This is a genomic window from [Chlorobium] sp. 445, from assembly GCA_002763895.1.
GTDB lineage: Bacteria > Bacteroidota > Chlorobiia > Chlorobiales > Thermochlorobacteraceae > Thermochlorobacter.
In genome coordinates this window covers 40,001-82,225 of record NSLH01000081.1, presented here as the reverse complement: position 1 = coordinate 82,225, position 42,225 = coordinate 40,001, and the positions used below count along the sequence as shown (strand labels likewise).

General features: G+C 47.1%; 43 protein-coding genes, 1 tRNA gene and 7 pseudogenes (1 of these 51 running past the window's edge). 41 read left to right on the top strand and 10 right to left on the bottom strand.

Annotation, left to right across the window (positions count from 1 at the left end; genetic code table 11):
• Nucleotides 1–133 precede the first annotated feature (133 nt).
• Together acs and CMR00_13335 are read left to right on the top strand one after the other, a co-directional pair.
• A pseudogene (gene acs, locus CMR00_13340) lies at nt 134–2,022 on the top strand (acetate--CoA ligase).
• Between the two features lie 174 nt (nt 2,023–2,196).
• On the top strand, nt 2,197–4,779 hold the full coding sequence (locus tag CMR00_13335; protein PIO46977.1) for a hypothetical protein: 2,583 nt from the start codon (nt 2,197–2,199) through the stop codon (nt 4,777–4,779).
• Between the two features lie 36 nt (nt 4,780–4,815).
• On the opposite strand, the gene CMR00_13330 is transcribed toward CMR00_13335, so the two are convergent.
• Together CMR00_13330 and CMR00_13325 are read right to left on the bottom strand one after the other, a co-directional pair.
• On the bottom strand, nt 4,816–5,664 hold the full coding sequence (locus tag CMR00_13330) for a glutamate racemase (GenBank protein PIO46976.1): 849 nt from the start codon (nt 5,662–5,664) through the stop codon (nt 4,816–4,818).
• A complete protein-coding gene (locus tag CMR00_13325) occupies nt 5,633–6,118 on the bottom strand; it encodes a GNAT family N-acetyltransferase (protein ID PIO46975.1) in 486 nt (161 codons plus the stop codon). Before CMR00_13325 ends, CMR00_13330 begins: the two co-directional genes overlap by 32 nt.
• Nucleotides 6,119–6,424: 306 nt before the next feature.
• Here CMR00_13325 and CMR00_13320 point away from each other — a divergent pair.
• The 37 genes and pseudogenes from CMR00_13320 to CMR00_13140 all read left to right on the top strand — a co-directional run bounded on the left by CMR00_13320 (nt 6,425) and on the right by CMR00_13140 (nt 30,000).
• A pseudogene (locus CMR00_13320) lies at nt 6,425–8,189 on the top strand (30S ribosomal protein S1).
• A gap of 376 nt (nt 8,190–8,565) precedes the next feature.
• Nucleotides 8,566–8,982, top strand: a complete 417-nt coding sequence (locus CMR00_13315) for a 30S ribosomal protein S12 (GenBank protein ID PIO46974.1) — start codon at nt 8,566–8,568, stop codon at nt 8,980–8,982.
• Between the two features lie 17 nt (nt 8,983–8,999).
• Complete coding sequence (locus CMR00_13310) at nt 9,000–9,467, top strand: 30S ribosomal protein S7 (protein ID PIO46973.1); 468 nt, start codon at nt 9,000–9,002, stop codon at nt 9,465–9,467.
• Between the two features lie 48 nt (nt 9,468–9,515).
• A pseudogene (gene fusA / locus CMR00_13305) lies at nt 9,516–11,634 on the top strand (elongation factor G).
• Nucleotides 11,635–11,677: 43 nt separating this feature from the next.
• Nucleotides 11,678–12,859 carry an elongation factor Tu gene (gene tuf / locus CMR00_13300; GenBank protein PIO46972.1) on the top strand — a complete coding sequence of 394 codons (1,182 nt, stop codon included), beginning with the start codon at nt 11,678–11,680 and terminating at the stop codon, nt 12,857–12,859.
• A 78-nt stretch (nt 12,860–12,937) separates the two neighbouring features.
• On the top strand, nt 12,938–13,249 hold the full coding sequence (locus CMR00_13295; protein ID PIO46971.1) for a 30S ribosomal protein S10: 312 nt from the start codon (nt 12,938–12,940) through the stop codon (nt 13,247–13,249).
• Nucleotides 13,250–13,335: 86 nt separating this feature from the next.
• The gene (locus tag CMR00_13290) at nt 13,336–13,965 is read left to right on the top strand and encodes a 50S ribosomal protein L3 (GenBank protein ID PIO46970.1); all 630 of its coding nucleotides are present in this window, start codon (nt 13,336–13,338) and stop codon (nt 13,963–13,965) included.
• A gap of 13 nt (nt 13,966–13,978) precedes the next feature.
• Nucleotides 13,979–14,611 (top strand): 50S ribosomal protein L4, encoded by a 633-nt coding sequence (locus tag CMR00_13285; protein PIO46969.1) that lies wholly within the window; start codon nt 13,979–13,981, stop codon nt 14,609–14,611.
• A 12-nt stretch (nt 14,612–14,623) separates the two neighbouring features.
• On the top strand, nt 14,624–14,932 hold the full coding sequence (locus CMR00_13280) for a 50S ribosomal protein L23 (GenBank protein ID PIO46968.1): 309 nt from the start codon (nt 14,624–14,626) through the stop codon (nt 14,930–14,932).
• 24 nt (nt 14,933–14,956) lie between these two features.
• Nucleotides 14,957–15,796, top strand: a complete 840-nt coding sequence (locus tag CMR00_13275; protein ID PIO46967.1) for a 50S ribosomal protein L2 — start codon at nt 14,957–14,959, stop codon at nt 15,794–15,796.
• 15 nt (nt 15,797–15,811) lie between these two features.
• The gene (locus CMR00_13270; protein ID PIO46966.1) at nt 15,812–16,111 is read left to right on the top strand and encodes a 30S ribosomal protein S19; all 300 of its coding nucleotides are present in this window, start codon (nt 15,812–15,814) and stop codon (nt 16,109–16,111) included.
• Nucleotides 16,112–16,122: 11 nt separating this feature from the next.
• Nucleotides 16,123–16,563, top strand: a complete 441-nt coding sequence (locus tag CMR00_13265; protein PIO46965.1) for a 50S ribosomal protein L22 — start codon at nt 16,123–16,125, stop codon at nt 16,561–16,563.
• Between the two features lie 30 nt (nt 16,564–16,593).
• Nucleotides 16,594–17,409: a 30S ribosomal protein S3 gene (locus tag CMR00_13260; GenBank protein ID PIO46964.1), complete on the top strand. Its 816-nt coding sequence runs from the start codon at nt 16,594–16,596 to the stop codon at nt 17,407–17,409.
• A gap of 24 nt (nt 17,410–17,433) precedes the next feature.
• Nucleotides 17,434–17,871: a 50S ribosomal protein L16 gene (locus CMR00_13255; protein ID PIO46963.1), complete on the top strand. Its 438-nt coding sequence runs from the start codon at nt 17,434–17,436 to the stop codon at nt 17,869–17,871.
• Between the two features lie 17 nt (nt 17,872–17,888).
• A complete protein-coding gene (locus tag CMR00_13250) occupies nt 17,889–18,101 on the top strand; it encodes a 50S ribosomal protein L29 (protein PIO46962.1) in 213 nt (70 codons plus the stop codon).
• Nucleotides 18,102–18,208: 107 nt separating this feature from the next.
• Entirely contained in the window at nt 18,209–18,499 is a 291-nt protein-coding gene (gene rpsQ / locus CMR00_13245) for a 30S ribosomal protein S17 (protein PIO46961.1), read from the top strand.
• A 42-nt stretch (nt 18,500–18,541) separates the two neighbouring features.
• Nucleotides 18,542–18,910: a 50S ribosomal protein L14 gene (locus CMR00_13240; GenBank protein PIO46960.1), complete on the top strand. Its 369-nt coding sequence runs from the start codon at nt 18,542–18,544 to the stop codon at nt 18,908–18,910.
• Between the two features lie 35 nt (nt 18,911–18,945).
• A tRNA-Gly gene (locus tag CMR00_13235) sits at nt 18,946–19,021 on the top strand.
• Nucleotides 19,022–19,121: 100 nt separating this feature from the next.
• A complete protein-coding gene (locus CMR00_13230; protein ID PIO46959.1) occupies nt 19,122–19,397 on the top strand; it encodes a 50S ribosomal protein L24 in 276 nt (91 codons plus the stop codon).
• 69 nt (nt 19,398–19,466) lie between these two features.
• Nucleotides 19,467–20,109, top strand: a pseudogene (locus CMR00_13225) (50S ribosomal protein L5).
• A gap of 17 nt (nt 20,110–20,126) precedes the next feature.
• Nucleotides 20,127–20,397 (top strand): annotated as a pseudogene (locus CMR00_13220) (30S ribosomal protein S14).
• A 78-nt stretch (nt 20,398–20,475) separates the two neighbouring features.
• Nucleotides 20,476–20,871 (top strand): 30S ribosomal protein S8, encoded by a 396-nt coding sequence (locus CMR00_13215; GenBank protein PIO46958.1) that lies wholly within the window; start codon nt 20,476–20,478, stop codon nt 20,869–20,871.
• Between the two features lie 17 nt (nt 20,872–20,888).
• On the top strand, nt 20,889–21,428 hold the full coding sequence (locus CMR00_13210; protein PIO46957.1) for a 50S ribosomal protein L6: 540 nt from the start codon (nt 20,889–20,891) through the stop codon (nt 21,426–21,428).
• Nucleotides 21,429–21,493: 65 nt separating this feature from the next.
• Nucleotides 21,494–21,859, top strand: coding sequence for a 50S ribosomal protein L18 (locus CMR00_13205; protein ID PIO46956.1), 366 nt, complete (start codon nt 21,494–21,496; stop codon nt 21,857–21,859).
• A 19-nt stretch (nt 21,860–21,878) separates the two neighbouring features.
• A complete protein-coding gene (locus CMR00_13200) occupies nt 21,879–22,397 on the top strand; it encodes a 30S ribosomal protein S5 (GenBank protein ID PIO46955.1) in 519 nt (172 codons plus the stop codon).
• Nucleotides 22,398–22,410: 13 nt separating this feature from the next.
• Nucleotides 22,411–22,608: a 50S ribosomal protein L30 gene (locus CMR00_13195; GenBank protein ID PIO46954.1), complete on the top strand. Its 198-nt coding sequence runs from the start codon at nt 22,411–22,413 to the stop codon at nt 22,606–22,608.
• Between the two features lie 48 nt (nt 22,609–22,656).
• Nucleotides 22,657–23,244 (top strand): 50S ribosomal protein L15, encoded by a 588-nt coding sequence (locus tag CMR00_13190; protein PIO46953.1) that lies wholly within the window; start codon nt 22,657–22,659, stop codon nt 23,242–23,244.
• 21 nt (nt 23,245–23,265) lie between these two features.
• Nucleotides 23,266–24,600: a preprotein translocase subunit SecY gene (locus CMR00_13185; protein ID PIO46952.1), complete on the top strand. Its 1,335-nt coding sequence runs from the start codon at nt 23,266–23,268 to the stop codon at nt 24,598–24,600.
• A gap of 31 nt (nt 24,601–24,631) precedes the next feature.
• On the top strand, nt 24,632–25,459 hold the full coding sequence (gene map, locus CMR00_13180; GenBank protein ID PIO46979.1) for a type I methionyl aminopeptidase: 828 nt from the start codon (nt 24,632–24,634) through the stop codon (nt 25,457–25,459).
• Nucleotides 25,460–25,549: 90 nt separating this feature from the next.
• The gene (locus CMR00_13175) at nt 25,550–25,768 is read left to right on the top strand and encodes a translation initiation factor IF-1 (protein ID PIO46951.1); all 219 of its coding nucleotides are present in this window, start codon (nt 25,550–25,552) and stop codon (nt 25,766–25,768) included.
• 93 nt (nt 25,769–25,861) lie between these two features.
• Nucleotides 25,862–25,978: a 50S ribosomal protein L36 gene (locus tag CMR00_13170; GenBank protein PIO46950.1), complete on the top strand. Its 117-nt coding sequence runs from the start codon at nt 25,862–25,864 to the stop codon at nt 25,976–25,978.
• 3 nt (nt 25,979–25,981) lie between these two features.
• Entirely contained in the window at nt 25,982–26,362 is a 381-nt protein-coding gene (locus CMR00_13165; protein ID PIO46949.1) for a 30S ribosomal protein S13, read from the top strand.
• Nucleotides 26,363–26,383: 21 nt separating this feature from the next.
• On the top strand, nt 26,384–26,779 hold the full coding sequence (locus CMR00_13160; protein ID PIO46948.1) for a 30S ribosomal protein S11: 396 nt from the start codon (nt 26,384–26,386) through the stop codon (nt 26,777–26,779).
• A gap of 45 nt (nt 26,780–26,824) precedes the next feature.
• Nucleotides 26,825–27,436: a 30S ribosomal protein S4 gene (locus CMR00_13155; GenBank protein PIO46947.1), complete on the top strand. Its 612-nt coding sequence runs from the start codon at nt 26,825–26,827 to the stop codon at nt 27,434–27,436.
• A 63-nt stretch (nt 27,437–27,499) separates the two neighbouring features.
• The gene (locus CMR00_13150; GenBank protein PIO46946.1) at nt 27,500–28,492 is read left to right on the top strand and encodes a DNA-directed RNA polymerase subunit alpha; all 993 of its coding nucleotides are present in this window, start codon (nt 27,500–27,502) and stop codon (nt 28,490–28,492) included.
• Nucleotides 28,493–28,504: 12 nt separating this feature from the next.
• Nucleotides 28,505–28,987 carry a 50S ribosomal protein L17 gene (locus CMR00_13145; protein ID PIO46945.1) on the top strand — a complete coding sequence of 161 codons (483 nt, stop codon included), beginning with the start codon at nt 28,505–28,507 and terminating at the stop codon, nt 28,985–28,987.
• 161 nt (nt 28,988–29,148) lie between these two features.
• Nucleotides 29,149–30,000 (top strand): hypothetical protein, encoded by an 852-nt coding sequence (locus tag CMR00_13140; protein ID PIO46944.1) that lies wholly within the window; start codon nt 29,149–29,151, stop codon nt 29,998–30,000.
• 90 nt (nt 30,001–30,090) lie between these two features.
• Here CMR00_13140 and CMR00_13135 read toward each other — a convergent pair.
• Nucleotides 30,091–31,586: pseudogene (locus tag CMR00_13135) on the bottom strand (anion transporter).
• 118 nt (nt 31,587–31,704) lie between these two features.
• The gene (locus CMR00_13130) at nt 31,705–32,571 is read right to left on the bottom strand and encodes a hypothetical protein (GenBank protein PIO46943.1); all 867 of its coding nucleotides are present in this window, start codon (nt 32,569–32,571) and stop codon (nt 31,705–31,707) included.
• A 263-nt stretch (nt 32,572–32,834) separates the two neighbouring features.
• On the opposite strand from CMR00_13130, the gene CMR00_13125 reads away from it, so the two are divergent.
• Both CMR00_13125 and CMR00_13120 read left to right on the top strand, forming a co-directional pair.
• Nucleotides 32,835–35,300: a hypothetical protein gene (locus tag CMR00_13125; protein ID PIO46942.1), complete on the top strand. Its 2,466-nt coding sequence runs from the start codon at nt 32,835–32,837 to the stop codon at nt 35,298–35,300.
• Nucleotides 35,224–36,036, top strand: coding sequence for a cytidylate kinase (locus CMR00_13120; protein PIO46941.1), 813 nt, complete (start codon nt 35,224–35,226; stop codon nt 36,034–36,036). The genes CMR00_13125 and CMR00_13120 overlap by 77 nt, the downstream gene beginning before the upstream one ends.
• 40 nt (nt 36,037–36,076) lie before the next feature.
• On the opposite strand, the gene CMR00_13115 is transcribed toward CMR00_13120, so the two are convergent.
• The 6 genes and pseudogenes from CMR00_13115 to CMR00_13090 form a co-directional block, all read right to left on the bottom strand.
• Nucleotides 36,077–37,630 carry a response regulator gene (locus CMR00_13115; protein PIO46940.1) on the bottom strand — a complete coding sequence of 518 codons (1,554 nt, stop codon included), beginning with the start codon at nt 37,628–37,630 and terminating at the stop codon, nt 36,077–36,079.
• A 31-nt stretch (nt 37,631–37,661) separates the two neighbouring features.
• Nucleotides 37,662–38,919, bottom strand: a pseudogene (locus CMR00_13110) (sodium:proton antiporter).
• A 48-nt stretch (nt 38,920–38,967) separates the two neighbouring features.
• Entirely contained in the window at nt 38,968–39,798 is an 831-nt protein-coding gene (locus CMR00_13105; GenBank protein PIO46939.1) for a TIGR00159 family protein, read from the bottom strand.
• Nucleotides 39,799–39,809: 11 nt separating this feature from the next.
• Complete coding sequence (gene folP, locus CMR00_13100; protein ID PIO46938.1) at nt 39,810–40,712, bottom strand: dihydropteroate synthase; 903 nt, start codon at nt 40,710–40,712, stop codon at nt 39,810–39,812.
• A gap of 4 nt (nt 40,713–40,716) precedes the next feature.
• Nucleotides 40,717–41,142 carry a hypothetical protein gene (locus CMR00_13095; protein ID PIO46937.1) on the bottom strand — a complete coding sequence of 142 codons (426 nt, stop codon included), beginning with the start codon at nt 41,140–41,142 and terminating at the stop codon, nt 40,717–40,719.
• A gap of 8 nt (nt 41,143–41,150) precedes the next feature.
• Nucleotides 41,151–42,225, bottom strand: the 3' portion of a protein-coding gene (locus tag CMR00_13090; protein PIO46978.1) for a peptidase M50. The gene runs 11 nt beyond the window's last position; the window shows 1,075 of its 1,086 coding nt (coding positions 12–1,086); its start codon lies off the right edge, out of view; the stop codon is at nt 41,151–41,153.

The window sequence follows — 42,225 nt, the reverse complement described above, 5'->3', positions numbered from 1 at the left end:
TTGATTAAAGATTAAATACAATTTGCACTCTTACAAAACCTTCAAGGTGTTTTTGCTTTGAACTCTCTGTTTGCCTATCTAACTTTCCACACCATTATTTTCCAACTAACAACGACGGAGGAGTAACAAGGCTATGTCTTCTATTGAAACACTCACTGCAGAGCAGCGCGTTATCGTCCCGCCTGAGTCGCTTCGAAGAAATGCACTGATTCAAGATTACGATGCGCTTTACCGATACAGCATTTCTGCGCCTGAGAAATTTTGGGAGGGGATTGCTAATGAACTCTGGTGGCAAGAAAAATGGCATACGGTCTTAAAGTTTGAGCCGCCACACCACGAGTGGTTTATTGGTGGGAAGACAAACATCACGGTGAATGCTCTCGACCGAAACGTCAACAGTCATCGCCGAAATAAAGTGGCAATAATCTGGACGACGGAAAGTGGTAAGGAAGTTGTGGTAACTTATGATCGGCTGTTGCGTCGTGTCTCACAAGTTGCTAATGCACTCAAAGCTGCAGGGGTGAAGAAAGGTGACCGTGTGATTATCTACATGCCGCTCACTGTGGAAGGAATCTATGCCATGCTAGCGTGTGCGCGCATCGGTGCAATTCACTCTGTGGTCTATGCAGGCATGGGCGTCGGTGCGCTCAGAACACGCATTGAAGATTGCGGCGCCAAAGTGGTGTTTTGTGCCGATGTCACATACCGCGCTGGTAAGACGGTCAATCTCAAAAGCATTGTCGATGAAGCTGTGCGCGACATTGAGTTTATTGAAAAAATTGTGGTGCTGCGTCGTCAAGAGCCAAAGCAGGAACTGACATCATCGCGCGAAGTAGATTTCTTTGACTTCATTGAGCATCAACCGCAATGGTGCGAGCCTGAAATCGTGGACGCAGAGCATCCAATTTTCATTCTCTACACAAGCGGCACAACAGGCAAACCCAAAGGCGTCGTGCATGTGCACGGCGGCTATATGGTGGGCACCTACTACCTCTCGCGTGCTTTCTATGACATCAAAGAAACCGACATTTTTTGGGCAACCTCTGATATCGGTTGGATTGTTGGGCATAGTTATATCGTCTATGGACCGTTGCTGAACGGTGCAACCGTGCTGGCACGCGAAGGTGCTATTGACTATCCGCATCCGGGAATTGTTTGGCAAACTGTCGAGCGACATGGAGTCAATTTGATGTTTACTGCACCCACAGCGGTTCGAATGTTTATGAAGTATGGTGCAGAACATGTAAAAAATTTGACACCAGTTCGCTGCGCTTGATTGCCTGCGCAGGCGAGCCGCTCAACCCAGAGGCACATCAGTGGGCGCAAGAGACAATTTTAGGTGATCGTGGCTTTGTGGTCGATAATTGGTGGCAAACAGAAATTGCTTCGCCTGTGATTGGCACACTGCCGGCATTTAAAGCGAAACTTGGCAAAGCAGGCAAGCCTATGCCAACGGCTGTTGTGGATATCGTAACGCCCGAGGGAAAACCTGTGGCGCCCAATCAGGGTGGATTGCTCATCTTACGCCGACCGTTGCCCTACATGATGCGAACCGTGTGGGGCGATGACGCACGCTACAGAAAATACTGGGAAGATTTTGAAGGCTGTTATGCCTCAGGCGATGTGGCCTTTTACGATGAAGAAGGCTACATCTGCGTGCTGGGCAGAGCCGATGATGTGATGAATGTGGCTGGGCATCGCATCGGCACAGCAGAAGTTGAAAGTGCATTCCTGACGCACAGTGCCGTAGCTGAAGCGGCAGTGGTAGGCTTGCCTGATGAAATTAAGGGCGAACGCATCAAAGCCTTTGTGGTGGTGAGAGCAGGACATGAAGCCAATGAAACACTCAAGAGTGTGCTGCGCGATCATGTGCGGCGCGAATTAGGACCTATCGCCACACCCAGTGAAATTGAGTTTCGAGACGCATTGCCAAAAACACGCAGCGGCAAAATCGTGCGCCGATTGCTCAAAGCTGAATCGCTGGGACAAGACGCAGGAGATCTGTCCACACTTGCAGATTAGCGAACTCGTAGCGACTTTACATCAAACTGTCATTGAGTTGAATTAGGGGCATATTCACGGCACGGCACAATGCAAAGTTTATCATAACTTTGCTTGGCTAAACTTTCATTGCCACATCTAGCGTTCCTGGAGCAGGATTTAAGGCATAAAACCTAAACCTATTTGTAGGTCACGATGAAAATGCAAGTCGTAAAAGCCCTCATCGCCCTTGCTGTTTTAACTGTCGCATTAAATGAGATAGTCTTTGCCACAGGCACGCTCAAAGGCAAAGCAGTTGATGCCACAAGCAAAGAACCACTGGCAGGTGTGGTCATTCGCATTGATGACACAGAATTTGGCGCCATCACAAAAGCCGATGGTAGCTTCAAGATCGAAAACATTCCTGCAGGCACCTATACGCTGCGAGCCAATTTGATTGGCTACAAGCAACTTGTGCGTAGTATCACCATTGAAGATGGCAAGACACAGACCCTCACACTGGAAATGCAGGAAACGGTTATAGAGGCAAATGAAATTCAAGTCATCGCTGAAAATTATCGTCAACCAGCAGAAGATGTGCGCACAAGTCTCTATAAGCTCGAGCCAAAACAGGTGAAAAATTTAGCAGGTGGTGTCGAGGATGTGCTACGCGGCTTGCAAGCAATTCCGGGTGTCTTAGCCGCAAACGACTTCTCATCGCAACTGTTCATACGCGGCTCAGGACCTGACCAGAACTTGATGCTGGTCGATGATATCGAAGTCTTCAATCCCTATCGGCTCTATGGTACAATCAGCATGTTCAATCCCGAAACGATTGCAGACATTAGCCTCATCACAGGTGGCTTCCCTGCAAAGTATGGTGATAGGCTCTCGGCGGTGCTCGATGTAACCAACCGTGATGGCGTGCGCGATCGATACTTCACGGCGCAAATTAACGCCAATGTAACTGACGCAAATGTCGTAGCTGAAGGCAAAGCTCCTTTTGGCATTGAAGGCTCATGGATAATCTCGGCGCGGCGCACCTACTATGACCTCATTGTTGGACCTATCTTGCGCGGTGCCCGTCTTGTCGAAGGTAACACGGCTTTCCCAAACTTTGCGGATGTGCAAATGAGACTTGCCTTTCAGCTTGCACCGCAACACCGCCTGCAATTTACAGGCATCATCGGACGCGATGGTATCGATGTGATTAGCTCTGCCCGAAATGCAGATCAACCCGATAGCATCAATGTCGGTAACCTGACCAGCAATGATGTGGCTGGGCTGTCGTGGCATTTCCGACCCGATGCTAATACACTTAACAAATTCACGGTGTCGTGGTATAACAACGCTGGCTCATCGCGCTTTGCGGGTAACTTTGTCGATCGCCTGAACTATCCGCCTGACAAAGTCGATAGTGCACTTCAAGCTAATCCGCAAGCTGTCATTCAACTTGCTGCAGCAACTTTGCAATCTGAAAATGCCTTCGGCTTCGAAAAGTGGAATTTTAGAAATGACTTTTGGCACAAGTGGGACAAACATTTCCTTGAAGTGGGCGGTGCATTGGACGTGCTGACAACATCCATTTTCTTCTACTTGCGACCAAATGAACAACTGCGAGCAGGGTTTCTTGCCGCACAAGCCTCTGGCAGAGTAGGCGCACTGCCACTTGATACAACCGTCAGACAACAGCAGTCTTACCTGCGTAGCAACTTCTACATTCAAGATCGCTTCGAAGCAATTGATGGCAAACTCTTCATTCAGCCCGGTCTGAGGCTCGATTACTACCAAATCATTGAGAAGATTTATCTCTCGCCGCGCTTCAATGTCTCATTTGCCGTCGATGAAAATACAACCTTGCGTGGAGCATGGGGCATGTATGTGCAATCGCCCGGCTATGAGAAACTTATCGACCAGCAGCAGTTTATTGATCTGCGTGATGCCGACTACATTCGCTCGCTGCGTGCTGAACGCGCCATGCACTTTGTCTTGGGAATTGACCGATGGCTAAGCGATCAATGGCTCTTCAAAGCTGAAGCCTATTACAAACTCTTCAACGACCTGATTGTCCAGCGCAAAGAAGAGCAAACAGTGTATACCTCACGCTTCCTTGGTGGCGATGCTTACAACGTCAGAAATTGGTCGACCCCAACGCCAGAACGCCGACAATTGCTCTCAGCTATCCCTGTCAATGATGGACGTGGTGAAGCCTACGGTCTTGAAGTGCTACTGGAAAAGCGACTGACATCATCGCAAGACCGCTTCAACGGGTGGATAAGTTATGCACTCGCCTTTGCTAATCGCTATCGAGATGGGCTGACGATTCCATTTAACTTTGACCAGCGGCACACGATTAACATTGTGGGCGGCTACAAAATCAACGATTGGCTCGACTTAGCAGTTCGTTGGCGCTACGGCAGCGGCTTTCCTGTGACCTTAGCCATCGGCTTGCAGCCGCGCATCATTCAAATGCCTGATGGACGTTATGCAGTGCAAGAAGACCCGCTCTTTGGACGCACGATGTTCTCCTTGGATTTTGGAGGCGAAGAAAACGTCAACGCCGCTCGCTTGCCTGAATATCATCGCTTGGATGTACGCCTGACTGCACATGCGGAGTTTTGGGGCGCACGTTGGGATTTCTACCTCGATGTCATTAACCTCTATAACCGCACCAATGTCATTGGGTATGAGCACGATGTAGAATGGGACGTGCCTGTAGGACAGGTGCCGAATGTCATCCGCTTTGCTAATGGAATGCTGCCAATTGTGCCAACTCTAGGTATTAGTGCAGTCTTCTAAAAAAGTATAGCTGGCTGTAAGGTTCGCCTGACATGCTCAATGCAAATCAGGGAAGATAACTTCAATGTGTTGGGGCAAAAAGCCTAAGAAACATTCAGCAATACGATTGAATTTCGTGGGCAAATCGCTTACGATAAACTTCGATGGCAAGTGATGCACATTCGGATTGAGCAAGCGTGCGGCGCAAAGCAGCAACTCAACTTCAAGCGCGACAGCTTCCGCAGAGTCAATAATTAAGACCGATTCGCCCACCACATCTGCAATAACATTGCGCAAGAGCGGGTAGTGCGTACAGCCTAAAACCAGTGTATCAATTTCTTGAGTAATTAACTCGGAAAGATAATCCTCTGCAATAAGTCGCGTAGCAAGGTGAGAGAGAAGTCCTTCTTCAGCCAGCGGTACAAAAAGCGGGCAGGCTTTGGAAAAAACTTTTGCCGTGGGCTTCAGATGCTTGATGGCGTCATAATATGCGCCTGAGCTGATAGTAGCTTCCGTGCCAATAACGCCGATGCACCCTCTCGGACTGCGCTCTGCAGCAAGGCGCGCACCTGCCGCAACAACCCCAATCGTAGGAATTCCATTAGCAACCTGCGCTACAATGTCTAAAGCTAAAGCCGACACCGTATTACAAGCCGCAACAATCACCTTCGGAGATTCTTTAAGTAAAAGCGCAGTATCTTCAGCAGCGTATTTGCGAATCGTGGGAACAGACTTGGTACCGTAGGGTACTCGCGCCGTATCGCCAAAATAAACAATGCGCTCATTCGGTAAGCGCTCCATAATGCGACGCACAACCGTCAGACCGCCAACGCCCGAGTCGAAAATCCCAATCGGAGCGTCGCTCTGCAGTCCTTCAAAGGGCTTTGGTGTAGATAAGTTTGTCATCGCCAATGCTGTAAAAATTCTTGATTCTGGCTTCAAGTGTGCAGCCAACTTTCTCATAGAACTTGCGCGTTGGCTCATACTTTGGCTGCGAGGCAGTCTCAATAACCAAGAGCGCACCACCCATGGCACGCGCCTCTTTGCAGGCAAAGTCAAACAAGGCTCTCCCAACGCCTTTGCCTTGCACCTGTGGCGACACCGCAATCCAATACAGATCAAAAGTGGAAAGCGTCATGGGTGTTTTGCCAAAACAAACATAGCCTAAGACATTCGGCTCATCAAGGGCTACAAAAATATGATAATCCTCTGGCAAGAGCACACCATGGCGCGCAAGAGTGTCATCAATGAGTTCCATTGCAACCTCGATTTCATCAGGGCGAAATGCACCTGTCTCAAAGAGCAGCGTGCGAATCGGCTCTTTATGTTCGCTTTGAAGAGGTGCAATCTGAAACATCATCGTTGTAGTGTAACAAAAACACAAAAATACATTAGCAACTGCGGCTTACGCAACAAAAACACGTCTCGACTTTTTTGAGTAAGAAGTTTTTCCTATCTTTATTTCTCATTCCCTGAACACACTTCGGGGCTGATATTGTCTTCGATTCTTCGATTTATTTTTGAAAATTCCAATAACCAAAAACCGCCCGTTCCTTCTCTCTGGGAACGACAGCGGCAAAAACAAGAGAGAAGGATAAACTGAATGGCAGAAATGCAAGTCGCCGAAATGTCTGCGCAAAAAAGCAGCGATGCAAACGACACTAACATGTCAACCGATACGGTGAAAACCAAAAAGCCTACGCGCGTTCGATTCTTCGCCGAGTACCAAGACGAAGAATTGAAGCAACTTGAATCAATGTACTCGGGCACACTCAATGAACTGACAGAAGGCGAAATTGTCAAAGGACGTATCGTGCATATCTCTGACAAAGACGTCTCTGTAGATGTAGGCTTCAAGTCAGAAGGGATTATTCCGCTTATAGAGTTCCGTGACCCAACTGAGTTGAAAGTAGGCGATGAAATTGAGGTCTTTCTCGAAAGCATTGAAGATAAAATGGGGCAACTGATTCTCTCAAAGCGCAAAGCGGACGCTATGCGCATCTGGGAGAAGATTTACGAATCGCTGGAGAAAGGGACGACCCTGATGGGAAAAATTGTCGCGCGCGTCAAAGGCGGCATGACCGTCTCGCTCAGCGGCGTAGAAGCGTTTCTGCCTGGCTCCCAAATTGATGTTAAGCCCGTGCGCGATTTCGATGCCCTCGTCGGACAAACGATGGAGTTCCGCGTGGTCAAGATCAATCCACTGACGCAAAATATCGTCGTTAGCCATAAAGTAATTCTTGAAGCCGAGTATGAAGCGCGCCGCAAAGAGATGCTGGCAAATATCAAAGTCGGTATGGTGCTGGAAGGCACAGTCAAAAACATCACAGACTTCGGCATCTTCGTGGACTTGGGCGGACTCGACGGCTTGGTTCATATCACTGATATTACTTGGGGACGCATCACGCACCCATCCGAAGCCGTAAAGTTAGATGATCCAATCAAAGTCGTGGTCATTGGCTACGATGAAGAAAAGCAGCGCGTCTCACTCGGCATGAAGCAGCTGACACCACACCCGTGGGAAAACATTGATGCAAAGTATAAAGTCGGTGATAAGGTCAAAGGTAAAGTTGTCTCGATTACCGACTACGGCGTCTTCATTGAAATTGAAAAAGGCATTGAAGGCTTGGTGCACATTAGCGAGATGAGTTGGACACAGCACATTAAACACCCAAATCAGTTTGTGTCAATGGGACAAGAAGTAGAGTGCGTGATTCTCAACATTGACAAAGAGAATACCAAACTCTCACTCTCCATGAAGCAAGTCGAAGCCGACCCATGGCTTAAGCTTGCCGAAAAGTATGCGCCGGATACAATTCACAAAGGTATTGTGCGCAACCTGACGGACTTCGGTGTCTTCGTAGAATTAGAGCCCGGTGTAGATGGTTTGGTGCATATCTCTGACCTATCTTGGACAAAGAAGATTCGACATCCCGGTGAATTGGTCAAAAAAAAATGACGAATTGCAAGTCAAAGTGTTGAAAGTTGATGTCAAAGCACGCCGCATTGCGCTTGGACATAAGCAAATCACAGATGACCCATGGAATAACTTCGAGACTGTCTATACAGTGGGCACAGAAACGAAAGGTAAGATTACTCAAATCATTGAAAAAGGTGTGGTGGTGGAATTGCCGCTGGGGGTTGATGGATTTGTGCCTGCTTCACATCTCTTGCAAGGCGGCGTACGCGACATTCACTCGTCATTCAAAATCTATGACGAGCTCCCACTCAAAGTAATTGAGTTCGACAAAGAAAACCGCCGCATTATTCTCTCTGCACTGGAGTATTTCAAAGGCAAGAGCCGAGAAGAAATTGAGGAGTATATGCGCGCACATCCCAACGAGAAGCAGAAAATTCAAGAGGCTTCTGCTGCACTGGATGTGCCACCGCCGACCAATGAGACACAAAAAGTTGAACCATCAGCATCATAGCGCGGCATTGAAATCGCAATTCTGTAGAGGGGCGTCTGCAATCAGGCGCCTCTTTGCTTCGACACAAATGGAGTGAAAAGAAAAGAATTCAAAAAAACAAGAAAAGGATTTTGAAAATTAAAAACAATACCTTACTTTTGCAGTCCTTTGTGTTTGCACACTATCCAAAAAACGAACGAAGCCCTGCTTAAGAAGCCCGAGCTTTTGGGGTAGGTTTACGAATCGTCAAGAGAATAAGCCTGCGCTGCAGATGCTAAGAGATGTTGCAGGTAAGCACAGAAGAGCAGCTAAAGAGCAACGAAAAGGGTAGAGGCAAACTTGAAGGGGTAGAAAAATCTACGGGAAAAAGTTTAGGGGAAAATTAGGCAAAAAACAAATGCCAACGATTCAGCAATTAGTTCGAAAAGGGCGATATACGAAACTTGCAAAAACGAAAGTTCCAGCCCTGGAGGCTTGTCCGCAAAAGCGCGGCGTATGCACAAGAGTTTATACGACAACGCCGAAAAAGCCGAACTCTGCACTGCGAAAAGTTGCAAAAGTGCGCTTGTCCAATCAGCAAGAAGTGATTGCATACATACCCGGAGAAGGTCATAACTTGCAGGAGCACTCTATCGTGCTGATTCGTGGCGGTCGCGTGAAAGATTTACCAGGTGTGCGCTACCACATTATTCGTGGCTCTTTGGATACTGCTGGCGTTCAAGATCGCAAGCGCGGGCGCTCAAAATATGGTGCAAAAAAATCAGGAGCAAGTGGCGCAAAAGGTGCCGCTGCAACCTCGGCAAAGAAAAAGTAAGTGAGTGAGTCTGAAAGATGAGAAAAAAACACGCAACAAAACGATTGGTTCAGGGTGACGCCAGGTATAACGACCCAATGGTTGGGCGGCTGATTAACTGTATCATGCAAGGCGGAAAGAAGAATATAGCTCGTCGCATTGTCTATGATGCGTTTGATGTAATTACAAGAAAGACGCAAGAAGAGGGTATTGATGTTTTCAAGAAAGCCTTGTCTAATGTTGCGCCGGTGGTGGAAGTGCGTGGTAAGCGCATTGGTGGAGCCACATACCAAATTCCGATGGAAGTGCGCGCCGACCGCCGAATCGCACTTGCACTTCGATGGATTAAGGAAAATGCAAAGAAGCGTAGTGGAAAAACAATGTCCGATAAATTAGCTGCAGAATTGCTTGATGCAGCGAATAATCAAGGCGGTTCAGTAAAGAAAAAAGAAGAAGTTCATAAGATGGCGGAAGCAAACAAGGCGTTCTCACATTTCAGGTTCTAAGCAGTAGAGATTTTACAAACTAAACTTAACAGGTAAGCACGACAAAATATGCCCAGACAAGTCTCGTTAGAAAAAGTTAGAAACATTGGTATCATGGCGCACATCGACGCGGGTAAAACGACGACGACAGAGCGCATTCTTTACTACACAGGCAGAGTGCATCGCTTGGGTGAAGTCCATGATGGTGCGGCTACAATGGACTGGATGGAACAGGAAAAAGAACGCGGTATCACTATTACTTCGGCAGCGACGACTTGCTTCTGGACACCGAAATATGGCAACTTCAAAGACAAAAAGCATCGCGTCAACATTATTGATACACCTGGACATGTCGATTTCACGGTTGAAGTAGAACGCTCGCTGCGCATCTTGGATGGCGCTGTTGCGCTCTACGACTCTGTTGCAGGTGTGCAACCGCAGTCGGAAACGGTGTGGCGTCAGGCAACAAAGTATAAAAGTGCCGCGCATTGCTTTTGTGAATAAGATGGATAGAGTGGGTGCAAACTTTTTCCGCTGTGTGGATATGATGAAAGAACGGCTTGGCGCAAATGCTGTCCCGATTCAGATCCCTTATGGCGAAGGAGAGAGCTACAAGGGTTCGATTGATCTTATTCGAATGAAGACGGTAGTCTATGATGCTGAAGATGGGACAAGCTACAAGGAAATTGAGATTCCAGCTGAATACAAAGAATCAGCAGAGAAGTGGCGCGTCAATATGTTGGAAGCCGTCTCCGAAGTAAACGATCACTTGATGGAAAAATATCTCGGCGGCGAAGACATTTCAGAAGAAGAAGTGCGTGATGCACTACGCAAGGCGACTCTGAGCTCGAAAATTGTGCCGGTACTGTGCGGGTCAGCCTTCAAAAACAAAGGTGTGCAGTTCTTGCTTGATGCGGTGATTGATTACTTGCCATCGCCACTTGATATTCCTGCAATCAAAGGGACACATCCAAAAACTGGAGAAGAAATTGAGCGCAAGGTCGATGACAACGAAGCCTTCTCTGCACTTGCGTTCAAAATTATGACTGACCCCTTTGTTGGGCGACTGACTTACTTCCGTGTGTATTCAGGCAAGCTAACCAAAGGTAGCTATGTGTTGAATTCTGTATCGGGTACGAAGGAACGCATCAGTCGACTTGTGCAGATGCATGCCAATCACCGTGAGGAAATTGAAGAAGCGCTTACAGGTGATATTGTAGCAGCGGTCGGGTTGAAAGACACGCGCACGGGCGATACGCTCTGCGACGAAAACAAGCCGATTGTGCTCGAGAAGATGAGCTTCCCAGAGCCTGTGATTCAAATTGCAATTGAGCCGAAGACGAAAGCAGATTCTGACAAACTCAGTCTCTCGCTACAAAAACTTGCTGAAGAAGACCCAACCTTCCGTGTGAGTACAGATGAGGAGACGCAGCAGACTATCATTGCGGGAATGGGTGAACTTCACTTGGAGATCATTGTAGATAGATTGAAGCGTGAATTTAAGGTAGAAGCTAATGTGGGTAAGCCGCAAGTAGCCTACCGCGAAAGCATTCGCCGCAAGGTTGAAGTGGAAGGGAAGTTTGTGCGTCAATCAGGTGGAAAAGGTCAATTTGGCGTGGTAAACCTGATTCTTGAGCCGCTCGAGAGAGGTAAGGGTTTTGAATTTGTCAATGCAATTAAGGGTGGGGCAATTCCGAAAGAATACATTCCAGCGGTACAAAAAGGTGTCGAAGGCGCCATCAAAGATGGTGTGCTGGCTGGCTATCCTGTCCAAGATGTTAAAGTTACACTGTTTGATGGCAAGTATCACGAAGTAGACTCTTCGGAAATGGCATTTGAATTTGCTGGATCAATTGGCTTCAAAGAAGGTGCACGTAAGGCCGACCCATACATTTTAGAGCCGATTATGGCTGTTGAAGTAACAACACCCGAGGAATACATGGGTACAGTTATGGGCGACCTTAACAGCCGTCGTGGACGCATTGAAGGAATGACGGAACGAGCAGGTGCACAAGTGATTAACGCAAAAGTACCGCTCTCGGAAATGTTTGGCTACTCTACAGACCTGCGCTCAATGACACAAGGTCGTGCGAGCTATTCCATGGAGTTTAGTCACTACGAAGAAGTGCCAAGAAATGTCGCTGAAGAAATTATCGAAAAAAGCGGCACAAGTAAGGTTACCGCATAATTTCTAACGCATCTAATCACAGTTATCGGAGGAATCACCAACTATGGCAAAAGAAAGCTTTAAGCGCGATAAACCCCACGTCAATATCGGTACGATTGGTCATGTTGACCATGGCAAGACGACGCTTACGGCTGCCATTACGAAAGTTCTGGCAGAAGCGGGGCTGGCACAAGCGATGGCATATGACCAAATTGACAAGGCGCCCGAAGAAAAAGCCCGCGGGATTACGATCTCAACTTCACATGTGGAGTACGAGACCAAGAACCGTCACTATGCGCACATTGACTGCCCTGGACACGCTGACTACATCAAGAACATGATTACAGGCGCAGCGCAGATGGACGGTGCAATTCTCGTGGTGGCTGCAACTGACGGTCCAATGCCACAAACGCGCGAGCACATTCTTTTGGCGCGTCAGGTAAATGTGCCTGCCATTGTGGTGTTCCTCAACAAAGTCGATATTGCTGACCCTGAACTGATTGAACTCGTCGAGATGGAACTGCGTGAGTTGCTCTCCAGCTACCAATTTCCCGGCGATGAGATCCCAATCATTCGCGGTTCTGCACTCGGCGCGCTGAATGGTGACCCGAAGTGGGTGCCTGCCATCATGCAGCTGATGGATGAAGTCGATAGATATATCCCAACACCAAAGCGCGATATCGATAAGCCCTTCCTGATGCCTGTTGAAGATGTGTTCTCAATTCAGGGACGTGGTACAGTCGGTACCGGTCGTATTGAGAGAGGAATCATCAAACTCAACGAAGAAGTTGAAATTATCGGTCTTGGACCGACTAAGAAGTCTGTGGTTACAGGTATTGAGATGTTCCGCAAGAACCTTGATGAAGGTCGAGCTGGCGATAATGCGGGCTTGTTGCTGCGTGGTATTGAAAAGAAAGACTTAGAGCGCGGTATGGTCATTGCAAAGCCCGGCTCAATTACGCCACATACAAAGTTCAAAGCGGAAATCTACGTTCTGAAAAAAGAAGAAGGTGGCCGTCATACAGCCTTCTTTTCAGGTTATCGTCCACAGTTCTACTTCAGAACAACGGATGTAACAGGCGTCGTAACCTTGCCACAAGGTGTGGAAATGGTTATGCCGGGCGATAACGTCAGCATTGAGGTTGAACTGATCGCGCCTATTGCTATGGATGAAGGCTTACGCTTCGCTATTCGTGAAGGAGGTAAAACTGTCGGCGCAGGTGCAGTAACCAAAATTATCGAGTAAAAACATATTACAGGGTTTAAGGAGTGGGCATAAAGCGCTCACTCCTTTTTTGTCCTAAAAACTCAACAGCACTAGGTCGTGGCAGCACAGCAAAAAATCCGCATCAAGTTAAAGTCTTACGACCACAGCTTGGTGGATAAATGGGCGGAGAAAATCATTGATGTGGTCAAGCAAACAGATGCGATTATTTCGGGACCGATTCCACTCCCGACGGAGTCACAAGTCTACACCGTTAACCGCTCGCCACACGTAGATAAGAAGTCGCGTGAGCAGTTTATGGTGGCGTCGCACAAACGGTTAATCGAAATCATTAACCCAAGCGGTAAGACAATAGATTTGCTGATGAAGTTGGAACTCCCCAGCGGCGTTGATGTGGAAATCAAAGGCTGAACCACACGCTGGAGAAACTCTGCAAAAAAAGACATTCTAAAGATTCATTAACCCGAAAAATTTCGTGGTTACAAAATCAAACAAGTATGAGTGCGATTCTGGGCAAAAAGGTCGGAATGACCAGCATCTACGATGCAAAAGGTAAAGTTATTCCTTGCACAGTAATTGAAGCTGGGCCTTGCTATGTTTCACAAGTAAAGACCGTTGAGAAAGACGGTTATGCTGCATATCAAGTGGCATTTGACGAGAAGAAAGTCTCGCGCACACCGAAGCCGCAGCAAGGACACTTCAAAAAAGCTAATCTTTCGCCAGCGTACTTTGTTAAGGAGTTTCGCAAAGAAACCCTTGGACTTGAGCTTAAAGCAGGCGACAGTTTCAAGGCTGATATTTTCAAAGAAGGTGACCTTGTAGATGTTATTGGTATCTCAAAAGGAAAAGGATTTCAGGGCGTTGTAAAACGCCATCACTTTGGGGGCGGCAGCAGAACGCATGGTCAATCTGACCGCTTGCGTGCGCCTGGCTCGTTAGGCGGCTCATCCTTCCCGTCACGCTCGTTCAAAGGCTTGAGAATGGCAGGAAGAATGGGCGGTGAGACTGTTACTGCAAAAAATCTTAAAGTAATGAAGGTACTTGCAGAGTCGAACTTGATAGTCGTCAAAGGCGCTGTGCCGGGCAAAAAAGGCGGCTATGTGCAAATCGTTACCGCAAAAGGATAAGAGAAAAAGAATTATGCAACTTAAAGTGCTGACGAAAACAGGCGCCGAGAGCGGCGAAGTCATAGAACTAAATCCCGCAATTTTCGAAATTGAGCCAAATGATCATGCCATATACATGGATGTGCGTTCCATTATGGCTAATCAGCGACAAGGTACGCACAAAGTAAAATCGCGCGCAGAAGTGCGCGGCGGTGGCAGAAAGCCTTATCGCCAAAAAGGGACTGGCGGGGCACGACGCGGCTCACAGCGATCGCCGTTGCTCACTGGCGGTGGCGCCATCTTTGGACCAAGACCACATGACTATGTGGTAAAAATTAATAAAAAGCTAAAGCAACTTGCCCGCAAATCTGCCTTGAGCTACAAAGCGAAAGCTGCTGCAATTGTCGTGGTAGAAGATTTCAAGATGGAGCAAATCAAAACCAAAGAGATGGCAGCTGTATTGAAAAACTTGGGGCTAAGTGACAAAAAGACACTCTTCCTAACAGCAGGTAAAGATGAGACGCTCTACAAGTCGGGACGAAATATTCCCTACTTAGCGGTGCTGGAAGCGCAGAAAGCGTCGACATACGATATTCTCAATTGCAAAACGCTGCTCTTGCAAAAAAGTGCGGTCAAAGTGTTGGAAGAAAATCTAAGTATGAACTAAGGAGAATGCACGATGACAAATATCTTGATTCGTCCTATACTGACTGAAAAAGCGCTGAAGCTCTCTGAAGAGAAAAATCAGTATGTTTTTGAAGTGCATCATGAAGCAAAAAAAGAAGATATCAAAAAAGCGGTCGAAGAAAAGTTTGGCGTGAAAGTCGAGTCTGTGCGCACAGCGTTCATTGAGGGAAAACGTAAAATGCGATTTACACGCAAAGGGATTCAGGTGGGCAAAAAACCTGACCTCAAAAAAGCGTATGTAACGCTCTCAAAGGATTCAAAGATTGATTACTACGGCACGTCGGGAACGCAACAAGGATAATCATAACGCACAAAATTAAGAGATATGCCAGTACGCAATATGAAGCCAAGAACGCCCGGAACGCGCTTTATGTCGTTTCCGACGTTTGATGAAATCACAAAGACAGAGCCTGAGAAAAGTTTGACCGTACCGCTGAAAAAAACAGGTGGACGCAACAACTTAGGGCGAATAACCTGTCGTGGCATGGGGGGCGGCGCAAAACGACGCTACCGCATCATTGATTTCAAGCGCGATAAAGATGGTATCAACGCGCAAGTGATTGCAATTGAATACGACCCGAATCGCTCGGCACGAATTGCGCTTTTAGAGTACGAAGATAAAGAGCGCCGATACATTCTTGCGCCAAACGGCATTAAGGTAGGCGATAAAATTGAAACAGGCGAACATGCCGATATCAAAATTGGTAATGCCCTGCCGCTGAAAAATATCCCTGTGGGCACAGAAGTGCATAACATTGAGATGAAAGTCGGTAAGGGAGGCCAAATTGCGCGCGGGGCAGGCACTTTTGCGACGCTGCTTGCAAAAGAAGGTAACTACGCAACACTGAAAATGCCCTCAGGCGAATTGCGCAAAGTACGAATTGAATGCCGAGCAACTATCGGTGTTGTCGGAAATTTGGAGCACGAAAATATCTCGTTAGGCAAAGCAGGCCGCTCGCGCTGGCTGGGTATTCGCCCAATCACACGAGGTATGGCACGCAACCCTGTCGACCATCCAATGGGTGGCGGTGAAGGGCGTTCTAAGTCAGGCGGCGGACGCAAACACCCCAAATCACCGTGGGGACAACTTGCTAAAGGTTTGAAAACACGCCATAAGAAAAAAGCATCATCAAAACTTATTGTGCGCGATAGAAGAAAAGCATAACCAGTACGATTCACTATGCCTCGTTCTCTGAAAAAAGGTCCGTTCATTCAAGAGCGGCTCTTGAAGCGTATTCAAGAACTCAATGAAAAGAACCAGAAAAAGGTGCTCAAAACATGGTCACGTGCGTCCATGATTTCACCAGAATTTGTAGGGCACACCATTGCGGTGCATAATGGCAAGACGCACGTGCCTGTGTATATCACGGAAAATATGGTAGGACACAAGCTCGGAGAGTTTGCGCCAACCAGAACATTTCGAGGACATACATCTGGAGATAAGAAAGAAAAATCGGGTTCAGCGCCCGGTAAAAAGTAATTGGAGAAAAAATGGGTGCAAGAAAACGTGAAGCAGCAGAAGCGCGCAAAGAAGCGCGGCGAAAAGCGACACGAAGCATGGCGTCGCTTAACCATACGCCAACTTCGCCACGCAAGATGAGACTGGTCGTAGATTTGGTGCGCGGCAAAGATGTAGAAACTGCAACAGCAATTCTACAGAACTCAACCAAACATGCCGCACGTAATGTGTTGCGCACACTGCGTTCTGCGGTCTCAAACTACATGACCCGTAATAATGAACCAGTCAGCGAGCGCGACCTTTACATCGTAGAAGCCTTTGTCAATGCAGGTGTGACACTCAAGCGTATCTTGCCTGCACCCATGGGCAGAGCCTATCGTGTCCGAAAACGCTCAAACCACTTGACAATTGTGGTGGATAAGCGTGCGCCAAAATCAGCCCGCACAGTTGAGGACAAGGCAGAGACGAATTAAAAATTAACGCAAACCGAAAGGGATACACTCGTGGGTCAAAAGGTAAATCCAAACGGCTTCAGACTTGGCATTATCAAGGACTGGGATTCTCGCTGGTATGATAATTCTCCAGCAGTTGCCGATAAGCTCAAAGAAGACTATGTGATTCGCAACTATGTGATGGCACGTCTGAAACGCCAAAAAGCAGGCGTCTCGAAAGTTGTCATTGAGCGCACAACAAAAAATATCAAACTCTATATCTATGCGGCGCGTCCCGGAGCAGTAGTCGGAAAAAGCGGCGAAGAAATCAATACGCTGGGTCAAGAACTGGGCAAATTAACAAAGAAAGAGGTCAAGATTGATGTCATCGAAATCAAAAAGCCAGAGTTAGACGCCCAACTTGTCGCCGATAACATTGCCGCGCAACTTGAAGGACGCGTAGCGTTTCGTCGTGCAATGAAGCAAGCGATTCAGCAAGCCTCACGCGCTGGGGCAGAAGGTGTACGCGTACAGGTGAGCGGACGACTGGGAGGCGCAGAAATTGCCCGAATGGAACAATACAAAGAAGGTAAAGTCCCATTGCATACCTTGCGCGCAAATATTGATTATGCGCAAAGCACTGCCTTTACCATCACAGGCACAGTGGGCGTGAAAGTTTGGATTTACAAAGGTGAGATTCTTGGACAGCGCATTGAAGCGCTCGAAGAGGAAGAACGCCAAAAAGTGCGCGACCGACGCGAAAAGGCACGCGGACGTCAAGAGCGAGGCGAAAAGCAAGGTAGCAGACGCCGCAGAAGACGCCGCGGTGGCAGTAAAGGCGGCGGTAATACAGAAAACACTGGTGCAGCCAGTACATCAGAAAATTAAATTTGAGTTTGGAGGACTTCTACTATGCTGATGCCAAAGCGAGTAAAGTATCGCAAGATGCAGCGCGGACGAATGAAAGGTAATGCGACACGGGGTACAGAAATTGCATTTGGCTCGTTTGGCTTGAAAGCCTTAGACATGGGCTGGATTACAAGCCGACAAATCGAAGCTGCTCGTGTAGCCATGACGCGCTACATGAAACGCGACGGTAAATCGTGGATTCGCATTTTCCCTGATAAGCCTGTAACCAAGAAACCTGCAGAAACACGAATGGGTTCAGGAAAAGGTGCGCCAGAGTTTTGGGTAGCGCCAGTAAAGCCAGGCTGTATCATGTTCGAAATCGACGGCGTGCCAAAAGCGACCGCCGAAGAAGCATTCCGACTGGCAGCCGCAAAGCTACCTATCAAAACGAAATTTGTGGTGCGCCCCGATTATGAGGAAACTGCAACTGCAAAGAAGTAACTAAAGGAGCAGAAACGATGAAGAAATATGAAATTGCAGCACTCTCCGAAGCTGAGATGAAAGAGCGAATCAAAGAGTGCAAAGAACAAATCGCAAACATCAAGTTCAACAAGGCAATTGAGCCGCCAACCAACCCGATGATTTTGCGAAACTTGAGAAAAGATATTGCGCGAATGAAAACGCTCTTGCGACAAAAAGAGCTTGATGCTGAAAAAGAGAAAAAAGCCTGAACGCTAAACATAGACGAGAATGATGTCAGAAGAACAAACGCTATCACAAGACGCGCAAGCCGCACAAGAAGAGGCAACACAAAAAGAAGTAAAGCCTGTTGAAGGTGATGCGCAAGCTGCTGCAGAAAAAGCAGGTACTGCTCAAAAAAAGACAAATAAGCGCGAAAAAAATTGGTAAGGTCATCAGTGACAAGATGCAAAAGAGCATTGTTGTTGCTATCGAGCGGCGCGTGCAGCACCCGATTTACAAGAAATACTTTAGAAAGACAACGAAAATTATGGCGCATGATGAGCACAATGATGCAAAAATCGGCGATGTGGTGCGCATTGTGGAAACCAGACCGCTCAGCAAACGCAAAGCATGGACATTAGCTGAAATTGTGGAGCGCGCAAAGTAATCCTGACAAGAAAGCCATAAAAATCAGAAAGGATATTTTTCTATGATTCAGAATGAAACCAATTTGGTCGTCGCCGATAATAGCGGTGCTAAAAAAGTTCGAGTGATTCATGTGCTCGGTGGTACAAGACGCCGGTATGCAAGCATTGGCGATGTGGTGATTGTATCCGTCAAGGCTGCAATCCCCGGTGGGACCGTTAAGAAAAAGGAAGTCTCACGTGCAGTCGTAGTGAGAACAAAAAAAGAATACCGCCGAAAAGATGGCTCCTATATTCGATTCGATGAAAATGCCGTCGTGCTCATCAATGCACAAGGCGAACCACGGGGCACTCGCATCTTCGGACCAATCGCAAGAGAATTGCGTGACAAGCAATACACAAAAATTATTTCGCTTGCGCCTGAAGTGTTGTAAATTTGAAGCTTCAGCATTTCAAAGTTCTTTCTAATGCGGGAGTAACTCAGTTGGTAGAGTCACAGCCTTCCAAGCTGTTGGTCGCGGGTTCGAGTCCCGTCTCCCGCTCAAGAAAACTGCCGCATCGTGCCGCTCTAACAAGGTCTAACAACAAAATGGAGACGATGCAGCACTTTAGAAAAGGAAAAATTAACGACATAGCACAAAAGAAATGAAGACGGGCATTAAGAGACAGAAAATACATGTCAAAAAAGGCGATACCGTGATGCTACTCAAAACCATCACGTCCGCACAGGGTCTTGGTGCAGACCGTGAAAAAGGCTATCAAGGCAAAGTGTTACGCGTCTTTCCAGAGACAAATCGCGTGATTGTCGAAGGGGTCAATATCCGCAAGAGACACACACGCCCGAATAAAAATCAGCCACAAGGTGCAATCATTGAGCGTGAGATGCCGATTCATGCGTCTAATGTAAAAAAAGTCTCCTAACACACAAAGACAAGCACGAGAATTAAATCGGAGATGACAAAGACCATCTTCATAATTTTTCACTGAACTATGGCAGAAAAAGAGCAAAAAAAACAAAAGCAGCAAAAAAAGAAAGGCGAAGAACCAGCTAAAGCTGCTGCGCCGCTCTCAAACGAACCAGCGCCACCGCCACGACTATTTGTGAAATATCGTCAGGAAGTGGTAAAGCGGCTGATGGAACAATTCAAGTATAAAAAATGTGATGATGGTGCCGCGCCTTGAAAAAATTGCTATCAATATCGGCATCGGTGAAGCAGCGCAAGATCCAAAGCTCTTGGAAATGGCAGTCAAAGAACTTGCACAAATCACGGGGCAAAAGCCAGAGATTCGAAAGTCAAAGAAAGCGATCTCGAACTTCAAACTAAGAGAAAATCAACCGATTGGTTGCCGCGTTACGCTGCGCCGACACCGAATGTACGAGTTTATGGATAGGCTCATCTCGCTTGCAATTCCACGCATTAGAGACTTCAGAGGTGTCAGCGATAGCAGTTTCGATGGTCGAGGCAATTATACGCTCGGTGTCAAAGAGCAAATTATTTTCCCAGAGATTGATATTGATAAGGTCTCAAAAATCAACGGAATGGATATCACGTTTGTAACAACGGCTAAGACCGATGAGGAAGCCTACGCATTGCTCAAAGAACTGGGTATGCCATTCAGAAAGAAAAATTAACTTGACTAAAATTTGCTATGGCAAAAAAAAGTGTGATTGCGCGAAATGAAAAGCGCAGGAGAAAAAATTGAATTTTACGCTGAGCGTCGCCAGAAATTAAAAGAAGAAGGCAACATGGAAGCCTTGCGGGCATTACCGCGCGATAGCTCACCGACGCGTTTTCGCAACCGCTGCTCTATCACAGGCAGAGGGCGCGGGGTCTATAGAAAATATGGCGTCTGTCGCCACATCTTGCGCAAGTTTGCGCTCGAGGGCAAAATTCCAGGAATGAAAAAAGCAAGTTGGTAGACCTAATTTCTTCAACCTTCGCGGCTGCTGCAAAGTGAGGCAGATTTTGCAGGACGCGCGAAGAAACCTAAACCGCAAATGCCAGTTACCGATCCAATCGCTGACTACTTGACGCGCATTCGCAATGCTGCGAAAGCGAAACATAAAACGGTGGATATACCCAGCTCAAAACTAAAAGTGGGTATCTCTGCATTGCTTAAAGACAAAGGGTACATCAAAGACTTCACAGTTATTGAAACAGGGAAATTTCCTGTGTTGCGCGTGCAACTCAAATACGATGCATACGGACAGCACGCTATCAAAAGTCTACAGCGCGTGAGCACGCCCGGACGCCGTGTCTATGAAGGTAGAGACATCAAAAAATACTTGGGTGGGCTGGGGCTCTTCGTGCTGACTACATCCAAAGGATTGATGACGGATAAGGAAGCCCGTGCAGCCGGCGTTGGCGGCGAAGTCTTGTTCCGTATCAGCTAAACACGGAGGAGAAAAGCATGTCAAGAATTGGAAAGAAAGCCATTCCACTGGCAAAAGGCGTAAAAGTGGAAGTCAAAGACGGCATCATTAAAGTCGAAGGACCAAAGGGGAAGTTGGAGCAACCGCTGCGTGGCGCACTCACGGTCAAAGTAGAACCCGAAAGCGTGAAGGTGGAGCGGCACAACGATGAGAAACAAACTAAAGCCATGCACGGACTGTATCGGGCACTTATCAATAACATGGTTGTAGGTGTCTCACAAGGCTATTCGCGCAAGTTGGAGCTTGTAGGTGTGGGCTTCAAAGCGGAAGCAAAAAGCAATTACATCGTCTTTTCACTCGGCTATTCGCATCCAATTTATTTCAAGCCGCCAGAAGGTGTCAAAGTAGAAGTGCCACAGCCAACCAACGTGATTGTAAGCGGTATTGACAAAGAACTTGTAGGGAGTGTGGCAGCAAAAATTCGTTCATTCAAGAAACCGGAGCCTTACAAAGGCAAAGGGATTAAGTATGAAAACGAAGTTATTCGCCGCAAGGAAGGCAAAACAGCAGGTAAGTAATTTCTAAGTAACTTCAACCATTTCTGAAAGCGGCAACTATCGCTTTCATAAAGCAAAATTGAGCTATGAATCCGTTTCTTAAAACACGACGCAGAAAAAGAATCAAAGCGCGAGTGCGCAGCAAGGTCTCAGGCACGGCACAAAAGCCGCGTCTTTCAGTCTATCGCAGTCTGAATCATATCTACGCACAGCTTATTGATGACGAAAACGGAAGGACGTTAGCTGCGGTAACGAGCAATTCAAAAGCGATGATCCCGTTGCTAAAAGGCAAGAAAAAAACCGAAGTAAGCAAAGAAATTGGTAAAGCCATTGCAGAAAAAGCAAAAGCCATTGGTATCACGAAAGTGGCATTTGATAGAAATGGATACCGCTATCACGGACGCGTCCGCGCACTTGCTGAAGGTGCGCGCGAAGGCGGTTTAGAATTCTAAATGAAAACAGAGTTACAAAATGGCAAGACAATCGCAGAAAAAAATTAGACCAGGCGAATTGAACCTCAAGGAAAAGTTAGTTCAAGTGAATCGCACAGCAAAGGTAGTCAAGGGTGGTAAACGCTTTGGCTTCAATGCTATCGTGGTCGTTGGAGATGGTGAAGGACATGTCGGCTACGGCTTGGGCAAAGCTAATGAAGTGCAAGATGCCATCGCCAAAGGGATTGAAGATGCTAAAAAGAATGTGGTGGAAGTACCAATTGTCAAAGGAACAATTCCACATGAGGTTTTTTCCAAGTTTGGCGCAGCAAAGGTGTTGCTCAAACCTGCAACGCCAGGCACAGGCATTATTGCTGGCGGCGCTGTGCGCGCTGTCTTGGAAAGCGCAGGGGTTAAAGACGTGCTGACAAAATCGCTTGGCTCCTCAAATCCACACAATGTTGTTAAGGCGACCGTCAAAGGCTTGCAAAGCCTTAGTGATGCACGTGATGTTGCAGAACGACGCGGAAAATCCTTAACCGAAGTCTATCAATCCTAAACTTGTCAAAGCAATGTCGGAATCAACGGCAAAGAAACTCAAAATCACGCAGGTGCGTAGCGTGATTGGCTCAACCAAAAAACAGAAAGCGACAATCAAAGCGCTGAAGTTAGGTAGACCAAGCTACTCAGTAGTGCTGAACGACAGCCCGCACTTACGTGGTCAGATTCGTGTGGTGGAGCATCTTGTCAAGGTCGAGGAAGTCCAATAATAAATTTTGTAAATTCAAAGAACCGCCGAAATCACAAGGGTAACACGTATGAATTTAAGCACACTTCGCCCTGCCGTAGGGTCAAGAAAATCGCGTAAGCGTGTAGGTCGAGGACCAGGGTCAGGAAATGGAACCACTGCAGGCAGAGGCAACAAAGGACATAAAGCACGAAGTGGTTATACCAGTTCGTTCAAAGAAGGCGGACAGATGCCACTTTTCCGTAGGCTACCAAAGTACGGGTTCAATAACCCAAGCCGTGAAGAATTTGAGACCGTAAGTGTCGGTCAGCTGGATACATGGGTGAAGAAGGGCAAGTTGCAATCTGAGGTAACGCTTGAAGCCTTAGCAAAAGTAGGAGTTTCAGCAAAGCGTCGACGTGTGAAAATCTTAGGCGATGGCGAATTAAGTGTTGCACTGACCGTTACAGCACACGCGTTCAGCGCCAGTGCAAAAGAAAAGATCGAAAAGGCAGGTGGCAAAGTCATTGTGGCAGCACGAACGCTTGAGGAAGCCAAGATGATGGAAAAAACAAAACCGCTGCAAGAGGCACTGCTCATGCCAAAGAAGCCTGTTGAAGAAATTAAGAAAGCTGCTAAAGCCGCACGCAAAGCGGCAAAAGCGACCGCAACGAAGTAAATGCGCTAACCAAAGAGAACGATGAAACTCATTGACAGCATCAGAAATATCAGCAAAATTCCTGAGCTCAGAGATAGAATTCTCTACACAGTAGGGTTGTTAGTGGTCTATCGCATTGGCTCACATATCACTATCCCAGGTGTGGATGCCTCCGCCGTCGCTGACGCTGGACAAGGACCAACCAATGACCTCTTCGGGCTGTTTGATCTCTTCGTAGGAGGTGCCTTCAAGCGTGCGTCGGTGTTTGCGTTGGGAATTATGCCCTACATTTCAGCCTCTATTATCATTCAGTTGCTCGGCGCCGTAACGCCATACTTCCAAAAGTTACAGAAAGAAGGCGAAGAAGGACGAAAGAAAATCACGCAGCTTACGCGTTACGGAACGGTCTTGGTAGCTATGCTACAAGCATGGGGAGTCAGTGTAAGTCTTTCAAGTCCATCGTCATTCGGGCAGCCTATTGTGCCAGACCCCGGCTTCTTCTTCACACTGTCCACGATTATCACCCTTACAGCGGCAACCATTTTCACAATGTGGCTCGGTGAACGAATCACAGAGCGTGGGATTGGCAACGGTATTTCGCTCATCATCATGATTGGTATCTTAGCACGCTTCCCGCAAGCGTTAGTGGGTGAGTGGCAGTTGGTGGCATCAGGCAGCAAGAATTTGATTGTAGAAATCATTGTGCTTGGCTTCATGCTGCTCATCGTGGCAGGCGTAGTGTTTTTGACCGTCGGCACTCGCCGAATTCCAGTGCAGTACGCACGACGAGTGGTAGGACGAAAGGTCTATGGTGGAACGACACAATACATTCCAATGCGTGTCATCACTGCAGGCGTGATGCCAATCATCTTTGCACAGTCCATTATGTTTATTCCAAGTACAATCGTCTCATTCTTCCCAGAAAGCGAAACTATGCAAAGTGTGAGTGCGTTTATTTCCTACGACTCATGGGGCTATGCTATCATCTTTGGTATCTTGATTGTCTTCTTTACCTATTTCTACACTGCCATTGCGTTTAATCCAAAAGATGTGGCGGATACAATGCAGAAACAAGGTGGCTTTATTCCGGGCGTACGTCCGGGAAAACCAACATCTGAATTCATTGACAACATTCTTACACGAATCACACTGCCTGGGGCAATTGCACTAGCTATCATTGCTATTCTGCCGACTTTGCTCACAAAGTTTGGCAATGTAACACCCGGTTTTGCACAGTTCTTCGGAGGCACAAGTTTGCTGATTATTGTTGGGGTTGCACTCGATACCTTACAACAAATCGAGAGCCATCTTTTGATGCGCCATTACGACGGCTTTATGAAATCAGGTAAGCTCAAAGGTCGTAGTGTTCCTGCATAAAAAAGATCCACAAAAAGAGAGAACAGCAACGATGGTAACGGCAAGAAGTGAGCGCGAAATTGAATTCATGAGAGAAAGCGGACGCATTGTGGCAGAAACATTAGATATGCTAGCCGATGAAATCCGAGAAGGCATAACAACCAAACGGCTCGATGAACTGGCTGAAGAGTACATTCGCTCTCAGGACGCCATCCCAAGTTTTTTAGGCTATGTACCAAAAGGTGCCCGTGGCGTAAAGCCCTACCCTGCAACACTCTGCACCTCCATCAATGAAGAAGTTGTGCATGGAATTCCAAGTCCAAAGCGCGTATTGAAAGATGGTGATGTGATTTCCGTGGACTGCGGCGCCTACAAGAACGGTTATCATGCCGATGCAGCACGCACGTTTCTTGTTGGTAATGTCAAACCCGAAGTAGTAAAACTGGTGAAAGTGACAGAAGAGTGCTTGGAGCGCGGCATTAAAGAGGCGGTGGTCGGAAAGCGTCTGTATGACATTTCAGCCGCCATTCAAGAGTATGCAGAGAGCTTCGGCTATGGTGTCATTGAAAACATGGTAGGACATGGCATCGGCACACGCCTGCATGAAGAGCCGCCAGTGCCAAACATCGGCAAGCGCAATACGGGCGTTTTCCTGCGAGAAGGCATGTGTCTGGCAATTGAACCCATGATTAACTTAGGTAAATCACGTAAGTCAATCATTGCATCAGATACTTGGACGGCAATTACTGCTGATAAAAAGCCCGCAGCACATTTTGAGCACACAGTGGTCGTGCGTAAAGGTAAAGCTGAAATTTTAACATATTCGCGCAAGCAAAAGCCTGCGCTAGAAAAAGAAATGAAGAAAATCGAGGCAGTTTAGACACTGGTATAACGACACACGGGATTTACTTCAGTCTTAAACTAACGCAAGTTATCACCTAAATAGCTCACAAAGAGAACAGAGAGAAGTATGGCGAAGGAAGAAGCGATTGAAATTGACGGCGTAATTCTTGAGGCCTTGCCGAATGCAAGTTTCAAGGTCAGGCTAGAGAACAACCTTGAAATTTTAGCGCATGTTTCTGGCAAGATGAGAATGAATTTTATCAAGATTTTGCCGGGCGACCGCGTGCGTGTGCAAGTCTCACCGTACGACTTTAGTAAAGGTCGCATTACTTATCGGTTTAAGTAGCAAAAAACTGTTAGATATTTTGTTTTTTGGCGCAAGTTTTGTATCTTTGCGCCCTTTCCGTTTTAGAATACAAACGAACGCAAGGAAACGGTTATGAAAGTCTATTCAGCAGTCAAAAAACGCTGTGAGTCCTGCAAAATTATTCGTAGGAAGGGCAAAATTCTGGTAATTTGCAAGAAAAATCCCAATCACAAACAGCGTCAAGGATAAACCATGAGAGTTGCAGGTGTAGACCTTCCAAGAAACAAGCGGGCGGTCATTGGGCTGACTTACATCTACGGTATTGGTAGAACTTCCGCGAGTAAAATTTTAGCGAAAGCAGGTATTAGCGAAGATAAGCGCATTGGGGAACTCACAGACGATGAAGCAAATGCAATTCGCAATATCATTGCGTCCGAGTACAAAGTCGAAGGACAAGCACGCAGTGAACAACAGCTTGCGATCAAGCGGCTAATGGATATTGGCTGCTATCGTGGCTTGCGGCATCGTCGTGGCTTGCCTGTAAGAGGGCAACGCACGCGAACCAACGCCAGAACGCGTAAAGGCAAGCGCAAGACTGTGGCAGGTAAGAAGAAAGCTGCTGCAAAGAAGTAATTTTCTTAACGATATGCAACAATGGCAACCGAAAAGACAGCAACAACTAAACGCAAAAAGAAAGTCGCTGCAACAACAGAAGGCATTGCGCACATCAAAGCGACGTTTAACAACATCCTTGTAACCATCACCGATATGGCTGGTAACACGATTTCGTGGTCGACAGCGGGAAGAAATGGGTTCAAGGGTTCAAAGAAAAATACGCCTTATGCGGCACAGGTTACGGTTGAAGCCGCTGCCAAAGAAGCCATAGACCACGGTGTGCGTAAGGTCGATGTGCTCATCAAGGGTCCGGGGTCAGGGCGTGATGCAGCGATTCGGTCGCTACAAGTCGCCGGCTTGGAAGTGCGCTCTATCCGTGATATTACCCCGCTGCCGCACAACGGTTGCCGTCCGCCAAAACGCAGAAGAGTCTAACGTCACGCAAACTTAGTTCAAACTTAGAACGCTATCACTTTAACTATGGCAAGGTATTTAGGTTCAACGGCAAAAGTCTCAAGACGGCTCGGTGTTGCTATCGTGCCGAAAGATGAGAAGTATTTAGACCGTAGACCGTATCCACCGGGACAACATGGACAGAACAAAAAAGGTAAAATTTCAGAATACGCCGTTCAGCTTCGAGAAAAGCAAAAGATGAAGTACATCTATGGCGTGCTGGAGCGTCAATTTCGGCTTTACTTTGCGAAAGCCTCGCGCATGAAGGGCGTTACAGGTGATAACCTTGTCAAGATGCTGGAATCACGCTTGGATAACGTGGTCTATCGCGCTGGTTTTGCTGTAAGCCGCCCGGCAGCACGACAGTTGGTCTCGCATTGTCATTTGCTCGTCAATGGCAAGAAAGTCAATATCCCATCGTATCAACTGCGTCCGGGAGATGTGGTAGAGTTTCGAGCAAAAAGCAAAAACATGGAAGTGGTGCGCAGCGCGCTAAACAAAAAGCCGGACTCGCAGATTCCACAATGGATTCAAGTCGATAAGGCAAACCTGAAAGTAACCTTTCTGAATGCGCCTGAACGCAGTGAGGTGCAAGAACCCTTTAACGAGCAGCTGGTGGTAGAACTCTACTCTAAGTAAGCCTGTAAAACTTGTAACGAAATCATTGGCTATTGCCAAACCCATAACGCGACAAATCGAGATATGATTCAACAGATGCAAATGCCCGAGCGGCTCGAGTTAGACGAATCAACTTTTACTAACCAGTATGGACGCTTTATTGCGCAACCGCTTGAGCGCGGCTATGGCGTTACGATTGGCAATATGATGCGTCGCGTCCTGCTGTCGTCGCTGCCGGGCACCGCTATCACAGGTATCAAAATCGACGGTGTCTTGCACGAATTTTCTACCATAGAAGGGGTTAAAGAAGATGTGCCCGATATTGTTCTCAATCTCAAACAAGTACGCTTCCGCTCAATTAGTAAGCGTAACGCAATGGTGTCTTTAACGCTCAAAGGTCCAAAAGATTTCGTTGCTGGCGATATTGTAAGCCCAGAAGCGGACTTTGAGGTCTTGAATCCAGATTTACACATTGCAACGATTACGAAAAATATCACGCTGAAAATTGATCTCTACATTGGGCGAGGGCGTGGCTATGTGCCTGCAGAAGAAAATAATACCGAGGGCATGCCACTAGGTTTTATTGCTATGGATTCAATTTTTACACCGATTCGCAATGTAAGATACAGCGTTGAAAATACGCGCGTCGGTCAGCGTACAGACTACGAGAAACTTATTTTAGAGGTTCAAACCGATGGGTCAATCCAACCCGATGAAGCACTTAGTGTAGCAGGAAAAATCATTGCCGACCATGTAAGTCTTTTCACGAAGTTTGCGCCCATCACCGAAGAAGAGACCATGGAGCAAGATGTACAGCAAGATGATGCAGAGTTTGAGCGCATCAGAACGCTGCTCATGACACGAATGGAAGACATTGAGCTTTCCGTGCGCTCTCACAACTGCTTGCGTTCGGCGGAAATTGAAACACTCGGGCAATTGGTAAGCAAGCATGAAGAGGAACTTCTGAAGTTCAAGAACTTTGGCAAGAAATCACTGGCTGAACTTAAAGAGCTTGTAGAATCAAAAGGATTGCACTTCGGAATGGATGTCTCTAAGTATCGCTTGAACGAAAAGTAAAATCTTGAAGCCATGCGAAAACAAATTTCACTGCGTAAGCTCGGACGCACGGCAAGTCATCGCCGCGCATTGATGGCAAACCTCTGTACCCAACTCATTTTGCACAAGCGCATTCAAACCACAGAAGCTAAAGCAAAAGAAATGCGTCGCTACATTGAACCGCTGATTACGCGAGCAAAAGAAAGTACAACGCATGCACAGCGTGAAGTCTTTAAGTTCATTCGCGATAAAAAAGCCATCAAGGAACTCTTTGGAGAAATTGCTAATAAAGTGGCAGACCGCCCAGGCGGATACACACGCGTCATTAAGATGGTGCCCCGCTACGGCGATGCGGCAAAAATGGCAATGATTGAACTGGTCGATTACAGTGAAGCGCCAACCGAAAAACGCCGTCAGCGTCAAGATCGTGAGAAGCGCGTGAGAGGCTCAAAAGAAGCGCGAAGCAAAGAAGCGCAAAGTAAAGAAGCCCAAGACAAGACCGCAGCGGCAAGCTAGTAAAATAAACTGGATTGAGTGCCCCCACTTGCCCTGTCCCACGTTTTCAATGCACCTGAGTGAGTACAGGATGGAAGTATCATAGCTATGCCAAGCTAAGCAATTCTTTGCACATCCAGTATGGCATAACTGAGATGTCCTGAAACAATAACCTATGGGCGATGCAACAGATTATCTTGCTGCTTGGAATGGTGATGTGGTGCCAAGCTCTTTTGGCGCAAATGAACTTCACAGGCGATATCGCTCGCCGCTTCCCCATCGTCATGCAACTTGATGCACTCAACAGCGACAGCACCATCACTGGCTCGTATTTCTATCTGCGTGTCGGCACACCAATCAAAATATCAGGCACATACAAAGTCAAATCGGGCACAGGAGGTGAACTCCGACTCTGTGAAAAAGACCCCACAGGCAAAGAAACAGCCGAGTTTATCTTAGAAGTTGAAAACTTTCAAAGCCTTAAGGGTGAGTGGAAAAAATTGGATGACAGACAATGCTTGTCTGTCGAACTTGAGAGCACATTCCAACTTACACAGAAAGCTGGACTTAATAATACGCAACTGCAACGGCTGCTCTCACACAAAAATTATGTGATTGTACCAACTTATATCCCCGATGGTTTGCAACTCAAACGAGCTACTGAACTGGACGGCGATTACACATTTTTCTATGAGACAGCCAAAGAAGGCGGCGCAAATTTCATCTTCGCACTGGGTACGGAAGGCTTAGGCGGTGGGCCTTCGCTGCTCGAGGAATACAATGCAAGTGATAACAAAAAAGGCAAAGCTGGTACACTCAAAGCGCAGAATCCACTCTTCAGCGAACTTAGAATGGAGTATATCTCAATTGGCAAGCAACATCAAACCGAAGTGGGATGGACAGGTCTCAAACAAGTACCAAGAAATGCACCGTTTGCACAATGGCGATTTAGTGCTACAGACATCGCGCCCGCTGAATGCCTGAAAATTTTAGAATCGCTGCGCCTGCTCAAAGCTGCTAACCTAAAGAAATAAACCCACACAAGAACTAAATCCGCACAGAGCTTGCATCCGCTGTCAGAGTGAAGCGCAGTGAAGCTAGTTTGACCGTCATCCATCAAGCCGCTATTTTCCCTTTGCCCAGTCAGGCAAAGCACCGAACTCTACACCAAAGGCAATCGGCGCTAACGCAAAGACCAACATCACAATCAAAGTTGTAAAGAGCACATTAAGCCAAAGCCCCGCTTTTGCCATTGCAGGAGTGGTAATGTATCCACTGGCATAGACAATTGCATTCGGAGGCGTGCCGACTGGTAACATAAATGCACAACTTACGCCGAGTGTCGCAGGTAAAAGAAGCAGATAGGGACTTTCTCCCATGGCGATAGCAACAGGCGCAAGAATAGGAAGCATGGTTGCAGCAAGGGCAGTATTGCCAATAAGTTCCGTCGCAAAAATTGCAGCCAGTGCAACAAGCAAGACAATGAGCACGATAGGAAACCCGCTAAATCCAGCCAGCGATTCACTCACGAACTTGGCTAAGCCTGACTTTTGAATAGCTTGCGCAAGACTAATCCCGCCGCCAAAGAGAATCAAGACGTCAAAGGGCAACTTGCGAGCTTGCTTCAAGCTCAGTGCAAACTCCCCGTGCTTAAAATCAATCGGCAGAAGAAAACAGAGCAGGGCACCAAAAATTGCAATACCGGCATCTGAGAGCTTCATGTTTGGAAATGCCGAAGAAAGCAGCGGCTCTAAGATCCAAAGTGTAGCCGTGATAGCAAAGATGCTCCCCACAACTTTTTCACCTGTTGTCATTGGACCGAGCGATTGCAGTTGCGATGCAATTGCGCTTTGGCTTGAACGCATGCGTGATGTGGGAAGGATAAAAATAAACTTTGTCATCAAAAGCCATGAAAGCGGTAAAGAGAGAAGAACTAATGGAACGCCAATGATGGTCCACTGCGCAAAACTCACTTGAACTTTGTAGGTCTCGCTCATAAAGCCTGCAAAGAGAGCGTTAGGCGGCGTGCCGACAAGCGTGCCTAAGCCGCCGATGCTGGCTGAATAGGCAATACCAAGCATCATAGCGGTGGCGAAGTTGCGCCGTATGGTTTCATTTTCTTCTTCGTTTAAGGCAAGCTCAACAACGGATTGTCCTATCGGCAACATCATCAATGTGGTGGCAGAGTTGCTTACCCACATTGAAATCAGCGCAGTAACAAGCATAAAGCCGCCAATGATGTAGATGGGTTCGGGTGAGACTTTGGACAACAGCCACAATGCAACACGCCGGTGCAAGCCACGTTCTTCGATAGCTAGTGCGATAAAAAAGCCACCCATAAACAAAAAAATGACGGGATTAGCGTAGGGGGCGGTAGCTCCTTGATGTCAGCGATGCCAAGTGCTGGCAAAAGTGCAATAGGTAAGAGCGCCGTAGCAAAAATCGGAATTGCTTCACTAATCCACCATGTTGCCATCAATGCGATAAGCGCCGCAGTTTTCCATGCAGCATCATTCATGCCAGAGGGCGTAGGCAGAAGCAGGATTAATACAAAAACGACGATGCCAGCAACAAAGCCAAAGCGCTGGCGCAGACCGTATTGCTCTAGAACCTCTTGCATAGTAATCTTCATTTAGCGGTGTGAAATGATATTGCGCTGCTCTGTTGAATAAATTTTAGCGTTCAAACTGTGCACGATTGTGTTATCGAAAAAGATAAGCATGAGCCGTCTGATGAACTTAACGCACGATCTCTTGTTGCAGCAACTCAAGTGCAACGCGAGCAGCATTATTTTTCGGATTGAGCGAGAGCGCTTTTTGATAGTCTGCTTCTGCGTCTTTATAGCGTGCAAGTGCGCGGAAGGCTTCGGCGCGTCGGAAATAAATTTCATCGTGCGGCTTGAGCGAGAGCGCACGCGTGTAATCCTCCACAGCAAGATCAAAATTTTCTAACCTGAAATAGATTTCAGCACGCAAAAAAATCGCAGCAAGAAAATCAGGCTTCAAGCGAATCGCTTCATTAAGATCGTGCAGAGCACCGATAAGCCGCAAGTCTGCAATAAAAAATTGCGCCCATGCATAGTACTCTTCAGCATTGCTTGGCATCTTTGCGGGCGGAACAGCGCGAGGCAGTTCATCTGATGGCTGGATTTGACGGGCACTTTGACTGAGATCAGGAATGGGAACGCCGAGTGTTGCCGTTGTCATGGGCATCGTTTGCAAGGCAGGATTAGGCGGCATGTAGCCGAGCGGGAGCTGTGCTTCACGCGCTGTTCGTATGGCTTCTTCACGAATGCGGTTCAGATTTTCAGCAATGGTCTGCTCCTTTGTCGGCAAAAGGGGAAGAGGCACTTTGACAAGTTCCAAAATCCACCAATCTTTTGGCGGCGGATAAAACGGCTTGGCTTTTCTAAGCTCTGGTGCATCACTTTGAAGTTGCGAGGGCTGGAGCCGCTTAGGTCTTAGCCATTCACTCTCTGCTGGCTCTGTCTGAAGGGGAATGCGTTTAGGCTTTTCAGGATCATGCGGTCGCTCTTGCGCCCATATTGCGATTTGACGTCCTAAAAGCAAAATGCCAATTGCGGCAATCACAATGCGTATGTTCATGGATGTTTGCTGCCTTTCAGTTTTGATAGCCTTGCAAAAAATTACAACTCTTTGGGCGATTCAGGAGCACAATCTTGATACCTTGCATCGTCAGAGTGCAAAATTGTGTTTATCTTTGCAAACGCTAACCTATCTACTTCAATGCTGTTGCAAGGTGAGTTTGAATGCAATCAGCCTATACCAAGCGAAAAGTCACTTGCAAGTAATAGCCATTGCTGCTCAAGTGACTCATACAACCAACCTGTTACACTACGCTTTAGACAATGCGATACATTTTACCATATCTTTTTACTTGTGCGGTTACCTTGATGCTCTTTTCTTGTGCACCGCCACCACCACAAATGTCATACCTACGCGACCTCTTGCCTGAACTGTCGCTCGTAGCTGGCAAAACCGATTCTGTGCTGATTAGCGATCTTTTCTACGCAGAGCGCTACGACGCAGAGTTTGAGACAAATCCACATATTCAAGTGCGTTATGATACAGCCACAAAATGGCTGGTGCTGACACCACGCGCAGACTTTGAAGGCTACACGCTCCTTGCCTTTCGGCATGGCACAGCGATTTACCGCTTTCCCGTCAAAGTCAAACGCTTGACCAAACACACTTTTCGTTACGTGCCGAAAGGTGAGGTAAAGCAGGTGTGTGTCATGGGAAATTTTAATGATTGGAATCGCACATCACTGCCTATGCAGCAAGAGCCAGATGGCAGTTTCACACTCACACACACTTTTGACGAAGGAGAATATCAATACAAATTTGTGGTCGATGGCAAAGAAGTCATCGATGAAAGCAATCTGCGCAAAGTGCCAAATGGTTTCGGAGGTTACAACTCTGTACTGACGATTAAGCCACGCCGCACAAACAACGCCTACCTGCACATTGCCTCTATGAAACGCAAAGGTGATGAAACCGAACTTGCTTTCGTCTTCGAGTGCGATAGCACTGCAAGCAAACTGCACTCGCAACATGTCATTGCGCTCATTGGCAATCAACTTTTGGGTGCAAGACAACTCACAATTGTAGAAAATCGTATCGTCGTGCGTCTTAGAGGCAATGATATGATAGGTGAAAAAGTCCTGCGTCTTGTGGTCTCACAAGAGAACGTTACAACACCCATGCAAACGGTTTTTCTGTTCAACGGTTTGCCAATGGGCGCGCCAGAATCGAGCCGCATCAGAACATCGAATCTCGCACGCGAAACGGCACAGCAACCTTTTAACTGGCATGACGCCATCATTTACTCTATTATTACGGATCGCTTTGCAAATGGCGACTCTACGAACGATAAGCCACTGGTGCATGATAGTCTTTTTGCGCCTGCAAATTACTTCGGCGGTGATTTGCGTGGCATTATGCAAAAACTCGATGAAGGCTACTTTGACTCGCTGGGCGTCAATGTGCTTTGGCTCTCACCTGTCAATAAACACCCTGAGCGCCCACACCGTGAATACCCGCCGCCACATCGATACTACTCTGGCTATCATGGCTATTGGCCCGTGAGTGCAACAGAAGTAGAACCACGCTTCGGCGATATGGAACTCCTGCGGCGACTCATTGCAAAAGCACACCGACGCGGAATAAAAGTGATTTTGGATTTTATTGCGCATCATGTGCATATCGATCACCCGTTTTACCAAAACCACCCCGAATGGTTCGGCACACTCGACTTGCCTGATGGCAGAAAAAATCTTCGGCTGTGGGATGAATATCGCCTAACCACTTGGTTTGAACCTTACTTGCCTTCATTTGATTATACCTCAAAACTGGCACTAGACACCATGTCAAGCAATGCCGTGTGGTGGCTGCAGCAAACTGATGCTGATGGTTTCCGTCACGATGCGGTCAAGCATGTGCCAAATGAGTTCTGGCGAGAGACCACGCGCAAAATCAAGCAAGCTATCCAAATCCCAGAAAAGCGACGCATTTATCAAATTGGTGAGACATTCGGAAGTTACGATCTGGTGAAGTCCTACATCAACAACGGTCAACTTGATGCACAGTTTAATTTCAATCTGTTCTATACGGCGCGGCGCGTGTTTCTGTCGCCAAATGAATCCTTTGCCTCGTTAGAGGCAGAACTGCGCAAAACCTTCGAAGTCTATGGCACGCAGAATCTGACAGGTAACTTGATGGATAGCCACGATCAAGTGCGCTACATTGCGCTGGCGGATGGCGATCTTGACCTCAATGAACGCACACCAAAGGGACTGTCTGCGCAAGATGCGGCCTGGCTTGCACCACCAAAAGTGGACTCACCAACAAGTTATGATAAAACCAAACTTTACCTTGCTTATTTGCTCACGATTCCGGGGATTCCAACCATCTACTACGGTGATGAAATTGGACTAACAGGCGCCGCTGACCCAGACAACCGCCGACCAATGCGCTTCGGCAATGACCTAAGTAACTTAGAAAAAAAGATGCTCACTGATGTGCAGCGTCTGATTAAACTGCGCTCGTCGCATTCTGCTTTGCGCTACGGCGACTTTCAGACACTTCTAGCAAACGAATCGTGCTTTGCATATTTGCGCTGTGACTTCAACGAACGTGTACTAGTCGTGCTCAATAAGTCAAATGTAGCTCAGGCAGTAGAAGTCAGTCTGCCGAGTCTCTACAAAGCCTCAAAAGCCGTAAATTTGTTGAATGCCGATGAAGTGGACATTACTGAGAGCAAACTCAGGCTTACACTACCAGCCTTTGGCTATAGAGTGTTTGCAATTGAATGATAATTCAAGAAAGGCAAGGCAAACGACTTTCAAACCAAGAATTCAAGGTGCTTTGAAAAAGATCATCATTGCAATAGACGGACCAGCAGCTTCAGGTAAAAGCACAACTGCCAAAGCCTTAGCAAAGCGGCTTGGTTACACTTACATTGATACAGGCGCGATGTATCGTGCTATCACGCTTAAATTTCTGCGCTCACCATTTTGCGATGAACTCTTTTCAGACGAATCACGCTTGAAAGAATTCTTAGACCAGACCGATGTGCACCTTGAAGGTGAGAATGTTTTTTTGGACTGTGAAAACGTCTCGCATCTCATTCGTAGCAATGAGGTTTCGCGTCTGGTAAGCAAGGTCAGTGCGTTAAAACTTGTTCGAGAAAAGCTCGCGGTGTGTCAGCGCAAAATTGGTGAGGCGCGCGGTGTCGTAATGGATGGGCGCGATATCGGTACTGTAATTTTCCCAGACGCTGAGCTCAAAATTTTTATGACCGCCAGCGTTAAAGAGCGTGCCAAGCGCCGCTATGAAGAACTGTTGGAAAAAAGTAAGACGGGTACTGTGGATATTACCATCGCGGAGCTTGAAGAAGAAATTGCCCAGCGCGACAAAGCCGACACTGAGCGAAGTATTGCGCCCATGCGTAAAGCCCCTGACGCTATTACGCTCGACACCTCACATCTTTCAATTGATGAACAGGTGCAGTTTATCTACGAACGAGCAAAGCGGCTTATTGAAGCCTAAGGGGCAGACTGCGCTGAAAAACTTTGCCTAACACAAGAATTTAGTTTGTGCGCAGCGTAATCATCGGTACAATAACTTCCTCGAGTGAAATGCCACCATGCTGGAAAGAATCTTTGTAGTAGTTGATAAACTTGTGGTAGTTCGTCGGATAGACGAAGTAATAATCTTCTTTTGCAATAATGTAATTGACATTGAGCCCGTGCTGTGGCAATTTCCAATCGTTTGGGTTTTTGATATAGACAGCATGTTTTTGTTCGCATTGCAGATTGCGTCCGTATTTGTAGCGTAGATTGGTTGAAGCCTCACGGTCACCGATAACTTTGGTGCTGCGCAAGCAGCGAATGCTCCCATGGTCGGTTGTGATAAAAATCGTAACCTTTTGCTTAGCGAGGGCTTTAAGCATTCTAAGAAAAGCAGAGTGCTCAAACCACGTTTGTGTCAGGCTACGGAAAGCAACTTCATCAGGCGAAAGTTCTTTGATGACTTGCGAGTCAGAGCGGCTATGCGCCAAAATATCAACGAAGTTTACGACCACAGCGTTAAGCGGGTACTTCAAATACCCCAAGAGGTTTTGCTCTAAGTTTTTGCTGTCTTCTGCACCAATCAGTTTCGTGTACTTGAAGTCCTTGATTGGCAAGCGGCGACGTTTGAAAAAGTCCTCAAGAAAATCAGGCTCGTGGATGTTTTTACTGTTTTCGTTGTCTTGACTGGCTTGCCAAAGTGTGGTGTAGCGTTTTTCCATCTCAACGGGGAAAAGTCCGCTGAAGATAGCATTGCGCGCATAGGCTGTAGCCGTTGGCAGAATGCTGAAATAAGCCTCACGCTCAATGTTGAAATAAGGCTGCAAAATGTTTTCTATCACAAGCCACTGATCATAGCGCAAGCAATCTACAACAAAGAAAAATACGGTCTCACCATCCTGAATGGCAGGGACAACCTTGCGTTCCAAGACATCAACTGAGAGCATCGGACGTGTGGCGCGGTCAGAGAAAATCCACTCACGGTAGTTGCGCTCAACGAACTTACCAAACTCCAAATTGCATTCGCGTTTTTGGTCTAAAAGCGTCTGGCGTAGTTCAACTTGTGGATAGTTATCGAGTTCTACCTCCCACTGCGCAAGGCGTTGATAGATGTCAATCCACCCTGAAGCATCAAGCGGTTCCACAAGTATGCGTGAAATGCGGTTAAACTCCTGAATGTAGCTTTGCGTAATCGAATAGCTCTTGATTTTCTCTGCATCAAGCAATTTTTTGCATGCTATCAGAATTTGATTTGGATTGACTGGCTTGATAAGATACTCCGAAATATTTTTGCCAATCGCTTCATCCATAATCGATTCCGTCTCGTTCTTCGTAATCATCACGATAGGTGTCGCAGGTGTATTGGCTTTGATTTCCAAAAGTGCATGAAGTCCGCCTATCCCTGGCATTTGCTCATCGAGGAAGATGATGTCGTACTTGCGTGTGCGCGAAAGTTGCACAGCGTCTTCACCATTGGTAACAGTGGTTACTTCATAGCCTTTTTCGTTGAGAAAAAACACATGCGGCTTGAGGTATTCAATTTCATCATCAGCCCAGAGAATGTGATATTTCATAGCTTAGCTGTAGGTTTGGTGTTCATGAAAATCATGTGGCCACTTCTGTGCGTAGGTCTGACATCTCTTTGACGAGCCACTTCACTGTGAGCCCTTGCACAATAATCGAGAAGACCACAACGATATAAGTAATAGACAAAATTAACTCGCGCTGAAGTTCCACAGGCAGCGACAAGGCAAGTGCAACAGAAATACCGCCACGCAAACCGCCCCAAGTCATCACACGAATTGTGCGGGGTACAAACTCCCTGCGTAGTCGCATCAAGGTGATAGGAAGACCAACTGCAATGAGCCTTGCCAGCAGGGTAATCACAATAGCAAGTGCACCAGCCATTGCATAGCTTGGTGTAAGTGAAACCACTAATGCTTCCAAGCCAATCAGAATAAAGAGCACCGCGTTAAGAATTTCATCGAGCACTTCCCAGAAGATATTCACATACGTTTCTGTGGTCTCCGACATTGCACTCTCACGGCCTTTAGAGCCAATAAGCAGTCCAGCGATTACAACGGCTAATGGACCAGAAAGATGCAGCGCTGTGGCAAGGCTGTAGCCACCCATCACAGTAGCCAGTGTAATAGTTACTTCCAAAAGATGCGAATCAACCTGACGCAATAGGTAGTATGAGCCATAGCCAATCAGAGCGCCCCAGAGCAGACCGCCCCCGACTTCAACTAAGAAGAGAAGAGCAACATCACTTAGCCCAAATGCATCGCTGCCTCTACGCGCAATTTCAAAGAGACTTAAAAATATCACGACGCCAACACCATCGTTGAAGAGCGATTCACCTGCAATTTTGGTCTCAAGTGCCTTAGGAACTTTAGCGGTCTTCAAAATTGCCAGTACAGCAATAGGGTCGGTCGGTGAAATCAGTGCGCCAAAGATAAGGCAGTAGATATAGTCAATTCCCAGCCCCAGCAGCGGTAAAAGTAGCCAGAGCGCTGTAGCGACGAAAAAACGTGGAAATCAGTACACCAAGGCTAGCAAACACAAAGATCGGTACACGCTCAGCTGAGAGTGTCTTGACATCGGCATGTAAGGCACCAGCAAAAAGCAAGAAACTCAGCATCACATCTAAGACTGCCTTTGGAAAATCCACACTGGCGATGAGTTGTGTAGCGCTGTCAATAATATCAGGGTTGAACAGACCGGCTACAATCAAGGTAAGTGACATTGCAAGCGCAATGATCATCAGCCCAATCGTATTGGGAAGTTTGAGGTAGCGGTAATTGAAGTACCCAAAAATGGCGGCAAGTACAATCAGAATACTGAATACATAAAAGAAGGTCATATCGTATCGTCTAGTAAGATTAAAGAGTAATTTAGGTGTTAGTGTGCATTATTGAGCAAGCACATGTTCCTGCACAGTTTTAGGACGAATGCTCTTTGGTGAGAGCCGTTCCAAAAGTTTGGCCCGAAGGTCTTCAAGATTTTTTACTTGCAGAAGTTTGCCATTTTCTGCAAGCGAGATGCGACCAGTTTCTTCGGAGAGCACAATGACAAAAGCATCTGTAACTTCTGTCAGTCCAATCGCAGCGCGATGACGCATGCCATAGTTGCCACTGAGTGTTTCATTTTGTGTGAGCGGCAAAATGCAGCGTGCGGCTTCAATGCGTTGATTGTCAATAATCACGGCGCCATCATGCAGTGGGGTATTAGGATAAAATAGCGAAGCCAAGAGTCGGCGTGAAAGCCGTGCGTTGAGTTCTTCACCGGTTTCAATGTAAAGCCGAAGCCCAACGCTACGCGCAAAGACAATCAGAGCGCCAATGCGTCGTGAAAGAAGATCTTCAACCGCAGCCACTGTTTCATTGACCACATCATTGCTGGATTGGCGGAACAGCTGTCCAAAAATCCGACTCTGACCAAGAAAAAGCAGCAACCGGCGAATTTCAGGCTGAAAAAGAATAACCACAATAATAATCCAGACGCTGGTAAGACGGCTGAATATCCAGTTCAGCGACATGAGGTTGAAAAAACTGACCACGCCTGAACCTGCTAAAATCACAAGTAGCCCAATGAAAATTTGCGCTGCAACTGTGCCTTTGATGTATTGATAGACTTTGTAGAAGACAATCGTAACAAGTGCAACATCAATCGCATCGAGCACTGTGAAACTAAGAAAACCGACTTTAAGCAGCTCTGGATTTTGAAATTCAATCGGAAACATTTAGCCAAACATTATGATGTAGCGCGCTCGGTTGCCAAAAAAACTTGAATTGCATCAAATGCTGCTTTGGTGTCGTGAACACGCAAAATATTTGCACCATTCATGAGGGCAATCACATTAGCAGCGACTGTGCCAAAAAGTCGCTCCGATGGTGGCGCAACGCCGTCAGCAGTCCGAGAAATAACTTTGCCGATGAACGACTTGCGCGAAAGTCCAGCAAGAATCGGTCGACCCAGCGACTTAAATTCGCCTAAGCGACGCAGTAACTCGAAATTGCCTGCAATTGTTTTGCCGAAGCCAAACCCAACATCAATCGCAACGTTATCGATACCCGCTTGCTCGGCAAGAGAGAGTGACTGCAAAAGTGCACCTTTCACTTCGCCAATGAGGTCTTGATAGACCGTCTTGTCGTGATAACTCCACACCATCTCTTGCGGCTTATGGCGCAAGTGCATAACGACAGCAGCGGCGCCAAACTTTGCGCAAACAGCTGGCATATCCTTGTCGAAGCAAAATCCTGAAATATCGTTCACAATACTGGCGCCAGCCTTGAGCGCAGCTTCAGCAACGCAGGCTTTGGTCGTATCAATTGAGAGCGGAATACTCACCTCTTTCGAGAGCCGTTCAATTGCTGGAATCACACGGCGCATTTCCTCTTGCGCGCTGACAGGCAATGCCCCAGGGCGCGTGGACTCACCACCGATATCCAAAATGTCTGCGCCTTCATGCACCATCTGCAAAGCCGCTTCAACGACTCGATCAAGGTCAATCTGTTCGTCGTGGTAAAATTTACCACCGTCAGAAAAAGAGTCGGGCGTAAGGTTGAGAACCGACATGATGCGTGGACGCTCATGAAGATCAAGCACATGGTCACGACAGCGAAAAATTAGCTTGTCAGAATATACAGGCTGCATTGAATCAATCTTGTGTAGTGGAACGCGTATAGTTTTTCAGTGTGCTATCTATAATGCGTCCCTGATGAAACACAGCTTCCCATTGCAGACGTCCATCAGGCTCATAAAACTTCGCAACACCCTCAAGTTTGCTGTTCTCATAGTATTCCTCGGATTTGAGCTGACCGTTTTCATAGTAACTTCTGGTAACTCCCTGTTGCACCCCATTTTGAAAATAGGCTTCGCGTCGCAAGTTCCCATTGGGATAGTAAGTGCGTGCAACACCGTCAGGCTTACCGTGCTTGAATATCACAGCAGAGCGCAATGTCCCGTTGGCGTAGTATTCCTTTATCTCTCCGTGATGCCGATTGAGTTCATAGAATGTGAATGCGCCGAGCGCAGCAAGCAAAAGAAGCGAGAAAGCAAAAAATGCAACGCTGTATTTGTGCATTGTCTAACCTATGGCAACTGTGAAAATGGAACAGGTGTAAAGCAAAGAATAAAGATAACGATGCTAATCCAGCCGATAATCATACGTTTGCTGTCAAGTGGATGTTCATCATAGACAGGTGGATGATCAATCTTGACGAAGCGCGCCAAAATGATTGCCCAGATAATCCAACTTGCCCACGAGACTTCATAAACCCACTTTGGAAAACCAAAGCCCTCAAAGTGAATGTTGCCGAAGAGACTTGCAACACCAACTATCCACTCTGCAAAAGTCGGCAAGCCAAGCACAATGATAATGCCTAAGAAAACGCGTGCAATGAGCCGATGTTTTTTTCGTCCAAACATGGCGTAAATGATATGTCCACCATCTAACTGTCCAATAGGCAAAAGATTAAGCGCCGTAACAAAGCAGCCCAGCCAACCAGCAAAGAGGAATGGGTAGTGATACATTTCAGTCATAGGTGGAATGCGAGGACTATCAAAAGCACGTTCCAGAAGCCAGTAGAGCAAGTTTTTGCCCGTGAAGAGTGCGCCGCGCACTTCAGGGATGTAGCCAAGAGTTTGATACTCAGGGTGAATTTGATAGATGTATTCAATCGGTGGTAGCGTAGCAAAGCCGTAGAGCAAAACAAAAAACGCAATCACAAAACCAGAGATAGGACCATAGACGCCGATGTCAAAAAGGCTTGTTGAGTCAGGGATGCGTTCACGGGTGCGAATAAGGGCACCAAATGTACCGATGTTAAGCAGTATCGGAATGGGCGGCATGGGAATGTAGTAAGGCAGCGAGGCTCTGACGCAGTGATACATGGCAGCAAAGAAATGCCCAAACTCATGACAGGTGAGAAACAAAAGAAACGTAGCGGAGAAAGGTAGACCGTATGCAAAGTTCTTTTTGAGAATCTCAAAGTTTGTGATGTCAATGTTTTTGCCGACCCACTGTGCGCCAGCAAGCGTCGTGGTCGTGAAAGTGATGAGAAAGAGCGCAAGGTGAAGCCAGTATTTTTGTTCACCGACACGCTGCCAAAAGGGTAGGTCTTTATTGCGAGCTGCAAGTAGGCGACCGTTTTCATCAAGGAGTAAG

Bases quoted from the DNA above. Each gene is read 5' to 3' on its own strand.
- CMR00_13335 (PIO46977.1), top strand. From the start codon at position 2,197: ATGAAAATGCAAGTCGTAAAAGCCCTCATCGCCCTTGCTGTTTTAACT.
- CMR00_13330 (PIO46976.1), bottom strand. From the start codon at position 5,664: ATGACAAACTTATCTACACCAAAGCCCTTTGAAGGACTGCAGAGCGAC.
- CMR00_13325 (PIO46975.1), bottom strand. From the start codon at position 6,118: ATGATGTTTCAGATTGCACCTCTTCAAAGCGAACATAAAGAGCCGATT.
- CMR00_13315 (PIO46974.1), top strand. From the start codon at position 8,566: ATGCCAACGATTCAGCAATTAGTTCGAAAAGGGCGATATACGAAACTT.
- CMR00_13310 (PIO46973.1), top strand. From the start codon at position 9,000: ATGAGAAAAAAACACGCAACAAAACGATTGGTTCAGGGTGACGCCAGG.
- tuf (PIO46972.1), top strand. From the start codon at position 11,678: ATGGCAAAAGAAAGCTTTAAGCGCGATAAACCCCACGTCAATATCGGT.
- CMR00_13290 (PIO46970.1), top strand. From the start codon at position 13,336: ATGAGTGCGATTCTGGGCAAAAAGGTCGGAATGACCAGCATCTACGAT.
- CMR00_13285 (PIO46969.1), top strand. From the start codon at position 13,979: ATGCAACTTAAAGTGCTGACGAAAACAGGCGCCGAGAGCGGCGAAGTC.
- CMR00_13280 (PIO46968.1), top strand. From the start codon at position 14,624: ATGACAAATATCTTGATTCGTCCTATACTGACTGAAAAAGCGCTGAAG.
- CMR00_13275 (PIO46967.1), top strand. From the start codon at position 14,957: ATGCCAGTACGCAATATGAAGCCAAGAACGCCCGGAACGCGCTTTATG.
- CMR00_13270 (PIO46966.1), top strand. From the start codon at position 15,812: ATGCCTCGTTCTCTGAAAAAAGGTCCGTTCATTCAAGAGCGGCTCTTG.
- CMR00_13265 (PIO46965.1), top strand. From the start codon at position 16,123: ATGGGTGCAAGAAAACGTGAAGCAGCAGAAGCGCGCAAAGAAGCGCGG.
- CMR00_13255 (PIO46963.1), top strand. From the start codon at position 17,434: ATGCTGATGCCAAAGCGAGTAAAGTATCGCAAGATGCAGCGCGGACGA.
- CMR00_13250 (PIO46962.1), top strand. From the start codon at position 17,889: ATGAAGAAATATGAAATTGCAGCACTCTCCGAAGCTGAGATGAAAGAG.
- rpsQ (PIO46961.1), top strand. From the start codon at position 18,209: ATGCGCAAGCTGCTGCAGAAAAAGCAGGTACTGCTCAAAAAAAGACAA.
- CMR00_13240 (PIO46960.1), top strand. From the start codon at position 18,542: ATGATTCAGAATGAAACCAATTTGGTCGTCGCCGATAATAGCGGTGCT.
- CMR00_13230 (PIO46959.1), top strand. From the start codon at position 19,122: ATGAAGACGGGCATTAAGAGACAGAAAATACATGTCAAAAAAGGCGAT.
- CMR00_13215 (PIO46958.1), top strand. From the start codon at position 20,476: ATGCCAGTTACCGATCCAATCGCTGACTACTTGACGCGCATTCGCAAT.
- CMR00_13210 (PIO46957.1), top strand. From the start codon at position 20,889: ATGTCAAGAATTGGAAAGAAAGCCATTCCACTGGCAAAAGGCGTAAAA.
- CMR00_13205 (PIO46956.1), top strand. From the start codon at position 21,494: ATGAATCCGTTTCTTAAAACACGACGCAGAAAAAGAATCAAAGCGCGA.
- CMR00_13200 (PIO46955.1), top strand. From the start codon at position 21,879: ATGGCAAGACAATCGCAGAAAAAAATTAGACCAGGCGAATTGAACCTC.
- CMR00_13195 (PIO46954.1), top strand. From the start codon at position 22,411: ATGTCGGAATCAACGGCAAAGAAACTCAAAATCACGCAGGTGCGTAGC.
- CMR00_13190 (PIO46953.1), top strand. From the start codon at position 22,657: ATGAATTTAAGCACACTTCGCCCTGCCGTAGGGTCAAGAAAATCGCGT.
- CMR00_13185 (PIO46952.1), top strand. From the start codon at position 23,266: ATGAAACTCATTGACAGCATCAGAAATATCAGCAAAATTCCTGAGCTC.
- map (PIO46979.1), top strand. From the start codon at position 24,632: ATGGTAACGGCAAGAAGTGAGCGCGAAATTGAATTCATGAGAGAAAGC.
- CMR00_13175 (PIO46951.1), top strand. From the start codon at position 25,550: ATGGCGAAGGAAGAAGCGATTGAAATTGACGGCGTAATTCTTGAGGCC.
- CMR00_13170 (PIO46950.1), top strand. From the start codon at position 25,862: ATGAAAGTCTATTCAGCAGTCAAAAAACGCTGTGAGTCCTGCAAAATT.
- CMR00_13165 (PIO46949.1), top strand. From the start codon at position 25,982: ATGAGAGTTGCAGGTGTAGACCTTCCAAGAAACAAGCGGGCGGTCATT.
- CMR00_13160 (PIO46948.1), top strand. From the start codon at position 26,384: ATGGCAACCGAAAAGACAGCAACAACTAAACGCAAAAAGAAAGTCGCT.
- CMR00_13155 (PIO46947.1), top strand. From the start codon at position 26,825: ATGGCAAGGTATTTAGGTTCAACGGCAAAAGTCTCAAGACGGCTCGGT.
- CMR00_13150 (PIO46946.1), top strand. From the start codon at position 27,500: ATGATTCAACAGATGCAAATGCCCGAGCGGCTCGAGTTAGACGAATCA.
- CMR00_13145 (PIO46945.1), top strand. From the start codon at position 28,505: ATGCGAAAACAAATTTCACTGCGTAAGCTCGGACGCACGGCAAGTCAT.
- CMR00_13140 (PIO46944.1), top strand. From the start codon at position 29,149: ATGCAACAGATTATCTTGCTGCTTGGAATGGTGATGTGGTGCCAAGCT.
- CMR00_13130 (PIO46943.1), bottom strand. From the start codon at position 32,571: ATGAACATACGCATTGTGATTGCCGCAATTGGCATTTTGCTTTTAGGA.
- CMR00_13125 (PIO46942.1), top strand. From the start codon at position 32,835: ATGCGATACATTTTACCATATCTTTTTACTTGTGCGGTTACCTTGATG.
- CMR00_13120 (PIO46941.1), top strand. From the start codon at position 35,224: ATGAAGTGGACATTACTGAGAGCAAACTCAGGCTTACACTACCAGCCT.
- CMR00_13115 (PIO46940.1), bottom strand. From the start codon at position 37,630: ATGAAATATCACATTCTCTGGGCTGATGATGAAATTGAATACCTCAAG.
- CMR00_13105 (PIO46939.1), bottom strand. From the start codon at position 39,798: ATGTTTCCGATTGAATTTCAAAATCCAGAGCTGCTTAAAGTCGGTTTT.
- folP (PIO46938.1), bottom strand. From the start codon at position 40,712: ATGCAGCCTGTATATTCTGACAAGCTAATTTTTCGCTGTCGTGACCAT.
- CMR00_13095 (PIO46937.1), bottom strand. From the start codon at position 41,142: ATGCACAAATACAGCGTTGCATTTTTTGCTTTCTCGCTTCTTTTGCTT.